This window comes from Rhodospirillales bacterium (assembly GCA_016699855.1).
GTDB lineage: Bacteria > Pseudomonadota > Alphaproteobacteria > Reyranellales > Reyranellaceae.
Map to the genome: position 1 here is coordinate 4683849 of CP064988.1, position 55229 is coordinate 4739077.

The 55229-nt window shown below is 69.8% G+C and carries 55 protein-coding genes and 6 pseudogenes (2 of these 61 cut by a window edge); 33 read left to right on the forward strand and 28 right to left on the reverse strand.

Going from position 1 to position 55229, the window contains the following annotated elements:
* Window positions 1-381, reverse strand: the 5' portion of a protein-coding gene (locus IPK81_22185) for a sigma-70 family RNA polymerase sigma factor (GenBank protein ID QQS12186.1). It extends 87 nt beyond the left edge of the window; only the first 381 of its 468 coding nucleotides appear in the window; the start codon lies at window positions 379-381; the stop codon falls past the left edge of the window.
* A 179-nt stretch (window positions 382-560) separates the two neighbouring features.
* Between IPK81_22185 and IPK81_22190 the strand changes: the two genes are divergently transcribed.
* From IPK81_22190 to IPK81_22220, 7 genes are all read left to right on the forward strand, one after another.
* Window positions 561-758, forward strand: a complete 198-nt coding sequence (locus tag IPK81_22190) for a CsbD family protein (protein QQS12187.1) — start codon at window positions 561-563, stop codon at window positions 756-758.
* Window positions 759-811: 53 nt separating this feature from the next.
* On the forward strand, window positions 812-979 hold the full coding sequence (locus IPK81_22195; GenBank protein QQS12188.1) for a DUF1328 domain-containing protein: 168 nt from the start codon (window positions 812-814) through the stop codon (window positions 977-979).
* A 193-nt stretch (window positions 980-1172) separates the two neighbouring features.
* Window positions 1173-1415: a hypothetical protein gene (locus tag IPK81_22200; GenBank protein ID QQS12189.1), complete on the forward strand. Its 243-nt coding sequence runs from the start codon at window positions 1173-1175 to the stop codon at window positions 1413-1415.
* Between the two features lie 83 nt (window positions 1416-1498).
* On the forward strand, window positions 1499-2053 hold the full coding sequence (dps, locus tag IPK81_22205; GenBank protein ID QQS12190.1) for a DNA starvation/stationary phase protection protein Dps: 555 nt from the start codon (window positions 1499-1501) through the stop codon (window positions 2051-2053).
* 126 nt (window positions 2054-2179) lie between these two features.
* Complete coding sequence (locus IPK81_22210; GenBank protein ID QQS12191.1) at window positions 2180-2971, forward strand: response regulator; 792 nt, start codon at window positions 2180-2182, stop codon at window positions 2969-2971.
* Window positions 2972-3044: 73 nt separating this feature from the next.
* Complete coding sequence (locus IPK81_22215) at window positions 3045-4754, forward strand: sensor histidine kinase (protein ID QQS12192.1); 1710 nt, start codon at window positions 3045-3047, stop codon at window positions 4752-4754.
* Window positions 4755-4901: 147 nt separating this feature from the next.
* Window positions 4902-7709 carry a response regulator gene (locus tag IPK81_22220; protein QQS12193.1) on the forward strand — a complete coding sequence of 936 codons (2808 nt, stop codon included), beginning with the start codon at window positions 4902-4904 and terminating at the stop codon, window positions 7707-7709.
* Window positions 7710-7766: 57 nt separating this feature from the next.
* Here the strand turns inward: IPK81_22220 and IPK81_22225 are convergent, their stop codons facing one another.
* Window positions 7767-8123, reverse strand: coding sequence for a PRC-barrel domain-containing protein (locus tag IPK81_22225; GenBank protein QQS15219.1), 357 nt, complete (start codon window positions 8121-8123; stop codon window positions 7767-7769).
* Between the two features lie 277 nt (window positions 8124-8400).
* On the opposite strand from IPK81_22225, the gene IPK81_22230 reads away from it, so the two are divergent.
* The 5 genes from IPK81_22230 (at window position 8401) to IPK81_22250 (ending at window position 12284) form a co-directional block, all read left to right on the forward strand.
* On the forward strand, window positions 8401-8718 hold the full coding sequence (locus tag IPK81_22230; GenBank protein ID QQS12194.1) for a CsbD family protein: 318 nt from the start codon (window positions 8401-8403) through the stop codon (window positions 8716-8718).
* 61 nt (window positions 8719-8779) lie between these two features.
* Window positions 8780-9328, forward strand: coding sequence for a hypothetical protein (locus IPK81_22235; GenBank protein QQS12195.1), 549 nt, complete (start codon window positions 8780-8782; stop codon window positions 9326-9328).
* Window positions 9329-9408: 80 nt separating this feature from the next.
* Window positions 9409-9669: a hypothetical protein gene (locus IPK81_22240; protein ID QQS12196.1), complete on the forward strand. Its 261-nt coding sequence runs from the start codon at window positions 9409-9411 to the stop codon at window positions 9667-9669.
* 47 nt (window positions 9670-9716) lie between these two features.
* Entirely contained in the window at window positions 9717-10016 is a 300-nt protein-coding gene (locus IPK81_22245) for a hypothetical protein (GenBank protein QQS12197.1), read from the forward strand.
* A 372-nt stretch (window positions 10017-10388) separates the two neighbouring features.
* Window positions 10389-12284 carry an ABC transporter ATP-binding protein/permease gene (locus tag IPK81_22250; GenBank protein ID QQS12198.1) on the forward strand — a complete coding sequence of 632 codons (1896 nt, stop codon included), beginning with the start codon at window positions 10389-10391 and terminating at the stop codon, window positions 12282-12284.
* Here the strand turns inward: IPK81_22250 and IPK81_22255 are convergent.
* The 9 genes from IPK81_22255 to IPK81_22295 form a co-directional block, all read right to left on the reverse strand.
* Window positions 12281-12487 (reverse strand): hypothetical protein, encoded by a 207-nt coding sequence (locus IPK81_22255; GenBank protein QQS12199.1) that lies wholly within the window; start codon window positions 12485-12487, stop codon window positions 12281-12283. The two genes, IPK81_22250 and IPK81_22255, sit on opposite strands and share 4 nt — an antisense overlap.
* A gap of 75 nt (window positions 12488-12562) precedes the next feature.
* Window positions 12563-13027 (reverse strand): transglutaminase family protein, encoded by a 465-nt coding sequence (locus tag IPK81_22260; GenBank protein ID QQS12200.1) that lies wholly within the window; start codon window positions 13025-13027, stop codon window positions 12563-12565.
* Window positions 13028-13031: 4 nt separating this feature from the next.
* Complete coding sequence (locus IPK81_22265; GenBank protein ID QQS12201.1) at window positions 13032-13193, reverse strand: hypothetical protein; 162 nt, start codon at window positions 13191-13193, stop codon at window positions 13032-13034.
* A gap of 286 nt (window positions 13194-13479) precedes the next feature.
* The gene (locus tag IPK81_22270) at window positions 13480-14358 is read right to left on the reverse strand and encodes a host attachment protein (protein QQS12202.1); all 879 of its coding nucleotides are present in this window, start codon (window positions 14356-14358) and stop codon (window positions 13480-13482) included.
* A gap of 34 nt (window positions 14359-14392) precedes the next feature.
* Window positions 14393-14653 carry a hypothetical protein gene (locus IPK81_22275; GenBank protein QQS12203.1) on the reverse strand — a complete coding sequence of 87 codons (261 nt, stop codon included), beginning with the start codon at window positions 14651-14653 and terminating at the stop codon, window positions 14393-14395.
* A gap of 10 nt (window positions 14654-14663) precedes the next feature.
* Entirely contained in the window at window positions 14664-15029 is a 366-nt protein-coding gene (locus IPK81_22280) for a hypothetical protein (protein ID QQS12204.1), read from the reverse strand.
* Window positions 15030-15150: 121 nt separating this feature from the next.
* Window positions 15151-16938 (reverse strand): hypothetical protein, encoded by a 1788-nt coding sequence (locus IPK81_22285; GenBank protein QQS12205.1) that lies wholly within the window; start codon window positions 16936-16938, stop codon window positions 15151-15153.
* Window positions 16939-16974: 36 nt separating this feature from the next.
* Complete coding sequence (gene egtD, locus IPK81_22290) at window positions 16975-17940, reverse strand: L-histidine N(alpha)-methyltransferase (protein QQS12206.1); 966 nt, start codon at window positions 17938-17940, stop codon at window positions 16975-16977.
* Window positions 17937-19202: an ergothioneine biosynthesis protein EgtB gene (locus IPK81_22295; GenBank protein QQS12207.1), complete on the reverse strand. Its 1266-nt coding sequence runs from the start codon at window positions 19200-19202 to the stop codon at window positions 17937-17939. Before IPK81_22295 ends, egtD begins: the two co-directional genes overlap by 4 nt.
* 169 nt (window positions 19203-19371) lie before the next feature.
* Here IPK81_22295 and IPK81_22300 point away from each other — a divergent pair, with 169 nt between their 5' ends.
* From IPK81_22300 to IPK81_22315, 4 genes are all read left to right on the forward strand, one after another.
* Window positions 19372-20307 carry a hypothetical protein gene (locus tag IPK81_22300; protein QQS12208.1) on the forward strand — a complete coding sequence of 312 codons (936 nt, stop codon included), beginning with the start codon at window positions 19372-19374 and terminating at the stop codon, window positions 20305-20307.
* Between the two features lie 80 nt (window positions 20308-20387).
* Window positions 20388-20984 (forward strand): superoxide dismutase, encoded by a 597-nt coding sequence (locus tag IPK81_22305; protein QQS12209.1) that lies wholly within the window; start codon window positions 20388-20390, stop codon window positions 20982-20984.
* Window positions 20985-21064: 80 nt separating this feature from the next.
* Complete coding sequence (locus IPK81_22310; GenBank protein ID QQS12210.1) at window positions 21065-21460, forward strand: PRC-barrel domain-containing protein; 396 nt, start codon at window positions 21065-21067, stop codon at window positions 21458-21460.
* A gap of 56 nt (window positions 21461-21516) precedes the next feature.
* Window positions 21517-21777: a hypothetical protein gene (locus IPK81_22315; protein ID QQS12211.1), complete on the forward strand. Its 261-nt coding sequence runs from the start codon at window positions 21517-21519 to the stop codon at window positions 21775-21777.
* A 176-nt stretch (window positions 21778-21953) separates the two neighbouring features.
* Here IPK81_22315 and IPK81_22320 read toward each other — a convergent pair whose 3' ends face one another.
* The gene (locus tag IPK81_22320) at window positions 21954-23009 is read right to left on the reverse strand and encodes a hypothetical protein (protein ID QQS12212.1); all 1056 of its coding nucleotides are present in this window, start codon (window positions 23007-23009) and stop codon (window positions 21954-21956) included.
* Window positions 23010-23319: 310 nt separating this feature from the next.
* Here IPK81_22320 and IPK81_22325 point away from each other — a divergent pair, with 310 nt between their 5' ends.
* The 6 genes from IPK81_22325 to IPK81_22350 all read left to right on the forward strand — a co-directional run bounded on the left by IPK81_22325 (window position 23320) and on the right by IPK81_22350 (window position 29091).
* Complete coding sequence (locus IPK81_22325) at window positions 23320-24540, forward strand: ABC transporter substrate-binding protein (protein ID QQS15220.1); 1221 nt, start codon at window positions 23320-23322, stop codon at window positions 24538-24540.
* Between the two features lie 61 nt (window positions 24541-24601).
* Window positions 24602-25471 carry a branched-chain amino acid ABC transporter permease gene (locus tag IPK81_22330; GenBank protein QQS12213.1) on the forward strand — a complete coding sequence of 290 codons (870 nt, stop codon included), beginning with the start codon at window positions 24602-24604 and terminating at the stop codon, window positions 25469-25471.
* Window positions 25471-26472: a branched-chain amino acid ABC transporter permease gene (locus IPK81_22335; protein QQS12214.1), complete on the forward strand. Its 1002-nt coding sequence runs from the start codon at window positions 25471-25473 to the stop codon at window positions 26470-26472. Before IPK81_22330 ends, IPK81_22335 begins: the two co-directional genes overlap by 1 nt.
* Window positions 26473-26476: 4 nt before the next feature.
* Window positions 26477-27220 carry an ABC transporter ATP-binding protein gene (locus tag IPK81_22340; protein ID QQS12215.1) on the forward strand — a complete coding sequence of 248 codons (744 nt, stop codon included), beginning with the start codon at window positions 26477-26479 and terminating at the stop codon, window positions 27218-27220.
* Window positions 27213-27914 carry an ABC transporter ATP-binding protein gene (locus tag IPK81_22345; protein ID QQS12216.1) on the forward strand — a complete coding sequence of 234 codons (702 nt, stop codon included), beginning with the start codon at window positions 27213-27215 and terminating at the stop codon, window positions 27912-27914. The genes IPK81_22340 and IPK81_22345 overlap by 8 nt, the downstream gene beginning before the upstream one ends.
* Window positions 27915-28362: 448 nt before the next feature.
* Window positions 28363-29091: an amidohydrolase family protein gene (locus IPK81_22350; protein ID QQS12217.1), complete on the forward strand. Its 729-nt coding sequence runs from the start codon at window positions 28363-28365 to the stop codon at window positions 29089-29091.
* Between the two features lie 19 nt (window positions 29092-29110).
* Here the strand turns inward: IPK81_22350 and IPK81_22355 are convergent, their stop codons facing one another.
* The 12 genes and pseudogenes from IPK81_22355 to IPK81_22410 all read right to left on the reverse strand — a co-directional run bounded on the left by IPK81_22355 (window position 29111) and on the right by IPK81_22410 (window position 40655).
* Window positions 29111-29962, reverse strand: a complete 852-nt coding sequence (locus IPK81_22355; GenBank protein ID QQS12218.1) for a metallophosphoesterase — start codon at window positions 29960-29962, stop codon at window positions 29111-29113.
* Window positions 29963-30050: 88 nt separating this feature from the next.
* Window positions 30051-30371, reverse strand: a complete 321-nt coding sequence (locus IPK81_22360) for a hypothetical protein (protein QQS12219.1) — start codon at window positions 30369-30371, stop codon at window positions 30051-30053.
* Window positions 30368-31712 (reverse strand): annotated as a pseudogene (locus tag IPK81_22365) (DUF1446 domain-containing protein). Before IPK81_22365 ends, IPK81_22360 begins: the two are co-directional and overlap by 4 nt.
* Window positions 31713-31875: 163 nt before the next feature.
* Window positions 31876-32277: a VOC family protein gene (locus tag IPK81_22370; GenBank protein QQS12220.1), complete on the reverse strand. Its 402-nt coding sequence runs from the start codon at window positions 32275-32277 to the stop codon at window positions 31876-31878.
* A gap of 24 nt (window positions 32278-32301) precedes the next feature.
* Window positions 32302-33243 carry a nucleoside hydrolase gene (locus tag IPK81_22375; protein ID QQS12221.1) on the reverse strand — a complete coding sequence of 314 codons (942 nt, stop codon included), beginning with the start codon at window positions 33241-33243 and terminating at the stop codon, window positions 32302-32304.
* A 28-nt stretch (window positions 33244-33271) separates the two neighbouring features.
* A complete protein-coding gene (locus tag IPK81_22380) occupies window positions 33272-34360 on the reverse strand; it encodes a malate/lactate/ureidoglycolate dehydrogenase (protein QQS12222.1) in 1089 nt (362 codons plus the stop codon).
* 15 nt (window positions 34361-34375) lie between these two features.
* Window positions 34376-35149, reverse strand: coding sequence for an SDR family oxidoreductase (locus tag IPK81_22385; GenBank protein ID QQS15221.1), 774 nt, complete (start codon window positions 35147-35149; stop codon window positions 34376-34378).
* A gap of 73 nt (window positions 35150-35222) precedes the next feature.
* Window positions 35223-36323 (reverse strand): sn-glycerol-3-phosphate ABC transporter ATP-binding protein UgpC, encoded by a 1101-nt coding sequence (gene ugpC / locus IPK81_22390; protein ID QQS12223.1) that lies wholly within the window; start codon window positions 36321-36323, stop codon window positions 35223-35225.
* Window positions 36324-36330: 7 nt separating this feature from the next.
* A complete protein-coding gene (locus IPK81_22395) occupies window positions 36331-37242 on the reverse strand; it encodes a carbohydrate ABC transporter permease (GenBank protein ID QQS12224.1) in 912 nt (303 codons plus the stop codon).
* Window positions 37239-38181, reverse strand: a pseudogene (locus IPK81_22400) (sugar ABC transporter permease). Before IPK81_22400 ends, IPK81_22395 begins: the two are co-directional and overlap by 4 nt.
* A 75-nt stretch (window positions 38182-38256) precedes the next feature.
* Window positions 38257-39597 (reverse strand): extracellular solute-binding protein, encoded by a 1341-nt coding sequence (locus IPK81_22405; GenBank protein ID QQS12225.1) that lies wholly within the window; start codon window positions 39595-39597, stop codon window positions 38257-38259.
* Window positions 39598-39776: 179 nt separating this feature from the next.
* Complete coding sequence (locus tag IPK81_22410; GenBank protein QQS12226.1) at window positions 39777-40655, reverse strand: DMT family transporter; 879 nt, start codon at window positions 40653-40655, stop codon at window positions 39777-39779.
* Window positions 40656-40772: 117 nt separating this feature from the next.
* On the opposite strand from IPK81_22410, the gene IPK81_22415 reads away from it, so the two are divergent.
* Complete coding sequence (locus IPK81_22415) at window positions 40773-41654, forward strand: phytanoyl-CoA dioxygenase family protein (protein QQS12227.1); 882 nt, start codon at window positions 40773-40775, stop codon at window positions 41652-41654.
* Window positions 41655-41670: 16 nt separating this feature from the next.
* Complete coding sequence (locus IPK81_22420; protein ID QQS12228.1) at window positions 41671-42504, forward strand: hypothetical protein; 834 nt, start codon at window positions 41671-41673, stop codon at window positions 42502-42504.
* A gap of 32 nt (window positions 42505-42536) precedes the next feature.
* Here IPK81_22420 and IPK81_22425 read toward each other — a convergent pair.
* From IPK81_22425 to IPK81_22435, 3 genes and pseudogenes are all read right to left on the reverse strand, one after another.
* A pseudogene (locus IPK81_22425) lies at window positions 42537-43482 on the reverse strand (IS630 family transposase).
* A gap of 86 nt (window positions 43483-43568) precedes the next feature.
* Window positions 43569-44231: a hypothetical protein gene (locus tag IPK81_22430; protein QQS12229.1), complete on the reverse strand. Its 663-nt coding sequence runs from the start codon at window positions 44229-44231 to the stop codon at window positions 43569-43571.
* A gap of 43 nt (window positions 44232-44274) precedes the next feature.
* Window positions 44275-45132 carry a polysaccharide deacetylase gene (locus IPK81_22435; GenBank protein QQS12230.1) on the reverse strand — a complete coding sequence of 286 codons (858 nt, stop codon included), beginning with the start codon at window positions 45130-45132 and terminating at the stop codon, window positions 44275-44277.
* A gap of 301 nt (window positions 45133-45433) precedes the next feature.
* Between IPK81_22435 and IPK81_22440 the strand changes: the two genes are divergently transcribed.
* The 7 genes and pseudogenes from IPK81_22440 to IPK81_22470 all read left to right on the forward strand — a co-directional run bounded on the left by IPK81_22440 (window position 45434) and on the right by IPK81_22470 (window position 53122).
* Complete coding sequence (locus tag IPK81_22440; protein QQS12231.1) at window positions 45434-46252, forward strand: ABC transporter ATP-binding protein; 819 nt, start codon at window positions 45434-45436, stop codon at window positions 46250-46252.
* Window positions 46249-48189: an AMP-binding protein gene (locus IPK81_22445; GenBank protein QQS12232.1), complete on the forward strand. Its 1941-nt coding sequence runs from the start codon at window positions 46249-46251 to the stop codon at window positions 48187-48189. The genes IPK81_22440 and IPK81_22445 overlap by 4 nt, the downstream gene beginning before the upstream one ends.
* A gap of 15 nt (window positions 48190-48204) precedes the next feature.
* Complete coding sequence (locus tag IPK81_22450) at window positions 48205-49101, forward strand: branched-chain amino acid ABC transporter permease (protein ID QQS12233.1); 897 nt, start codon at window positions 48205-48207, stop codon at window positions 49099-49101.
* A gap of 19 nt (window positions 49102-49120) precedes the next feature.
* The gene (locus IPK81_22455; protein QQS12234.1) at window positions 49121-50188 is read left to right on the forward strand and encodes a branched-chain amino acid ABC transporter permease; all 1068 of its coding nucleotides are present in this window, start codon (window positions 49121-49123) and stop codon (window positions 50186-50188) included.
* Window positions 50189-50218: 30 nt separating this feature from the next.
* Complete coding sequence (locus tag IPK81_22460; GenBank protein QQS12235.1) at window positions 50219-51469, forward strand: ABC transporter substrate-binding protein; 1251 nt, start codon at window positions 50219-50221, stop codon at window positions 51467-51469.
* A gap of 68 nt (window positions 51470-51537) precedes the next feature.
* Window positions 51538-52331 (forward strand): annotated as a pseudogene (locus tag IPK81_22465) (ABC transporter ATP-binding protein).
* A gap of 71 nt (window positions 52332-52402) precedes the next feature.
* Window positions 52403-53122 (forward strand): Sir2 family NAD-dependent protein deacetylase, encoded by a 720-nt coding sequence (locus IPK81_22470; GenBank protein QQS15222.1) that lies wholly within the window; start codon window positions 52403-52405, stop codon window positions 53120-53122.
* Between the two features lie 19 nt (window positions 53123-53141).
* On the opposite strand, the gene IPK81_22475 is transcribed toward IPK81_22470, so the two are convergent.
* Complete coding sequence (locus IPK81_22475; protein ID QQS12236.1) at window positions 53142-53738, reverse strand: DUF4337 domain-containing protein; 597 nt, start codon at window positions 53736-53738, stop codon at window positions 53142-53144.
* Between the two features lie 217 nt (window positions 53739-53955).
* Here IPK81_22475 and IPK81_22480 point away from each other — a divergent pair.
* Window positions 53956-54912: pseudogene (locus IPK81_22480) on the forward strand (TAXI family TRAP transporter solute-binding subunit).
* Window positions 54913-55127: 215 nt separating this feature from the next.
* Window positions 55128-55229: pseudogene (locus IPK81_22485) on the forward strand (TRAP transporter permease) (it continues 1821 nt past the right edge of the window).

A 55229-nucleotide genomic window follows, 5' to 3' on the forward strand; every position in this document is an offset into this window, starting at 1 on the left:
CTCCTCGTAGGAGAATCCGACGGCGCCGACCAAAACCAGCGCCTCGCGGTAGCGCGGATTGAGTTTCCAGAGGGCCCCAGAAAGGTCCGCCATCGTCGATGCCGGTTCTGCAAGCGGCGACGGCGTGAGGGAGTCGAGATCGCCCTCGTCCAACGCCCGCCGGCCGCGTCGTTGCGCGCGCAGATCGCCGTAGTAGCGATTGCGCATGATCGTGAACAACCACGATTTCAGATTGGTTCCGGGCTCGAACCGCTCCTGCTTGTCCAGCGCCGTGAGGATCGTGTTCTGGACGAGATCGTCGGCGGCCTCGCGGTCGCGGCAGAGAAATCTGCCGAACGCGCGTAGATCCGGCATCACCGCTACGACATCGTCCCTGAACACCTGGGTTCCTCCCGGCGACTCCGACCGCCGTTGCCGCCACCAAACACGGGCTAGATGGGGGCTTTCGCGGGCGTTGGGAAGGCTTTAGCGCCGCCGCGTGCATGGAACCCGAGGCGGGCGCCGGCGTTTTCCCCGCATCGACACACGCATTGGATCCAACCTCGACACGGGAGCGGGACATGAACTGGGATCGCATCGAAGGCAATTGGAAGCAACTCGCCGGCCAGGTCAAGGAAGGCTGGGGCAAGCTCACCGAGGACGACCTCACGGTCGTGGCGGGCAAGCGCGACCAGCTCGTCGGCCGCATCCAGGAGCGCTACGGCGTCGCGCGGGACGAGGCGGAGAAGCAGGTGAAGGCCTGGGAGGAGCGGCTTTAGCCGCGTTGCGACGAACGCGGGCCGGCGGCGGCGGGATCGCTGAGGAGGGTGAAATGTTGCACTGGTCGCTTGTCTTTCTGGTGGTCGCGCTGGTCGCGGCCGGTCTCGGGTTCAGCGGCCTCGCCTCCACGGCGGCGGGCTTCGCCCAGATCCTGTTCTTCATCTTCTTGGCGCTGTTCGTCGTCAGCGTCATCGGCGGCCTTCTGCGCCGGCAACGCTGAGGCCGCGGCGACCGGCGGGTCCTTCGCCGGTCGCGCAATGCGCCGGTTCGCGGAGGTCCGAGGAGGCAAACATGACGCGCGGCATCGTTCTCTGGCTTTTAGGCATTCCGATCCCGGTGCTCCTGCTGATGTGGGCGCTGGGCTGGCTCCACTAAGCCGGCGTCGCCGGAACGTTCCAAGGAAGGAGAGGCGCATGTCTCCGTACCTGAGACTCGCCGCCACGGCCGCGCTCGTCGCCACCTTGGCGGCGTGCGGCAGCACGACGGGCGACCGGGCGTTGAGCGCCGCCCTCATCGGTGGCGGTGGCGGCGCCGTGGTCGGCGCGGTCGCCGGCAATCCGCTGGCCGGCGCGGCCGTTGGCGGCGCGGCAGGCGCGGTCGTCGGCGCCGTCGCCACGCCCCGTGACATTGATCTAGGCCGGCCGGCTTGGCGCTAGGCCACGACGGCGGCCTCGACGACGCAGCGCCCGTCGCGTGACCACCGGGACGGGCGTCCCACGTATCCCGAAAGGACAAGACGATGCCGACGACCGAACATGCCCGCACCGCGACCGCGCCCCGTGTCGCCAATGGCGCGCGAAAAGGGCCGCGCCTGCTGCCGACGCGCAACGACATCCCCGTCGACGTGCGTGGCAAAATGGTCGATCTGCTGAACGCATGCCTGGCGGACGGCTTGGACCTGCAGATGCAACTCAAGCAGGCGCATTGGAACGTGCGCGGCCCCGATTTCATCCAGTTGCACGAGCTGTTCGACAAGCTCTACGGCAACGTCGTAAGGCACAACGACACGATCGCGGAGCGTATCGCGGCCCTTGGCGGGACCGCCGAGGGCACCGTACGCGTGGTGGCCGAGCGCTCGCGCCTCGCGGACTACCCGCTGACCGTCCAGGCGGGCCGCGAGCACGTGGCGAAGGTGGCCGACGCCGTGGCGGCGTTCTGCGGCAAGGTCCGGGGTGCCATCGACCAGGCGGACGAAGCTCAGGACGCCGATACAACCGACCTGTTCACGTCCGTCTCAAGGGCGCTGGACCAGGACCTCTGGTTCGTCGAGGCGCACGAGACGGCGCAGACCTGATCGACGCGTCGCGCCCAAAGGTCCCGCATGGCCGGAGGGCGCGATCCGCATGGTATGTCGCGCGGCGCGGCCTGCTGTATGATGCTCGCGGGCGGATGCGCCCGAGACGAAGGACGGGAGCCTCGGTTGGCACAGACGAAAACGGGCATGCCGGAGGCGGTCGGCGCGATGCTGCCGTTCCTGCGGCGCTATGCGCGCGCGTTGACGGGCTCGCAGGAGCGCGGCGACGAGTGGGTCCGTCTCTGCGCCGAGGTCCTGCTTGAGCAGCCGCTGGCGGCCGATGGCGCCGACACGAAGCTGAGCGTGTTCGCGCTGTTCCATCGCCTCCGCCAGCCTTTCGGCGCGCTCGACGAGCGCGAGGCGGGCGCTGAGGGCGCTCCGGGCCGCCTCAAGGAGCGTCTGAGCGAGATGCCCGCGCTGCAGCGCCAGGTGCTGCTGTTGACGGTGCTGGAGGGCTTCTCCGTCGACGACGCCGCGCGGGTGCTGAGTGTCGCCCCGGCCACCGCCGTCGCGGCGCTGCATGCGGCGCGCGACGAGCTCAAGCGGGTCGCGTCGGTGCGCGTGCTGGTGATCGAGGACGAGGCCGTCATCGCGCTCGACGTCGCCAAGATCGTGCGCAACGCCGGGCACGAGGTGGTCGGCATCGCCGCGACGGAGAAGATGGCCGTCGATCTGGCGCGCAAGCACCAGCCGCATCTCGTCCTCGCGGACATCCAGCTCAAGGGTGGCGACAACGGCATCGAGGCGGTGCGCGAGATCCTCAAGGGGATACAGGTGCCGGTGATCTTCGTGACAGGCTTCCCCGAGCAGCTCCTGACCGGCAGCGGCCGGGAGCCGGCGTTCGTCATCACGAAGCCGTTCGATCCGGACCTCCTCCGCACAGCGATGGCGCAGGCGTTGAACACCGTGGTGATCTGAGCGTTCAGAGGGGATCGGGCATGTCGGCGCGACCATCCGGGGCCGGTGCCCGTGCCGCGCCGGAGACCCCGCCGTGACCCGCTGGCCGCTGCGCGTCCGTCTCGTGGCGTTGCTGGCCCTGGCGCTGGCGCCGATCCTCGCGCTGTCGGCGTGGCGCGCCCATGACCGCGCCATCGACGCGGAGGCCGCGCACGCCGGCGCCGCTTCCACCGCGGCCGAGCTGGCGGTCGCGCCGCACCGCGAGGTGATCGAGGGTACGCGCCGGCTGCTGTTGGCGCTGCGCGAGGACGAGGACGTCGCGCGGTGGATCGCGGGCGTCCTGCCGCCGGACGAACTCGCCCGTTGCGAGACCTACCTGCGGCGGCTCGTTGCGCAATTTCCCGGCCAGTACTCCGCCGTGCTGTTGACCGACAAGGAAGGCGTCAACCGCTGCTCCAGCTCGGCCGCCGCCGCTGGCGCAAGCTTCGCGGACCGCGAAATATTCACGCTGACGCGCGAGTATGGCGATTTCGTCGTGGCCTCGTACATCGCCAGTCGGCTGAGCAAACAGACCATCCTCCCGGCGGCCGTTCCCGTGCTTCGCGGAGGCCAGTTCCACGGCATGGCCGCCATCGGCATCTCGCTGGATTGGTTCGCCGATCTGTCGCGGGCGACGAGTTCGTCCGCGCCGGTCTTCCTCACTCTCGTCGACCGCAAGGGACAGCCAGTCGCCGGTCCCGTCGAGGGCGCACTCACGCTTCCGGTCGCGGCACGGACGGCGCGAGCGGTCGAGCAGCGCGAGAAGGCGTTCCGCGACTACGGCCGTGACGGTCTGCCTTACGAGTATCGGCTGCTTCCGCTCGGTGCTGGCGCGCTGCTCGTCGTCGCCGCCATACCGGCGCCCGCTCGCTTTCTGGGCGCCGCCGACTCGTGGACGGATTTCGGGTTGGTCGCGCTCACGTCGCTGGCGTCGCTCGTGGCGCTCTGGTTCGGGGCGGCGCGCTGGTGCCTCGATCCGCTCAAGCCGATCCACGCCTTCGCGGCGGCGATCGCTCAGGGTGGCGTGGATCCCCGTCCGTTCGACGTGCGCGGCCCGCCGGAGATGCGCTCGCTGGCCGACAACGTCGCCGTCATGGCGGATGCCATCCGCAGCCGGGAGCGCGATCTCCGCGCGAGCCTCGAGCAGCGCGACCACATGTTGCGCGAGATCCACCACCGCGTGAAGAACAACCTGCAGATGATATCGAGTCTGCTCAGCCTGCAGGGCGAGCAGATCCGTTCGTCGCGCATCCGCCGGCACTTCGCGGACGCCCAGAACCGCGTCCTGGCGCTGTCGGTGCTGCATCGCCATCTCTACGAGCGGTCGAGCTGGGCGCTGGTCGACTTCCAGCTGTTCATCAACGACCTCGTGCGCCAGCTTTCCGCCGGACAGGAGGGCGCCGGAGCCGCCTCCGTCCGCTTCGATATCCGCGCCCCGGTGATGGCGGTCGGGCCTGACACCGCGATCCCGCTCGGTCTGATCATCACGGAAGCCGTTGGCAACGCCTTCCGCCACGCGTTCGCGGGCGTCGAGGCGCCGCGGATCGTCATCCAAGGCGCCGAGTCCGGCGGCGAGGTCGAGTTCGCGATCGAGGACAACGGCGTCGGTGTCGACGAGGCGTCGCTTGAGACGAGGGCGCGTAGCGGGCTTGGCCTGACCTTGATCCGTGGCCTGGCGACGCAGCTCGGTGGCGCGGCCGAGGTGGGGCCGGCCGTTGGCGGTGGAACGAGGGTCGCGGTACGCTTTTCGCTGCCTTCTTCGTGAACGTGGCGCATAGTGGCCAAGGCCTAACGGGGGGTCGCCGCGCATGTCACGGCCAATGCCGCCCACGCACCCTATGATGCGACGGGGATCGACCGGAAGGCGCGCCGCCGGGGACGGCGGCGCGGCGCGCCGCCGGGCTCGTTCGTGATGCGCCGCACGCGCGTCATCGGCGTCCTCCTTGGCCTGACGATCGGCATTCTGCTGGTCGCCGGGTCGACCTTGGCCCTCAACTATCTCAGCTCGTCGAGCCAATGGCAGCGCGTCGTGCGTGCGTACGACGCCGCGTCGACGATGCGTCAGACGCTGATCGCCGCGCTGGACGCCGAGTCCGGCCACCGCGGCTATCTTTTGACCGGCAGGAAGGACCACCTCGCGACCTACGAACAGGCGCGCCTGCGTCTCGATGGCCTTTTGCGGGACCTCGAGGCGGTCAGCGTGGACGCGCCGGAGCAGGCGAAGCATGCGGCGACGCTGCGCGCGGCGACCGTCGCGTTGCTCGACGAGCTGGCGTCCATGGTCGAGGCGTACGAGGTTCAGGGGCGGGACGCCGCGCCGTCCATCCTGCGGACGGGGCGCGACCGCGCGCCGCTGGAGGCGGTCCGGCTGACAGCCGAGGCGTACATCGAGGCGCAGCAAGACCTGCTCGCGCTGCGTCTCGCGCAGCTGCGCGCCGACCGGAACGAGGCGATCCTGATCGGCGCGATGATGTTCGGCGGCGCGCTGGCCTGCCTGTTCGGCGCGCTGTACCTGATCCTGCAGGAAGGCCGCCATCTGAAGGCGGCCCAACGCGAGCTGCTGGCGCGATCGCGGCTGCTGCAGACCACGTTGGAGACGTTGCGCGATCCGCTCGTCGTGTTCGACGCGGAAGGCGGCGTCGTGGCGTGGAACGAGCCGTTCGCGCACCTGGCGGGATGGAATCCTGAGGAGCAACGGCATCTTACGCGCGCCGCGCTGGAGTCCGACCGCTTCGCGACCGCCCGGGAGCTGCTTCGGCCATTGCGATCACCGGGGCCGCCGGCGGCGGGCCAGTCCATCGAGCGCGTCTCGGCCGCGGGGCGCGACTACGAGATATTCATCGGACAGATGGCCGACGGCGGCGTCGTTGTGCGCGGCGTCGACATCACCGAGAAGGTGCGCACCGACATGGCACTGCGCCAGGGGCAGAAAATGGAGGCGATCGGCCAGCTTACCGGCGGTATGGCGCACGATTTCAACAACATCCTGCAGGTCGTGCAGTCCAACCTCGAGCTGCTGCGGGAGGACGTCCGGAACGATCCTGCGGCGTCCGCGCGTCTCGCGAACGCGCTGGCCGGGACGCAGCGCGGCGCCCGTTTGACGCAACAGCTTCTCGCCTTCGCCCGTCGCCAGCCGTTGGCGCCGCTGCCGGTCGACGTCGGGCGGCTGGTGCGGGACATGGCGGATCTTCTGCGTCATTCGCTCGGCGAGCGGGTGGTCGTCGAGCTCGACCTGGCGTCCGACGCGTGGAACACGAAGATCGATCTAGGCCAGCTTGAGAACGCCATCCTCAATCTTGCGATCAATGCCCGTGACGCGATGCCCGGCGATGGCACGGTCCGGGTCGCCGTGGCCAACGCGACGCTCGACCGTAACTACGCCACGCTGCATCCCGACGCGGCGCCCGGCGCCTACGTGGTCGTCTCGGTGACGGACACCGGCACCGGCATGCCGCCGGAGGTGGTCGCTCGCGCGTTCGATCCGTTCTTCACGACGAAACGCGACGACAAGGGCACCGGCCTCGGGCTCAGCATGGTCTACGGATTCGCGCGGCAGTCCGGCGGCCACGTCCGCATCGACAGCGAACCGGGCCGCGGCACGAGCGTGAAGATGTACCTGCCTCGGACGCTCGAGCCGGTGGTCGATCTGTTCCACACCGCTCCCGTCGCCTGGAGCGGGAGCGAGAGGATCCTCGTTGTCGAGGACAACGAGGACGTGCGGCGCGCTGTCGTCGCGATGCTCGAGGACCTGGGCTACCGCGTCGCCAGCGTCGACGGACCGGACGCCGCCAAGGCGTTGCTCGAGGACGATCCGGCCTTCGACATCCTGTTCACCGACGTCGTGATGGCGGGCACGCTGTCGGCGGTCGAACTGGCGGACGCCGCGCGCCGGCTGCGGCCGGACATCGCCGTGCTGCTGACGTCGGGCTACGCCAAGGATGCGGTTCCGGAGTGGCAGGGCGGCCAGGACGGCTATCCGATGATCACCAAGCCCTATAGGCAGGAGGACCTTGCGACCAAGCTGCGTTCCGTCCTCGCGGCCGCCCGCGCGCCGGCGCCGGACGCTTTGGCGCCGGGCGAGCCGGCGACGGCGGCGGTCGGTCCCGACGTACCTGCGCGGCGCGTGCTCTTCGTCGAGGACGAGGTGCTCGTGCGCATGTCGACGTCCGACATGCTCGAGCGCCTGGGGTGCGATGTCGAGACGGCGGCGAGCGGAGAGCAGGCGCTCGATCTCCTCGTGCGTCGCGGCCCGTTCGACATGATGATCGCCGATCTAGGCCTGCCCGGCATGAGCGGCGAGCAGCTTGCGACCGAGGCGCAACGCATGCGCCCGGGACTCCGCATCGTCATCGCGAGCGGCTACGGCGCAGGCGTCTCGCGGCATGTGCTGTCCGACAAATTCCGCTTCATCGGCAAGCCGTATTCGATCGTCGATCTTCGGCAGGTCGTCGAGCAGGCGATGCGCGAGGACGCCGATCCTGCCGCGGGAACTCCTGAGCTCCCTCGAGGTTATCCTGACGTCGTCGAGGGAGCCTCGCCATGGTCTCATCTCCGACCTCGGGGGAAGGGTGGCTCGCGCCGATCCGGCAGCCCCGCGGCCGCCGCGCCGACGCCGCTCGCAGGGGTTTGGCGCCGGTTTGGCGCCGCGGGCACGGCTGTGGCGCGACGTGGACGGCGGACGACTACATCGACGTTCTTGTCTGGGCGCTACCGGCGTTGATCCTCGCCGCGCCGGCGGTGGTGGTGGTGGCTATCGGCTAGGGAGCGTGCGCCGCAGTCACAGCCAGCAGGTCGGCACGTCGTAGTACATATCGACTTTGCGGCCGTAGTCCGGCGTCCGCCGAAAATCGCCGCCTTCGTAGGTCGGGACGTCCTCCAGCGTCTTCTTGTCGAGATCGACGAGGTAGCCGCCCTGGCGGCGTTCGTACTTGAGCGTCGACCACGGCGACGGATGCTGCTTCTCGCCCATGCCGAGGAAGCCGCCGAACGACATGATGGCGTAGATCGCCTTGCCGCTCGACTGGTCGATCATGACGTCCTCGACGTAGCCGAGGTTATCGCCCTTCGTGCTGTACACGTCGGTGCCGTTGACGTGCTCGGTGGCGATCAGGTCGCCGCCGGTGTTCGCGGTCATGCCGGACATCGTGGACTCCTGTGTTGTCCCGGGGTGCCGCCCCGCCCGATCGTCGGCGTGGCGCGGGCGGCCTGTGGTACCGGCGGCAGGACGCGTCGTCGCGACTCCGTCGGCCGGTGCGAATTCAAACGCCGCCGCAGGCGGTGCGCTTCCCGCCGCCGCCACCGCAGCCGCGGGCCGGTCGCCGCGCGCCGCCGACGGGAACCGGTGGCGCGACGGGGCGTTTTCCATGTACCGGCCGCTCCGGCGTGGCCACCGTCACTTTGGAGAATTGATGATGCGTAGACTCGCTTTCGCCCTCGCGCTCGCCCTCTCGTCCGCCTTCGTGGCGCCGGTCGCCGTGCAGGCCCAGACGTCGCCGCCGTCGCCGTCGCCGACCACGGCGCCATCACCGTTCTGGGAGAAGGTGAAGGGGAGCTGGACCACCACCAAAGGGGCCGTGAAGGAGCAGTGGGGCAAGTTGACCGACGACGATCTGCTCGAGATCGAGGGCCGGCGCGATCAGCTCGTCGGCAAGCTGCAGCAGCGCTACGGCATGACCCGCGAGGAGGCGGAGCGCCAGGTCATCGGCTGGGAGGGGACGTACCGTCTCTAGAGGTGGACGCCGCGGCGGCGCCCGTCGCCGGGGCGCATCGGACCAGTCGAAGGAGAAAGCCATGATAGTGAGATCCCGGACCATCGCCTGCCTCGCCGCGGCCGGATTCGCCGCGGCGCTGGCGGGCTCGGCCATCGCTCAGACCGCCTACGGCGAGTTCCGCGATCCGAGCGGCAAGATTTGGACGCCCGAGAACGTCGGCAAGGACGGCCGCCCGGTGCCCTACGAGGACCGTGCGTTCGATCCGCGCAGCCAGGTCGCGCCCGCGAGCCAGGTCGTCCTGCAGCGGCCGAGAGCCCAGTTGCTCGACGTCGTGCCGGTGACGTCGGGCCGGAACGGCTCCATGCCGGTGGTCAGCGTGGACGTTTCCGGCCTCAAGGCGGGGCCGGAGGGTCGCTGGCACGCGATGCTCTACGTGACCAACAACAGCGGCGCGCTGATCGAGCCCGTCGTCGGCTGTCGGTTCTCGAACAATGGCCAGATGGTCGAGGAGACCCGCGTGATGGTCCCGGCGGCGGGGCCCGGCGAGCGGCTCGGCGCGGCCATCGACGGCCCCCGGACCGAGATCTTCGTCGACAAGCTCGATTGCAGGGTCCTGTCGCCGATCTAGCGGCGGCGCTCGCGGATCGATCACGCGCGTGACGCACCCGCGGTCGATCTTGCCGCGCCGGAGCCTTGAGGAGAAATGAGATGACCAAGCGAATGAACGGCCCGGCCGGCGGCGAGCCAGAGCCGCGCCCGACACCAGGCGGCGATCCCGGACATCCCGACGAGAGTCCCCGACCACCGAGCGGGGGCGATCATCCGGGCAGAGGCCCGGCTGAAACCCCGATCCGCGATCCGGTGCTGCGAATCGACGATGGACCCAAGACCCGGCGCGTGGTGGTCCCCGAGGACGAGGACCGTCGGCTGCGCGACGGCGATCGCCGTCCGGACGACGCGAGCTCCTGAGCGAAGTGGCGCTGGACGCCGCGCCACTCGAGCCGTTGGAGAGAGCCATGGACAGCGCGAGCACCCGCATCTGCGATTTCCAGTTCGGCATGAGCGAGGACGGCGGGCGCTGCCTCATGATCGTCACTGACGACCAGGAACGTTCGATGACCTGCGCCGCCGACTTCGCGCAGTTCACGGCATTCGTCTCGAGCCTCAACATGGCCGCGCGGGAGATGGTGAAGCGCCAGACCCATGGAGCGGGCGGGGGTCGCGGCGAGCGGCGCCATCGACGTGGTGTCGGCGGTGTTCCGCGTCCACCCGGCGGACGGCGCCGTCATCGGCGCGCTGTCGAGTCCCGGCGGTGACATCATCGGGCTGCGGATGCGCCCGGAGGTGGCGTGCCGCCTGACCCGCGATCTTCTGCTCGTTTCGCCCGCTTCATCAGCCTGATCCGCCGGCGGGCCCGTGGAACCGCGGGGCGTCCGCCGTCGTTGGCACTGGGCGCCAGTTCGCGCGAGTCCCGTCGGAGGCAACGACGTCATGAAGCATGTGTTGGACCCTGTCGAAGCGCGCTCCGGCGTCATCAGCGGACGCGTTCTGCTCGTGCTCTGCGCTTCGTCCGCCGGCGCAGTGTTGGCCCTTGGGCTGGTGTGGCTCTACATGTACGGCGGATTTTGACCGATGGCGCTGCGACCCGGCGCCGGCCCCCCGCGTCGGCGTGCGTAGGGGGATGCACCATGGCCGAGGCCGTCGAGCGGCCTATTGAAGCCTCCGCTGCGGTCGATCCAGCGGGCGCGGCCGGCGACGGGGCGGACGACCCGCCGGAACTCCGCGAGAGAGCGCGCCGGCGCGCGCTGCTCGGCGTTTTCTGGCGGCGCGCCCGCGGCTTCTGGGGAAAGGACGGCGACCGCTTCGCCTGGTGGCTCCCGGCCGCGCTACTGGTCGTCGTCCTCCTGACGCTGCTCGCGCAGTACGGCATCAACCGCTGGAACAAGGCCATCTTCGACGCGCTCGAAAGGCGCGACCCCGGAACCGTCTATTACCTGGCGACGATCTTCGTTCCGCTGGCCGCCGCCAGCGTCGCGTTCGGCGTCGGCGCGGTCTTCCTGCGGATGGCGACGCAGCGACGCTGGCGTACCTGGCTCAACGATAACGTCGTCGACCGCTGGCTGGCCAACGGCCGCTACTATCAGCTCAACCTGGTCCAGGGCGACCACCAGAATCCGGAGCATCGGATCGCCGAGGATCTGCGTATCTCGACGGACGCGCCGGTCGATTTCGCCACCGGCGTGGTGTCGGCGATCCTCTCGGCCGTGACGTTCATCGCGGTGCTGTGGAATATCGGCGGGGATCTGACCGTGACCGCGGTCGGCGCCACGGTGACGATCCCCGGATTCCTGGTCGTTGCCGCGGTGCTCTACGCCGCGGTCGCCAGCCTCTCGATCGCGGTGATCGGGCGTCGCTTCGTCAAGGTCTCCGAGGACAAGAACCAGGCCGAGGCCGAGTACCGCTATGCGTTGACGCGGGTGCGCGAGAACGGCGAGAGCATCGCCCTGCTGGGGGGCGAGGAGGAGGAGCGCGCCGGGCTCCACCGCCATTTCGCGACCGTGGCCAAGCGCTGGGCGCAGCTCGCGGGCCAGCACATGCGCACCACCGTGGTGTCGCAGGGCAGCGGGCTGGCGGCCGCGGTCGTGCCCGTGCTGTTGACGGCGCCCAAATACCTAGACGGCTCGATGTCGCTGGGCACCGTGATGCAGTCCGTATCGGCGTTCCTGATCGTGCAAGGGGCGTTCGGCTGGCTTGTCGACAACTACCCGCGGCTGGCCGAATGGAGCGCCTGCTCGCGCCGCATCGCGTCGCTGATGGCCTCGCTCGACTCGCTGGAGCGCGCCGAGAACGGCGAAGGTGTTGAGCGGATCCAGCGTGGCGTGATCGGCGACGCCGCCCTGCGCCTGTCCAACGTCAACGTCACGCTGGACGACGGCACCGCGGTCGTTGGCGACACGGAGGTCCGGATCATGCCGGGCGAGCGTGTCCTGTTCGCGGGCGAGTCAGGGACCGGCAAGAGCACGCTCGTGCGCGCCATCGCCGGGTTGTGGCCGTGGGGTGGTGGCACCATCGAGATCCGCGAGGACGCGCGGCTGTTCTTGCTGCCGCAGCGCCCCTACGTGCCGACGGGCACTCTGCGCCGCGCCGCCGCCTATCCGGCGGCGGCCGACGAATGGACGACGGACGAGGTTGCGGCCGCGTTGGAGGCGACCGGCCTCGGCCATCTGGTCGAGCGGCTGGAGGAGGAGGCGCCTTGGGACCAGACGCTCTCCGGCGGCGAGCGCCAGCGCCTCGCGTTCGCCCGCCTGCTGCTGCACAAGCCCGACATCATCGTGCTCGACGAGGCGACCTCGGCGCTCGATCCCCGGAGCCAGGACACGTTGATGACGCTGATCTGCGACGAGCTGAGGGACGCGACCGTCGTGAGCGTCGGCCACCGGCCGGAGCTCGAGGCGTTCCACAGCCGCAAGATCGTCCTTGAGCGCCGCCTCGGCGGCGCGCGGCTGGCCGCCGACGTCGCCATCCGCCCGCGGTCGGGGCGGTTCTCGGCGATCCGGTCGTGGTTCGCTCCGCGCCGCCGCTAGGACTCCGCCGCCTGGCGCGAAACGACGCTGACGTCCACCTTCAGCCCGAGGTAGTCGCCGGCGGCGCCGCTCCACCGGCCGGAGATCGGCGACGCCCGCGCCGGCGCGCGAACGATCGCGACGGGGATTAGTTCGCCGTCGGCGCGTAGCGCGTTGGTCGGGTCGAAATGCGCCCAGCCGGCGCCGGGGGGATACACCTGCACCCACGCGTGCGTCGCGCCGCCGCCGACGGCGGCCTCGCAGCCTTCACTGCGCGTGTCGCGGGAGGCGTCGTAGATCTAGCCGCTGACGAAGCGGGCGGCGAGCCCGAGGCTGCGGGCGCCCTCCATCATCAGGTAGGCGAAGTCGCGGCAGGTGCCGGACCGGCTTTCCAGTGTCGTCTGCGGATTCCGCGTCCCGTACTCGTCGCGCGCGATGTACTCGAAGCTGTCTTTGATCGCCGCGGTCATCGCGTCCAGCACCTGCAGCGTCCTAGGCAGCGACCCCGCGCCATCCCGCGCGACCAGAATGCTCTTGGCCCATTGGTCGACCATGTGGCCGGGGGCGGGCATGTGACGTTCCTGCAGGCCCGCGAGGTCGCGGACCTCGTCGGCGGCGTCGGCGAGCGGGAGCGTCTGGGCGTGGCTGGAGACGAGATGCGCGGTGTGCGCGAAGGGAAAGCGCTCCACATCCAAAGTGCTGTCGATCGAGAGATCGGACGTCGGCTGGACGAAGGACACGAGCGCCACGCTGTTGCCGAACACGTCGCTACTGCCAGACGATCTCGGCCGGCGCCGGCCGCAGCGTGAGGACGGCGTCGTGCAGCTTCATCTCGTGGCTGTCGCGCGGACGCAGCATGAGGCGGTGGCGTTCGAGCGTCACCGGATTCGCGTATCTGTAGGTGGTGATGTGGCGGAGAAGGACGCGCATGATCACCGGGCCATGTCGGCCGTCATCGGGAAGCGACGACGCCGACCGTCGGGTCTCCCGCGGGTCGTCGTAGGAGGCCCGCCGACGTATCGCATCGCGCCGTCACGGTCGCTTCGTCCGACCGGATTGTTCCGGAGTGGGTCGGCGCCGATTGAGCGCCCGCCGCGCCAGGGGAGAGATGGGCGGCGGGCGCCGCCGAGGCGGCATACTGGAACTCCGCCACCTCGGCCGTGGGTGACGTCGCGGGAGCGGTGAGGATGCCCGCGCCGGCCGGTCAAGCCGTTCGTTAGCCCGGGCGTCGGTAGTCGACCTCGCGCTGCACGCAGCGCTCGTACCGCTCGGAGCCACGCGCCAGGCCGTAGGTCTGGCAGGCCTCCTGCGCGTCGGCCACGATCCGCTGGTCGCCATAGGTCGGCGCCATACGACCGCGTCGCCGCGCGTCGGCCTCGCGCATCGCGCACTGCCGGTACTCCGGCGTGCCGACCATGAATCCATAGGCCACGCAGACGTCGTCGCCCCGCGGGGCGACGACCGTGCGTGTCTCGTAGGCGGTGCAGGCCGCCGTGGCGAGCCCGAGGACGAGCGCGATGGCGCCCAGTCGCATCGACATTGTTGCCTCCAAAAGATTCCGGGAGATCACGTTCCCGTGGTCGGAACGCCCGGAGGGTTCTGTGGTTCCCGGGCCGCGGTCGCGGCGCTCGAACAGCGGCGTCAGCGGCCGGCGGCGAGATGCCGCTTGATGTCCGGGAGCGTGTGGCCGTTGAGGTCCTTGTCGGTCTGGTCGACGACCGTGGCGCTCGGATCGCGGGAGAACGACCGGCGCGGTTCCGCCAGAGCCCGTTGGTACCACGACGACGAGGCGCGCAAGCGATCCGTAACGCCTGCCGCCTTCCAGCGCGTGCGCGGCATCGCGAACGGATTTGCGCTCCGTGAGATCGCGCCAGTCCGTCTGAGCGACGGAGGAGCGCGCGCCCATCGCCGGGTCCATGGCGCGTCCCGCGCGATCCGTGCCTTGGTCAGAAGTGCCGCGATTGCCTGCCTGCCACAGGCCGTGAACGAACACGAGCGAGACGCGCTCCGCGTCCGGGGCGTTGCGCAACGTCAACGCCTTGCGGCGGTCGCGGACGAGCACCCTGGTGCCGGAGGGGACGCACAGCGCATCCATATCGTTCCATCCTCCGGCCGCGCGGGGTTCGGAGTTAGCGCCGCCCCGCGAGGATGCCGCCGCATACGGCGCCAAGCGTATAGACGGCGCCGATCGCCACGCAGGCGACGACCGGGCCATGCGCCGCGGCGATCCCGAGGTACGCCGCGGCGGTCAGGAAGCCGGCTCCGACCGCGCTCAGCGCGCCGACCGCGACGAGCAGGTAGAAACGTGCGACCGCGCGGCGGACGAGGACTGCCGCGATGGCGACGCCGCTCAACGCCGTCGAGCGGGCCATCGCGGCGAGGATCGACACGGCGCCGCCCTTATCGGCGGTGCAGGCACAACGCAACGAGCGCGCCCAGGCCGGCCGCGACCGTGATCGCGATCAGCGGACGTTCGACCACGCTTTCCTCGAGCTTCCGGGCGCCGGCGTAGGCGGTGTCCCTGCTTCGCTCGTAGGCGGCGACGGCGGTGTCGGAGACCGCATCCCGCGCCGAGTGCGCCACGTCGTCGACCACGCCTGTCGCGTAGGCCAGCAGTTCGCGGCCGCGGTCGACGATGTTCGACGCCTTGTCGCCACCCTCCTTGGCGGTGGCCTCGATTGTCGCGGCGAGCTGCGCGAGCTGCTTCTTCATCGCGGCGACCTCGCGCGAGAAATCCTTCGCCAGGGCGGCGTCACGGCTTGCCATATCGGTCTCCCGCAAAACTGACACATGCGCCGTTCCCGGAAGCGGGTGGCGTCGGGTCGTTAACGCGGGCGCGGGGCGAATGTTCCGTCCGCGACGGGTGCTGGCCGGTCGGCGTCTGCCGTCACCTCATGGTGGGTTTCGCGCCTTCCGTGAAAACGCATCGCGGCGCGCCCTCGCCGGACACCGCCGCGTGGCGCGACCAGCGCCAGAGCGGCTCCCAGTAGGTCCGCCGCAACGTGGCCGCGGCGGCGCGGTCGTCGACGATGTAGCCGAACTCCTGCAGGTCGACGGGGTAGAAATTGTCCGAGCCGATGTAGAAGGCGCGGTCGTCGATCATCCAGAATTTCGAATGGTTGCCGATCGGCCGGCTTCCGGGCCAGGTGGCGTCCGGGCCGAAGCGGAACGGCGCCAGGTGCAGCCGCTTGCAGAGCAGCGCGTCGAGCTCCGCGTCGGACAGGGTGGCGCGGCCCCGCGCCACCTGGCGGATCTTGCGCCCGATCGTCTCGATCGCCACACCGTTGCTGTAGCTCGACCCGCTGAGACCCGTCGCTCCCAGGTTGGAGAGGACGATGTGGACGTCGCCGCCGGTCAGCAGGAAGTCGGCGAGCCGTTCCAGCGTGCTCTCGGGATAGAGCGGATCGAGACGGCCGAGGGTGAACGCGATATCCTGGTGCACGATGACGATCGAGCGCCGGGCGGCACCGAGCATGAGGTCCCGCGCCAAATCGCTCTGGTTGGCGAACTCCGCCGTGATGCCCGACGCGAGCCGGCCGACCGCCATGACCGGGACCCCGCCGGCGGCCAATGGCGATGGCAGGGGCAGCCGCGCGACGCAGCCGGTTCCGAATTTCTCGTCCCCTCCGGTGTGGCTGAGTGCCTGGACCGCGGCGTCGCGGCCGACGCGCGCGCACACGAATCCCCATAGCGCGTCAGCGAACCGGCTGGCGTCGGCCGCCGCCGGCCCGCGAAGCTCCATCGACAGGTCGTGTACCGGCGTCTCGATCAGATAGTCGCGCGACCAGAGATTATGACCGCCGACGAGGGCGGCGCGACCGTCGACCGCGACGATCTTGGAGTGGTTCCAGCTGAAGCTGGCGCACTCCCCGCCGCCGGTGCACGACCGCATCGCCGCCACGTGGACGGTCAATCGCGACCCCGGCACGGCCCGGGCGTCACGTACCAGCTCGGTCGCCAGCGCCGTCGCGTTGGTACCGCCCTCGAGCGGGTACTGCCCGACCAGCACGCGCACGGTCACGGGCCGACCGCCCCGCGCCAGCGTCGTGAGTCCGTTGCGCAACGCCGCGAGGAAGCGGCCATCCGGCGGCGGCTGCAAGGCCGTGATGTCGACCACGCTCCGGGCCTGGACGACGAGCTTGTACAGCCGGTCGATCACGGCGTCGGAATGTCCGACGCAGACCCGCCTGTCGGCGCGGCCGGGTCCGACGGCGGCGAGCGGACGGCAGGTCGCCCCGCCACCGCAATCCGCGTCGGACCGGCACGCCGGTAGCGCGACGTCGGTGACACACCCTTCGCAGCGCAACGGAAACACCGGAAGGTCCGCGGCGCTCCGGTTCCACCGGTCGGGCGTCTGCACGACCCAGTCCCGGCCGAGCGCGTTCGCGCGAGTCAGCGCATAGGTGACGCCGCGGTACCGCTTGTCCGGATCGGTCTTGGCGAGTTCGGCCATCAGCTGGTCCAGGAGCGGCGTGGGCCGGCGTTGATCGAGCTGCTGGACGTCGTGCGACTTTATGACCGCTGTCAGCGGCGTGCCGGCGTTGAGGGTTCCGTAGACGCGTTCCGCCTCGCTCTCTGGAACCGCGGTCCCGGGCGGCCGCATGGAGCACGCCGCCAATGCCGCACCGAGCGCCAGCGTCGTCACGACTGTGGGCATCATCCGCAGGGGACGCATCGCTTCTCCGTCTGCGTGGAGGTCTCCCACTCGGGTCTAGGACCGGATCGAAACGAGGTGGTGGACGGCGAACAGGCGGTCGGGGTCGGTCCACGTCCGCCACGGCTCGAATCCGGTGCCGTCGACCAGCGCCTCGAATTCGGCGGCGCCGTACTTGTACGAGTACTCGGTGTGCACGCGCTCGCCCTCGGCGAAGGTGAAGGTCCGGCCCGCGACGGTCACCGTCTGCGGTCGTCGGCTACGGAAGTAGATCTCTATCCGGCCGCGCGCGGCGTCGTAGGACGCCTCGTGGGAGAACGCCGAGAGGTCGAAGTTGGCGTCGAGCTCGCGGTTCATGCGTCGCAGCAGGTTCAACGTGAACGCGGCCGTGACGCCGGCGCTGTCGTTGTAGGCCGCGTGCAGCGCGGCGGTATCCTTCTTGGTGTCGACCCCGACGACGAGGGCGCCGTCGTCGCCCAGCAGCCGGCGGGCGCGCCGCAGGAACGACCGGGCCTCCTCCGGCGTCAAGTTGCCGATCGTGGAGCCGGGGAAGAAGCCGAGCGCGGGGCGCGCGATCCGCGCCAGCGATTCCAGTGCCATGTAGTCGGCGCAGATCGGATCGACGACGAGCCGCGGGTAGTCGCGCCTCAACCGTTGGGCCGAGGTGTCGAGATGCTCTCGTGAAACGTCGATCGGCGCGTAGCCGCGCAGACCGCGCAGGGCGTCGAGCAGCAGGCGCGTCTTGACGCTCGAACCGCTTCCGAATTCGACGAGCGTGCGCGTGGACGCCGCGAGCGCCGCGATCTCCGGCGCCGCGGTACGCAGGATCGCCGCCTCGCTGCGTGTCAGGTAGTACTCCGGTAGATCGCAGATGGCGTCGAACAGCGCCGAGCCGCGGGCGTCGTAGAGGAATTTCGCCGGAATCGCGCGTGGCGCGGCGCCGAGGCCAGCCAACACGGCGCGCTCGAACTCGGCGTGGTCCTCGTCGGCGACGGTCTCCATCGCGTGGACGGAAAGGTTCATGAGGCGTCCTCGGCCAGTCGGACGCCGCCGAACATCCAGCGGGCATCGGGTGGGAAGAAGTTCCGGTACGTCGTCCTGACATGGTCGGGCGGCGTCGCCGCGCAACCGCCGCGCAGGACCATCTGGTTGGCCATGAACTTGCCATTGTACTCGCCGATGGCGCCCGGCGGTTCGTGGTAGCCGGGATAGGCGACGTAGGGGCTGGCGGTCCATTCCCACACGTCGCCGATCATCTGGGCGAGGCCGGCATGGGTGGCCGGCGCGGGATGGAAGGCGCCGCTGTCGGCCGTGTTGCCGCGTAGGGCGGCGACGGCGGCCGCGATCTCCCACTCGGCCTCGCGCGGCAGACGCTTGCCGGCCCATTTGGCGAACGCCGCCGCCTCGTAGAAGCTCACGTGGCAGACCGGCTCGTCCAGCCGCATCGGCCGGAGGCCGCCCAGCGTGAAGACGCTCCAACTACCTGCGGACCGTTCCCAGTAGAGAGGCGCGTTCCAACCCCGCTCATGGGCGAGCGCCCAGCCGGCGGATAGCCAGAATTCAGGCCGCCGGTAGCCGCCATCCTCGACGAAAGCGAGATACTCGCCGCACGTGGTCGGCCGCGACGCCAGCGCGAATGGCTCGAGCCAGACGCGGTGGCGCGGCCCCTCGTTGTCGAACGCGAAGCCGTCGCCACCGTGTCCGATCTCGACCAGACCGCCGTCGAACCGCTTCCACTCCAGCGGCGTCGCCGCCTGCGGCGGCACCGCGGCCGGCCGATGGTAAGCGGGCCGCAGAGGGTTCACGGACAGCACGTGCTTGATGTCCATCAGCAACAGTTCCTGGTGCTGCTGCTCGTGGTGGAGGCCGAGCTCGACAACGCCGGCGAGCGGCGCCGGCGGATCCCCGGGCCCGTCGAGCGCCTTGACCATCGCGTCGGTGACGTGCTGGCGGTAGGCGAGGATCTCCGCCACGCCGGGGCGTGAGAGGAGGCCGCGCTGAGGGCGGGGATGCCGCGCGCCGACCGCCTCGTAGTAGGAGTTGAACAGGTAGTCATAGGCCGGATCGAACGGCCGGTAGCCGGCCGCCAGCGGCTTCAACGCGAAGGTCTCGAAGAACCAGGTGGTGTGCGCGAGATGCCACTTCGTCGGGCTGACATCCGGCATCGACTGGATCGTCTGGTCCTCGGCGGAAAGGCGCGCCGCCAGCGCCTCGGTGGACGCGCGGATCGACAGGAATCGTTCCACGCCCCGCAAGGGCGCCGCGTTCGGGGACCGGTTGGACACGTCGCCTCCGCCATAGCAGCGATGTCGCTAACGCCGCGTCACGATAGCCGGTTCCTCGGCGTCCGTCGCGCCCGCCGCAGCGACGAGATGGCATCCCCCGGGTTGCGCCGGCTTACCGCATCGGCGCAAATGCTTGCTCGCTCGCTCGGACGAGCCGAGGTGGAGGACCATGCCGATCCGCGAGATCGACCCGTGGCGGATGCAGTACTTCGCCGGCCGGCCATGCCCCGCGCACGTCCTGATCCCGACCGAGGACAGCGACGCCTGGTTGTGGAATCCGGAGCATCGCTGGGTCTACGACAAACTGGCGGTCGCCCGTAGCCAGGGTCTGGACGCCGCCCCGCATGGCGTGGCTCCGCCGGGCTTCCCGGTGTTCTCCAAGCCGATCTACAACCTCAAGGGCATGGGGGCGGGCAGCCGTGTGATCGCCTCGGCGGCGGAGCACGAGGCCGCCCAGGCGCCCGGCCACATGTGGATGGCGTTGCTGGAAGGGCGCCACGTCAGCACCGACGTCGCGCTGGTCGACGGCGCGCCGCGGTGGTGGCGGCACGCCACCGGCGTCGCGGCCGGCGAAGGCACGTTCGACCGGTGGGACGTCCACGCCGGGCCGGACCCGGAGATCGAGGCGTGGTGCGGCGCCTGGTGCGCCCGCCATCTCGCGGGCTACACCGGCATGGTCAACCTCGAGACGATCGGCGGACGGATCATCGAGGCGCATCTGCGCTTCGCCGATCAATGGCCGGATCTCTACGGCGACCGTTGGGTAGACGCCCTGATCCGCCTGTATGCCGACGGCGTCTGGGCGTTCGACGACTCGGGGCGGCGCGAGGGATTCAGCGTGGCGCTGTTCATGCCGCACGGCCGCCGCTACCGCCATCCACCGGAGGCGACGCTCGACGCCGCGCGGGCGCTTCCCGGCGTCTCCAGCGTCCAGATCACCTTCCACGAGGACCGCCCTCCTGAGTCGCATTCCATGCCACCCGGCGGATTCCGGGTCGCGATCGTGAACTGCTGGGATCGAGCCGCCGGCGAGGCGGCGCGCGAGGCGTTGCGCGGACATTTCGCGTCGACGCGCGGGTGGGCGCCGGCCCGGGCAACCCCATAGTCCTCCGGACGTTACAGATACACGGCTTCCGCCGGCGCGAAGCGCCACGCGGTGGACCCGTCGCGCCTGGAGGGAAAAGAATGGACTACGCCGTCAAGAAGCTGCCGTTCGATCCATCGAAGGTGAAGGGGTTCTCCGAGAAGCTGTTGGTGAGCCACCACGACAACAACTACGCCGGCGCCGTGAGGCGTCTTAACGCGATCTCGAAGGAGATCGAGGCGCTCGATGTCAAGAAGGCCTCCGTGTTCACCGTCAACGGGCTGAAGCGCGAGCAGTTGATCGCGCACAACTCGATGGTCATCCACGAGCTCTATTTCGACGCATTGGCCGGCGAAGGTGGAGGTCCGACCGGAGCGCTGGCGGACGCGCTTGCGCGCGATTTCGGCAGCGTCGAGCGCTGGAGGGCCGAGTTCACCGCCACGGGCAAGGCGCTGGGCGGCGGCTCCGGCTGGGCCCTGCTGGCCTATTCCCCGCGCGACAAGCGGCTGGTCAACACCTGGGCCGCGGACCACACGATGACGCTGGCCGACGGCCGACTGATCCTGGCGCTCGACATGTACGAGCACGCCTACCAGATGGACCACGGCGCCAAGGCCGACGCGTACATCGACGCCTTCATGGCCGGCATCCGTTGGGAAAACGCCGCTGCGCTCCTCGAGCGGGCGGTGCGCGCCTGACCGGCCACGCCAGCGCGGGGAGGGCGGAACCACCGGCGCGCCCGCGCGTTGGACGGGCGTACCCCGATGAAGGACACGCCATGAAATCCCCGTCTCTGCTCGCCGCTGCGGCGATCGTCGCCGTCCCCCTCCTATTCTGCACGGCGGCCCTCGGCCAGGGCCAGCCCCAGACCGTCGAACTCGTCAAGGTCGATGTCGTGCGCGTGTCGACCGGCTTCCGGGCGTCGAGCGTCATCGGAAGCGCCGTGATCAACTCGGCGGGCGAGACGGTCGGGAAGATCGACGAGGTCATCATCAGCGCCGACGGCAAAGCGCCTTACGCCATCCTCTCGGTCGGCGGATTCCTGGGCATGGGAACCCGACTGGTCGCCGTGCCGTACGACGCGCTTCGTTTCGCGGACAACAAGGTGATGCTGCCCGGAGCGACGAAGGAAGGTCTGCAGAACCTGCCGGAGTTCAAATACTCGAAGGAGTAGGACGCACGGCGGCGGCCGCCGAACCTTGTCGTGTTCCAGTGGTTCGGGAGATCGCCATGTCCGTCGACCAACGCGAATCGGGGTTCCGCGTGACCCATATGAAGGTGGGCGAGCGCCTCTATCCCATCGGCGGCTACGCCGAGGCGTCGCGCATGTTCCGGGCGGCGCTCGCGCGCTGGCCGGGCCGCCAGACGGAGGTGTCATGTCCCGACCTGTGCGACGCCGACGGTCGCGAGCTGGGCTACGTGAACCTCAAAGGACAATGCTGGATCGGCCAACGCGCCCGGGCGTTCTGCGTGTACGAGCCGTCGGGCTGATCGTCACAGCCCTATCGGACGGACCTGGGCGCCAAGCGCGTTGATCGAGCGCCGCACGCCGCGCCAGCGCCGCCTGCGCGGCGATCCCGGGCCCGATCTCCGGCCCGGCGATTTCTTCCACGCGCCGGTGGACCGCGAGGCGCTGATGGCCGGCGGCGCCCGAGCGCCGAGATTCCTCAGCGGTGGGACGGCGCCCGCCGGCCTCCGGCGGCGCCGTACTCGATCTGGTCGTTCGCCTCCCACCAGCGCTGGTACTCAGACACCACGTCGATGGCGCAGCAGACCAGCGGCACCACCTTGGTGCCGAATCCCAGCAGGCGCTGCCCGCCGCGGCTGGCGTCCACGGCGCCCTTGCCCACGGTCGCCATGCGGGCTTCGATCTCCTGGATTTCGGCGGCGTTCTGCGAGATCGAGCGCTGCATCGCCTGGCGGATGCCCGATCCCGGCCGCTCGGCCAGCATCTGCCGCTGGGTCGCCTCCATCTGCGCGCGCAACCGCAGCACTTCCTCGCGCATGACGCCGAGCTCCTTGGTGTAGTTGGCGGTCGCGCGTCCCAGCGCGGTGCGGGCGCCGTCGATCGAGCCGTCCTTGACCAGCTCGAACGCCTTGTTCGATATCTCGCCCAGGGTGACTGCGCCGCTCTGCGCGCTCCACAGCGCGAACGCCTTCAACGACGCCATCGAATGCTCGCTCTGGGCGAACGCGATCACGGATTTGGTGCCGAGCACGATCACGAAGGTCGCGCCGGCCCGCGCCACGCCGGCCACCGGCGCCAGGCAGCACAGCGCCACCGTGCAGACGGCCTGGACGTTGTTCCACGTCCGCGCGGCGCTGGTGAGCGCGGCGTCGGCGGCGGCGTTGTGGGCCTCGGCGGCGTCGAACTTGGCCCGGATCTCCCCCCATCGCCGGTCGCGCTGGGCCTGCATCGACGTGAGGAACCGCAGCTGAGCCGCGGGGTTCGACAGCAGGCCGCGATAGTCGGCCAGCATGTTGTTGTAGACCTGAAGCGCGGCCGCCCGGCGCTGGTTCGGCGTGAGGCGCTCGGTCACGCGCTGCGCCGAGCCGCCGGCCATTCCCAAGGCATTGCCCAGGCCCCAGAGCATGCCCGTCGACTCCGAGATGAGCAGGGTGTCGGAGGCGAGCACCCTCACGTAGGCGCAGGAATACAGGAACGCACCCAACTCCTTGGGGTCGACGAGCAACGTCTCGAAGGTCGGCTGGGATTGGGCCATGCGGTTTGTCCCGCGCGCGATGCGGGTCCTCGTCGGATCGGGCAACGCAACCGCGCCGGCGGGCGCGGCTGGCGGCGCGAAGTGTACGCCGTCGGCCGCGGGAAGAACACTCCCGGTCGGCGGACGGGTCCGCCACCCCCGGCCGGCGCAGGTGAAACGGAGCGTCGCGGCTTTCGGGTCCGGCATGGCGGCGCCTACTCTGTTGTTTCGGCACGGGCGATACCGTAGCGTCGCTGCGGGAAGGGCCCTCGGCGCCGGCGTCGACCGGGGCCGCACCGGACATCGCGGGAGGATCGACATGTCGCGCAGAATGATCGGCACGGGCGCGTCGCGCCGCGCTTTCATCGCCGGGACGACCGCCATGGCGGCCGGATCGCTCGGCCTTCCGTCGATCGGCGGCGCCCAGGCGAAGCCGGTCAAAGTCGGCCTCATCCATCCGGTCACCGGTTTCGTCGCCTACAACGGCCAGCAGAGCCGGCTTGGCGCGACGATGGCGATCGAGGACCTCAACCGGGCGGGCGGCGTCAAGTCGATGGGCGGCGCGAAGCTGGAGGCGGTGCTGGGCGACAGCCAGTCCAAGGTCGAGGTCGGGGTCAGCGAGGTCGAGAAGATGAACGAGGCCGGGGTCGCGGCCTATGTCGGCTGCTTCCAGAGTCCGGTCGGCATCGCCGCCACCCAGGCGGCCGCCAAGTACAACACGCCGTTCCTGATCGATGTCGGCGCGTCGGACCTGCTGGTCAAGCGCGGTCTGAAGAACGTTTTCCGCATGAAGCCGGGCTTCGGCCGGTGCGTCGACGACGGCATCGCGGCGCTCGGCGCCCTCAACAAGGGCGCCGGTGGCGGCGCCAAGACGGCGGTGATCGTGCACGAGAGCGGCGAGTTCGGCACCGGCACCGCCAAGCTGCTGGCCGGCAAGCTGCCGTCGATCGGCATCGAGGCGAAGGAGCTGATCGCGCACGACAATCCGACCCGCAATTTCGACAACATCGCGCTGCGCATCCGCTCGCTGGCGCCGCACATCGTCATGATGTCGAACTACGGCAACGAGTACATGCTGCTCGCCCGCACGCTGTTCCAGCAGAAGGTCGACCTGATGGGCATGTTCTCGGTGCTCGGCGGCGGCTTCAACTACAAGTTCGTCAAGGAGATGGCGGACGCCTCGCAGTACATGATGGACACCAACCATTGGTTCAATCCGCTCAGCGCGTCGGCGCAGGCGCTGAAGAAGCGGGTCGAGGCCGGCGGCGCCCTCTTCACTTTCGAGGTCTACCTTTCCTACACCAGCGTCGCGCTGCTGGCCGACGCGCTGGAGCGGGCCGGCTCGGCCGACAAGGAGAAGCTGATCGACGCGCTGGGCAAGTCGACTTTCAAGGCCGATCTGATGCCCTACGGCCCGACCAAGTTCGTCGACGGGCAGAACGAGGGCGGCCTTCCGGCGGTCATGCAGTCGCTCAAGGGCGAGATCGAGGTGGTCGCGCCGGCCCAGTTCGCCTCGGCCAAGGCGGTGTTCCCGCGGCCGAAATTCAACTGACCGGAAATCCGGCGGCCGGCGGACGGAAGCGCGCTCCCGGCCGGCCGGCGCGCGCGCCGCGATGACCCTCGACATCGCCTTCGCCGGCATCGTCAACGGGTTGATGGCGGGCGGCGTCTACGTGCTGGTCGCCGTCGGCCTGACGTTGATCTACGGCGTCCTGCACATCGTCAATTTCGCGCACGGCAGCCTGCTCATGCTGGCGATGTACGCGGTGCTCTACCTGTTCCGCCAGCCCGTCGGCCTCGATCCTTACCTCGCCTTGCCGGTCGTCGCCGGCGGCGCCTTCGCCTTTGGCTACGCGCTCTACCGCGGCGTCATCGGGCGCTTCAGCGGCGGCAAGGACGACAACATCCTGCTGATCACGCTGGGCCTGTCGATCATCATCGACAACGCCGCGCTGTTCCTGTTCACCGGCGACACCCAGACGATCGACGTGTCCTACGCCGGCCGTTTCGTCACGCTGGGCCCCGCGCTGCTGCCGCTGCCCAAGCTGATCTCGTTCGGCGCGTCGTTGCTGCTGTGCGCGCTGCTCGGCGCCTTCATCGCGCTGACGGACACGGGCAAGGCGATCCGCGCGGTCGCCAAGGAGCGCCAAGGCGCGCGCCTGGTCGGGATCGACGTCGAGAACGTGTTCGCCATCTCCTACGGCATCGGCGTCGCCTGCCTCGGCGCGGCCGCCTGTTTGCTCATGCCGTTCTTCTACGTCAGCCCGTCGTCGGGCCACGCCTTCGTGCTCATCGCATTCACCACGGTCGTGCTCGGCGGCATGGGCAGTTTCGCCGGCGCGCTGGTCGGCGGGCTGCTGATCGGGATCGTGGAATCGCTCGGAGGGCTGCGGTTCGGGGAGCAGCTCGGCCAGATCGGGATCCCGGCGGTGTTCATCGCCATCCTGCTGCTGCGGCCGGCCGGCCTGTTCGGGGAGCGGTGATGCCGCGGCGGGCGGCGATCTGGTGCGCGCTCGGCCTCGGCGCGGCCGTGGTCTATCCGCTGCTGTTCGGCGGGCCGGCGCCGCTGCTGTGGCGGTCGAGCTACGCCCTCAACGTCGCGTTCCTGATCCTGTTCGCGGCATTCATCGGCCAGAGCTGGAACGTCGCGGGCGGGTTCGCCGGCCAGACGTCGTTCGGCCATGTCGTGTTCTTCGGCACCGGCGCCTACGTGTCGACGATCCTGCACGTCACCTGGGGTTGGAACCCGTGGGCGGCCTGGCCGATGGCGGCCGCCGCTGGCGCCATCGTCGGCTGGCTCATCGCGACGCTGAGCTTCCGCGCGGGTCTTCGTGGCTCGTATTTCGCGCTGATCACGCTGGCCTTCGCCGAGGCGTTCCGGATCTTGGCCAACTCGGCGCCGTTCACGCGTGGCGGGCTGGGTATGCTGATCACCGCCGATCCACGGGCGGCGAACTTCCAGTTCCGCGATCCCGTCTGGTTCTACTACGTGGCGCTGGCGCTGTGCGTGGCGTCGCTGGCGCTGGCGTGGTGGCTGACGCGCTCGCGCTTCGGCGCCCGGCTCGTCGCCATCCGCGAGAACGAGGACGCCGCCCGCGCCCTGGGGATCGACGTGTTCCGCGAGAAGGTGCGGGCGCTGACGCTTTCCGGCGCGATGTGCGCGGCCGGCGGCACGGTGTACGCCCAGAAATACCTCTACATCGATCCGTCGATCGCGTTCGGCGTCGACAAATCCGTGGAGATGCTGCTGGTCAGCATGATCGGAGGGGCGGGCACGGTGTTCGGTCCGCTGATCGGCGCCACCGCGCTGCATCTCGTCGGCGAGGTCACGCGCGATCTTGGCAACATGGTGCCGGGCGTCAAGAACGCCCAGCCGCTGGCGCTGATCGTCTACGGCGTGATCCTGATCGCCATCGTGCGCTACCTGCCGGACGGGCTCATGAGCCTGTTCCGGCGCGCGCGACGTCGGGGCGGGGGCGCGTAGGCCTATGCTCATCGTCCGCGGCCTTACCAAGCGGTTCGGCGGCCTCACCGCCGTCGACGGGGCGTCGCTCGACGTGGACGAGGGCGCGATCGTCGGCTTGATCGGGCCGAACGGTGCCGGCAAGACGACGCTCTTCGCCACCATCGCCGGATTCCACAAGCCCGACGCCGGCGCGGTCTCGTTCCGGGGTGGCGACATCACGGGCCTGCCGCCGCACCGGATCTGCGCGCTGGGGATGGCGCGGACGTTCCAGATCACGCAGCCGTTCGCGCGCCTGTCGGTTCTCGACAACATCATGGTCGGCGCCTACCTGCGCACCGCCGAACGCCGCCGGGCCGAAAGCGCGGCCATGGACGTCGGCCGCCGTGTCGGCCTTGGCGACCGGTTGGATATGCCGGCGACCGATCTGACGGTCGCGGGCCGCAAGCGACTCGAACTCGCGCGCGCGCTGGCCACCGGGCCGGCGCTGCTGCTGCTCGACGAGGTGATGGCCGGCCTCAACCCGACGGAGGTCGACGAGATCGTAGCGGTCGTGCGCGGCATCCGCGCCGGCGGCGTGACGATCCTGCTGATCGAGCACGTCATGCAGGCGGTCGTCAGCCTGGCGGAGCGGGTCTACGTGCTGAACGACGGGCGGATGATCGCCGAGGGCGCGCCCGGCGCCATCGCCGCCGATCCCGCCGTCGTCGAGGCCTATCTCGGGCACGGCGCGGCGGGCCGGATGCGGGCGGGCGCCGGGCATGCTTGAGGTCGCCGGCCTGCGCGCCGGCTACGGCGCCGTCGAGATCCTGCGGGGGATCGACCTGATGGTCGGCGACGGCGAGATCGTGGCGTTGCTGGGCGCCAACGGCGCGGGGAAGTCGACGCTCAACAACAACATCTCGGGCATCCACAGGCCGTTCGCCGGCCGCGTGACGCTCGCCGGCCGCGACATCACCGGCGCGCCGCCGGCATCGATCGTCGCGGCGGGGTTGATCCAGGTCCCCGAGGGACGCCGCGTGTTCCCCGACATGAGCGTGCGCGAGAACCTCGAGCTCGGCGGATACCGCCGCGGTCGGGCCAATCGGGCGGCGAATCTCGAGCGCGTCGTCGACATCTTCCCGCGGCTGCGCGAGCGCTTCGCGCAGAAGGCCGGCACGTTGTCCGGCGGCGAGCAGCAGATGCTGGCGATCGGCCGTGGTTTGATGGGCGAGCCGCGCCTTCTGATCCTCGACGAACCGTCGTTAGGTCTGTCGCCGCTGCTGGTCGAGGAGATGTTCGCGCTGATCCGCCGCCTCAACGCCGACGGGCTGGCGATCCTGCTGGTGGAGCAGAACGTCGTGCAGTCGCTCGACATCGCCGCGCGCGCCTATGTGCTGGCGAACGGCGTGATCGCGATGTCGGGGCCCGCCCCCGAGCTGGCCGGCGACGCGGGGTTGCGGCGCGCCTATCTCGGGATGTGAGGCGCCGGTCACCGCCGTGACTCGGGTGGATGGCGGCGCTACCGTCCCCGCAATGGATCGGGAGGGACGAGCATGACGAAGCGTGTGATCGACGCCGACGGCCACATCTGCGAGCCGGCGGCGGTGTGGGACGAGTATGTCGAGCGGCGGCACCGGGCCGACACGATCCGCGTCGAGCGCGACGCCGAGGGGCTCGACTGGATCTCGATCAACGGCGTCATGCGCCGCAATCTGCGTCCTGCGGCCGCCTGCGTGCCATGGGGCATGGACGACCCGGAAAATGTGCCGACCTGGAATGACATCCTGCCGGGCTCCTACGAAGGCGGCGCGCGCGCCAAGGTCCTCGAGGAGGAGGGAATCGAACGGTCGCTGCTGTTCCCGTCGCTCTATCTGCTGGCGGGCGACATCGAGAGCCCCGACGTCGCCGCCGCCGCCTGCCACGGCTATAATGAGTGGATCGCCGACGTGCCGCGACGGGCGCGGCAAGCTCGCGGCCGTCGGCATCGTCCCGCTGCAGAGCGTCGAGGCGGCGGCGCGCGAGGCCGCGCACATCGCCAAGCTCGGACTTAAGGGTGTGTGCTTCCGGCCGGAGCGCTACAAGGGCATCGCGCTGTACGACGACCGGCTGCGGCCGTTCTGGGACACCGTGGCCGGCGAGGGCCTCTTCGCCGCGGTCCACGGCAGCTTCGGCTCGCTGATGCCGAGCTTCGCCACCAGCCGCTACGACAACATGTTCTTCACGCACATGATCTGCCATCCGTTTGAGCAGATGGCGGCGTGCCTCGACATCCTCGCCGGCGGGGTGCTGGACAGGCATCCGAACCTGCGCGTGGCCTTCCTCGAATCGGGCCTGGGCTGGCTGGAGTACTGGCTCGACCGGCTCGACGGCCATTTCGAGTCGATGCGCCACCACGTGCCCTGGCTCAAGCGCCGGCCGTCGGAGCTGTTCCGCGAGCGATGCTTCATCTCGATCGAGTCGGACGAGGCCGCGCGGCTGCCGCGGCTGAAGGAGCTGGGCTTGGACGGCTGCGTCATCTGGGGTGCCGATTTCCCGCACTACGACTGTACGTATCCCGGCGCCGTGACCGACCTAGAGGCGCATCTCGCGCCGTTGGATCCGGCGCTTGCCGATGCCGTGCGCTACCGCACGGCCGAACGGTTCCTCGGGCTCGCCTAGGCGGCGCGGCCGCCAAGCGTCACCGTTTCCGCCGCATGTCCGCGAACGGCGGCAGCGGCGCCTTCCATTTCCGCGACAACCGCGTCCGGTCGCCCGACCATTCGAACGGGTCGGCGCCGTGCACGCGCCAGAGCACGCGGTCCGAAAGCTCCAGCAGGCCGAAAGCGCCCGATGCTTCCCCGTCGGTCGTGAACGTCTCGGTCAGCGACTGCAGACTGAGATGCGCGACGCCGTCGACCGTCGTCAGCGAGTTCCAGTGCACATGGCCGGAGATCGACACGACCGGCACGGTGGCCTCGCGCAGCGCCGCGCGGACGCGGGCCACGGTCGGAAACGTCGCGTATTGCGGGTTGTTCTCGAACCAGAAATTGCCGGTCTGGGACTGCCCGGACAACGGCACGTGGCCCACGATCACCAGCGGTCGGTCGGCCGTGCGCACCGTCTCGGCCAGCCATTCCAGGTCGCTGTCGACCAGCGCGAAGGTGCCCGGCCAGTGGATGCGCGTGTCGGCGCGCCACACCACCAGCCGCCAGTCGCCGATGTCGCGGACCTCGTGGCCGGCGTTGCGGCGGAAGATCGAATCGTTGTCGGCGACCGTCAGGTAGTCGACGTCGTGGTTGCCGTCGACGTGGATGCGCGGCGCGGTGAACGGCGCGAACGCTTCCGCGACCTCGCGCTCGAGGACGAGGTCGGCCTCGCGCGAGACGTCGGAGATGCGGTCGCCCAGGTCGACGACGGCGTCGACGCGGGCCTCGGCGGCGAAGCGGCGGAACTCGTCGAGCAGGCCCAACGCCGCCGGCCCGTCCTTGGTGAGCGACTTCTTGCCGTGGTGGATGTCGGTGACGAAGGCGAGGCGGACGGCGTCGGCCATGGCGGCGGGCTCCGGAGGGCGGCGGGGATCGGGCGGATCCGACACCGCCGATGTTACATCGCCGCGACGGTCGCGCCAGCCGGGGGCATCAGCCTCCGCCGATCCCGAGGCCGAGGATCAGGTAGCTGAACGACTTGCCGTGGGAATCGAGGTTCAGCGAGGTGTTGACGCCGCCCTCGAGCGCGTCGCGCATCACGAAGTTGAGGCCGTGCAGATGGTCCATCTCGTGGCGCGCGACCTCGCCGCGCAACAGTTTGGGGAACGCCGCCTTCAGCCTCTCCACCGTCAACTCGCGCTTGAGCAGATCGTAGTCGGCGGGGTCGTAGACCCACACCGAGACGTTCGACGTGTCGCCCTTGTCGCCGGCGCGGGCGTGGGCGATGTCGTGGACGCGGCGGGGACGGCTCATGTCGTGAACATCCGGAAGGTCGGGCGGACCTGGTCGCGCGCGACGAGGGCGGAGTGGGTGACCACGCCGGGGCTGACGGCGCCGCGGAAGCCGCCACCGCCGGCCGGACCGCAGCACAACAGCGACTCGACCTCCCACAGCATGGTGTCGACATCGTCGCGGCGGCGCGAGCGCAGCGCCACGCGCAGCCGCACGTCGTCGGGCTCGGCGGCGTCCATCCGCCCGTCATGGGCGGTGCCGTGCAGCGCGTTGACCCCGACGAGGTCGATGCGCAGGTCGGCGGCGAATCCGTTGCGCCGCGTCAGCCGCGTGCGCACGATCTCCGCCGCCAGCGCGGCCCGGGCGCGCGTTGGGGCCGGCGTAGCTGATGCCGGCCTCCGCGAGCAGGCCGCCGTCGAAGCCGATCGTGACCTTGAGGCGGTCGGGGCGCCGTGCGCCGTCGGCGCCCTCGACGAGGACGCGATCGCGTCCTTCCTCCGCGATGCGGACGCCCGAGAAATCGGCGGTGACGTCGGGGGTGAGGTACGCCGCCGGATCGTGCACCTCGTACAGGAGCTGCTCCTTGACCGTCGCCATCGTGACGCAGCCGCCGGTGTCCGGCAGTTTTGAGATCGCGGCGCTGCCGTCGAGCGCCACCTCGGCCAGCGGGAAGCCGCAATCCGCGAGGTCAGGAACGTCCTTGAAGCCGGGGTCGGCGAAGTAGCCGCCGGTCACCTGCATGCCGCACTCCAGCAGATGGCCGACCAGCGTGCCGCGGCCGAGCAGCTGCCAGTCGTCCTGCGCCCAGTTGAAGCGGTGCACCAGCGGCGCCAGGAACAGCGACGGATCGGCGACCCGCCCCGTGATGATGACGTCGGCGCCGGCTTTCAGCGGCGGCAGAAGCGCCTCGATTCCGAGATAGGCGTTCGCGCCGACCACCGGCAGGCCGACGTCGTTGACGGTGCCCGCGCGGTCTATCAGCGGCGTGTCGGGGGGGACCTGCCGGCCGATGTCGTCGCCCTCGACGCAGGCGACGCGCAGGCCCGTCAGCCCGAGCTCGCGCGCGATGCCGACGGTGAGCTGCGCGGCGGCCAGCGGATTGGCGACGCCCATGTTGGTGACGATGGTGGTGCCGTTGCGCCGGCATGGCTCCAGCACCGCGCGCATGCGCTGCGCCAGCTGCGGATTGTAGCCCTTGCCGCCGTCCAGCATGCGGTCGCGGTGACCGAACGCCATGGTGCGCTCGCCGATGCACTCGAACACGAGGTAGTCCAGCCGGCCGCGCGTCGCGAGATCGACCGCCGGCTCCAGCCGGTCGGCCGAGAAGCCCGCGCCGCATCCGATCCGTACCGTCCGCGCCATCCGCCATCCTCCGCTCAACGCCTACGCCGGCCGCCGGCGCACCACAGCAATGCACCGCCCGGACGCGACGCCACGCCGTCGCGCCTCGGCGCATAGCGTCCCGACAATGTGACTGTCGTGCGGCGGAGAAATCGCGTGCGCGCGCGATTTTTTCCGGACCGCCTCAGCGCGCGGCGGCGACTGGCGGGCTGGTCGGCGGGCCCTTCAACTCGACCTGGTTGCCCTCGGGGTCGTCGAAGTAGATCGATGGTCCGGTGCCGTCGGCGCCGTAGCGTTCGACCGCGTCGCCGGCCCGCACGCCGTGGGCCGCGAGGCGCGCGCGGATGGCGTCGGCGTCGAACGGCCCGACCCGGAAACAGTAGTGGTCTATGTTGGCGCCACCGGCGTCCGGCGCGCGCGGCACGAGATCGAGCAGCGACGCGCCGGCGCGCAGCTGGATCAGGCCGATCGATGGAATCCGGCGCTCCTCCGCGCAGCCCAGCGCGTCGCGGTAGAACGCCGCGAGGCGCTCCGGGTCGCGCGCCCGCAGGACGATGTGGTCGATCCGTTCGATGGAGAAGGTCATGGCGTCCTCCGCGCCGCGGCGCGCTCAACGATACGACAGAACCGCGTCCAGCGCGCGCTCGACGACGGCGCGGCTGTCGATGTCGACCGCCACCGACGCGTTCGGAGCGGCCGCGATGCGGCCGGCGCCCGGCCGCAGGCGGCGCATGTCGCACAACGTCATGCCCCTGGTGTGCGTTCCCGCCAGCTCGACGCGCACGTCGGTCTCGACGAACCCCACCAGCGCGGGAAAGGCGTAGGGCATCAACGCGCAGACGTCGTGCATCGGCGCCACGTCGACGCCGTGGGCCGCGCGCTGGCGGCCGAGATAGAACGCCATCAGGTCGGCGATCGTCGCGGCGACGCGGCCGCCGCCGGCGCGCAGGAGCGCGATGTCGCCGCCGTCGAACCCTGTGCGGCGCGTGACGTTGAGGCCGACCATGCGGATCGGCGCCCCGGAGGCGAAGACCTCCGCCGCCGCCTCGGGATCGCAATGGACGTTGAACTCGGCGGCGGGCGTGATGTTGCCGCCGGTCGTCGAGCCGCCCATGACCGCGATCTCGCGGATCCAGCCGGCCAGGCGTGGTTCGCGCCGCAACGCCGTGGCGAGGTTGGTCTGCGGGCCGATGACGGCGACGACCAGTTCTCCGCGGTGACGCGAGGCGAGGTCGATGATGACGTCGACCGCGTGCGCGTCGACCGGGCGCCGGGACGGTGGGGGCAGGGTGGCGCCGTCCAGGCCGCTGGCGCCATGGACGTGGGCCGCTGTGGTCGGTGCCGCCGCCAGCGGCGCCGCGCATCCCCGCGCGACGGGGACGTCGATGCCCGCAAGCTCGAGAACGGCGAGCGCGTTGCGCGTGGTGTTCTCCAGCGTCGAGTTGCCGTGGACCGTCGTTACGGCCAGCAGATCGAGATGCCTCGCGGCGAACAGGAGCGCGACCGCGTCGTCGTGGCCGGGGTCGCAGTCGATCAGGATCCTCGCCGCCATGTCGACAGCCTCCGGCGGACGCCCGCCGTCACATCGCCGCGCGCTGGATCCGGCCCTCGTCGATGCCGACCGAGCGGGCGGCGGCGACGATGCTGGCCCAGGTGTCGTCGGCCAGCGGCACACCCTCGGCGCCGCGCTTGGCGCGCGCCGCGATCTCCGGCTCGCCGGGCACCAGGACGTCGACGCCGGCCTTGGCCGGCCTGGAGCTCTTCACGAACGTCGTGTAGCGGTCGACCTCGGGTCCGAAAAAGCCGGAGGGGTCGACCACCTTGGGATCGACGTAGAACGAGAACATGCCGTTGCTGAACGGCCGCCCCGTCGCGGTGGCCCCGTTGCCGGTGAGCGCGCCGCCCAGCAGTTCGCACATGAAGGCGAGGCCGGATCCCTTGTGGTCGCCGAAGGCGCGGATCGCGCCCTTGCCCTGCGAATGGACGCGCGGTCCGGCGGGCGTGTAGTCGCCGTAGAGCAGGTGCGGATCGCCGCTGGTGGCGCCGTCGGGCCCGATCAGCGCGTCGGACGGAATCTTCTTGCCGCCCTGGCTGGCGACGAGCACCTTGCCCTCGGCGACGATCGATGTGGCGAAGTCGAGGATCAGCGGGTCGCGGCCGTCGCGCGGAATGCCGACGGCGTACGGCGCCGTGGAGAAACGCCGCTCGACGCCGCCATAGGGCGCCACCAGAACGCTGCCGGCGGCGTTGACGAAATGCACCGATACCAGCCCGGCGGCGGCGGCCATCTCCGCCCAGTCGCCCGTTCGGCCGGTATGCGCGGCGTTGCGCAGGCCCACGGCCGAGAGCCCCATCCCGCGGCACTTCTCGATGCCGAGCTCGACGGCCTGCTGCCCCACCGTCTGGCCGAAGCCGAAATGCCCGTCGACGATCGCCAGCACCGGCGTCTCGACCACGATCGAGATCGTGGCGTCCGGCTTCGTCACGCCCTCGCGCAGGTTCTGCACGTAGCGCGGCACCCGGACGACGCCGTGGCTGTCGTGGCCCGTCAGGTTGGCCTCGACGAGGTACTTGCCGACCCGCGCGCCCTCGGCCGGCGAGCAGCCGGCGGCGGTGAAGATGTCGGCGATGAACCCGCTCAACGCGGGCGCGGCGATGGTGACGGTCATGGGGCCGGCGGCGCCTCAGACTTTCAGGTGCGGCTGCGCCATGTTCGCCACGTAGCCGCGGTTCCAGGTCGGGCTGATGACGACCTCGTTGATGCAGACGTGCGGCGGCAGGCACGCGATGTAGCGGATCAGGTCGCCGCAATCGTCGGACTGGACCATCTTGGCGCGGTCCTCGGCGCTGACGGGCACCGGCCGCTTGTCGAGGATCGGAGTCGCGACCTCGCCGGGGCAGACGACGCAGGAGCGGATGCCGTTGACGCACTCCTCCATGTTGATGGAGTGGCTCATGGCGACGGCGCCGTGCTTGGCGGCGTTGTAGGCCGAGCCGCTCAGCGGGCTGACCCAGCGGCCCGCCCACGACGCGGTGTGGATCAGCACGCCGTCCTTCTGCCGCCGCATCATCGGCAGCACGGCCAGCACGGCGTAGAAGGCGCCGTTGAGGTTGGCGCCGACGACGGTGTCGACGCCCTCCGGCGTGAGCTGCTTCCAGCTGCGCTCCGTCACGTTGAGGCCGGCGTTGTTGACGAGGATGTCGCAGCGCCCGAACTCGACCTCGATCTCCTTCGCGACGGCCGAGACCGTGGCGGCCTTCATCATGTCGCCCGGTTTGACGACGGCTTTGCCCTGGGCCGCCCGGATCGTCGCCGCGGTCTGCTCCAGCGGCTCCTTGCGCCGTCCGGTCAGGACGACCGTGGCGCCCTCGCGGGCGAGCGCCACCGCCGCCGCCTGGCCGATGCCCGTGCCCGCGCCCGTGACCCAGGCGATCTTGCCCTGCAACGCACCCATGATGCCCTCGCAATGTCGGAGTGGAAACGCGAGCGGCGCCCCTCGGGGCGCCGCCGGATCGTCTGTCGCCGCCCGGTCAGAGGACCTTGGCCGTCGAATCGTCGATCAGGTGCATGTTGTTGAGGTCCGCGAGCAGGCGCATCTTGCCGCCGTCCTTGGCGCCCGCGTTCGGATTGACGCGCCCGCAGATCTCGACGCCGTCGATGGTGAAGTACACCAGCGTCTCCATGCCCATCGGCTCGGTGACGTCGAGCGTCACCTCGAACTCGTGCTGGTTCGCCTCGACGTGGCGCGGCACCTCGGTGATGTGCTCCGGCCGCAGGCCGAAGAGCAGGCCGGACTTCGCCGCGTGCGCCTTGTAGCGCGCCGTCCGGTCGGCCGGCACCGGGAACACGATGTCCTTGCCGAGGCGCAGCCGCAGCGCGCCCGCGGCCTCCTCCAGCTTGCACGGGATGAAATTCATCGCCGGCGAGCCGATGAAGCCGGCCACGAACTTGGTGGCGGGCGCGTGGTAGAGGTCGTTCGGCGCGCCGACCTGCTCGATGATGCCTCCGTTCATGACGACGACGCGGTCGGCGAGCGTCATCGCCTCGACCTGGTCGTGCGTGACGTAGACGGTCGTCGTGCGCACCTTCTGGTGCACCTTCTTGATCTCGGTGCGCATCTGCACGCGCAGCTTGGCGTCGAGGTTCGACAGCGGCTCGTCGAACAGGAACACCTTCGGGTCGCGCACGATGGCGCGCCCCATGGCGACGCGCTGGCGCTGGCCGCCCGAGAGCTGCTTCGGCTTGCGCTCGAGCAGCTCGGTGATGTCGAGGATGCGCGCCGCCTCGTCGACGCGGCGCTTGATCTCGTCCTTGGCGACCTTCTTCAGCGTAAGGCCGAACGACATGTTCTCGTACACGCTCATGTGGGGGTAGAGCGCGTAGTTCTGGAACACCATCGCGATGTCGCGGTCCTTCGGCGGCACGTCGTTCACGACGTGGCCGCCGATCGCGATGTCGCCGTCGGTGATCTCCTCGAGGCCCGCGATCATGCGCAGTGTCGTGCTCTTGCCGCAGCCCGAAGGGCCGACGAGGACGACGAACTCCTTGTCGGCGATGTCGAGGTCGATCCCGCGGACCGCCAGTGTCTCGTCGTACTTCTTGACGACCTTGCGCAGCGTTACCTGGGCCATTTTCCCGCTATCCCTTCGTCGCGCCGGCGGTCAGGCCCGCGATGTAGTAGTCCATGAGGAAGGCGTAGATGATGAGCGGCGGCGCCGCGCCGAGGAGCGCGCCGGCCATGATCTGGCCCCAGTTGAACACGTCGCCCTTGATCAGCGTCGTCACGATGCCGACCGGAAGCACGAGCTCGCTGGTCGAGGTCGTGAACGCGAGCGGATAGAGGAACTGCGCCCACGATACGGTGAAGGCGAAGATGGTCGCCGCGATGATGCCCGGCAGGGCGACCGGGATGAAGATCTTGGTCAGCGTCTGCCAGTAGGTGGCGCCGTCGATCAGCGCCGCCTCGTCCAGCTCCTTGGGGATGCTGGCGAAGTAGCCGATCATGATCCAGGTGCAGAACGGCACCGTCAGCGTCGGATAGAGGATGATCAGCGTCCACCAGTTGTTCATCAGCTGGATGCCGAAGGTGTCGTTGACCCAGGCGAACATCTTGAACAGCGGGATGAACAGCAGCGTCTCGGGGATCAGGTAGGTGAGGAACACGCCGGTCGCCAGCGTCGCCGAGCCCCAGAACTTCATCCGCGCCAGCGCGAAGGCGGCGACGACGCTGATCACCATCGTCACCGTGACGACGCAGATAGACACGATCGCGGAATTGCGGAAGAAGCGCAGGAACACGTCCTGCGTGAGCAGGTCGTAGTAGTTGCCGATCGTCGGCGAGAACACCCACCAGGGATTGATCTCCGCCGAGATCTCCTGGCTCGTCTTGATCGACGTGATGAACATGTAGATCGGCGGCGTCAGGAAGAAGATCGCGAACAGGATCAGGAAGAAGTACGACCAGCGCAGAGCCCAGCGCCGGTCGCGCGACATGCTGCCGTAGCGCGGAGCCGCGGCGGGCTCCGGCGCGGCCGTGGCGGCGGCGGTCATGCCTCGTTACCCCTCTTTGTGATGTCGCGCAGGATGAACACGGCGGCGATCGCCAGGATCGGCACCATGAAGAGCGACACGCTGGCGCCGAGCGGGATGTCGCCGCTTTCGATGCCGACGCGGAACGCCCACGTACCGAAGATGTGCGTGCTGTTCAAGGGATCCCCTTTCGTGAGCACGCGCACGATGTCGAAGTTGGCGAAGGTGACGATCAGCGAGAACAGCGCCGTGATGGCGATGATGTTGCGCATCATCGGCAGGGTTACGTACCAGATGCGCTGCCACCACGTCGCGCCGTCGATGGCGGCGGCCTCGTAGAGCTGCTCCGGCACCGATTTGAGCGCCGCGAGGTACATGATCATGAAGAACGGCGCGCCGATCCAGACGTTGACGAGGATGACCGAGAAGCGCGCCCAGCCGGTCTCTCCGATCCACGGGATCGGCCCGATGCCCATCGGCTTCAGCAGCCAGTTGAAGGCGCTGTAGGAGGGGTCGAACAGCCACAGCCAGGCGAGCGTGCTCATCGCCGGCGGGATGACCCACGGCACCAGCAGCATGCCGCGCCACTTGCGCTGGCCCTTGCTCGGGATGTTGTGGACGAAGTGCGCGACGATGAAGCCGATCAACGCCTTGAAGATGACGGCGGTCACGGCGAACAGGCAGGACTGCCAGACCACCATCCAGAACGTCTCGCGCCCGAACAGGAACGTGAAGTTCCCCGGAGCCAAGAGCCAGCGTCCAGGAAGGGCCCATCGATTTCTTCAGCGTCGCGAGGAAGACCGCGTAGCCGGCGGGATAGGCGACCAGCAGGAAGATCAGGATGATCAGCGGCAGCGCCATCAGGAAGGCGATGGTCGATTTGCGCTGCATGAGCTTGTGGAGCCCGCTGCGCGAGTCCGCGATGTCACGCGCCGGCGCGGGCGCGGCGATGTCGGCCATGGATGGCTCCCGATTCTTGCTGCCGGTTGGGGGCGGGGGCGCCGCGGACGGCGCCCCCGCCGGAGCGGCGCGCGCCTACTGGCGCGTGAAGCCCTCGAGCTCCTTCTCGGCCCAGGCGATGGTCTTCTCCATCGTCTCGCCCTTGAAGTATCGGACGGCCATCTGGGTCTGGATGCCCTGGGTGTAGATCTGCTCGGCGATCTTGTGCGGCGCGGGCGCCGCGGCGATCGACAGGGTCTGGTGGTTGTGCGGGTTCGGGTAGTGGTAGAGCGTGCCCTTGGGCGGCCCTTCCTCGGCCCACGTCTTCAGCGTCGTGAGGTTCGAGAAGGACGGCAGATCGTAGCCGCCGCTGGCCGCCACCATCTTCTCGACGGCGCCGGCCTGGCTGAGGAACACCATCAGGCTCTTCGCCGCCGACTGGTTCTTGCTGAAGTTCCATGTGCCCCAGAAGAACGGCAGGAAGGGGCCGAACCGCCCGGCGGGCCCCGACGGGAAGCCGTGGCTCCAGCACTGCTCGGCGATCTTCGGCGCGTCGCGCTTGGCCACCGCCCAGGCGCTGGGCGGGTTCATGATCAACGTGCCCTTGCCCGACACCAGCCACTTGTTGTTCGAGGCGTCGTCCCAAGACGGGGCGTCCTCGGGCAGGAACGTCATGAGACGCTTGTAGTACTCCAGCGCCTTGCGGACGTTGTCGCTCTTGGCGGTCACGTCCCCCTTGGCGTTGACCAGCATCGCGCCGAAGCTGTGGAAGATCGCGCCGGCGGTATCGACGGAGTCCGACGTCGTGCCGAGGCCGATCCCGAAAGGAACGCCACCCTTGTGGCAGGCCTCGGCCGCCTTCATGAACGCGTCCAGCGTCCATCCGTCGGCCTTCGGCGCGGCGCCGGAGGGATACATCGCCTGGATGTCGAGCCCAGCGTGCTGCTTCAGCAGATCGATGCGCGTGCACGGACCCTTGATCTGGCTGCCGATGGTGGCGGGTACCGCCAGCCATTTTCCGTCGACTTTACCGAGGTATTCCACGGTGGCGTTGACGGCGCCGTTCTGCTTGATCAGCGGCTCCATCACGTCGTTCATCGGCACGAGCTGGGACGAGTACCGCGCCGGCAGCCAGGTCGAGAAGGCGAGCACGTCGTGGCCGGACCGCGCCTGGGACTCCGCGGCGGTCGTCAGCAGCAGCTTGTTGCCCTGCGACGTGATGTAGTCGATCGTGACCTCGACCTTCTCCTTCTCCGCCCATTCCTTGATCAGCGCCTCGCTGGTCTTGTTGGCGCCGGGCACCCAGTGGTCCCACAGGCCGAGCGAGAGCTTGCCGGCGGCGTGGGCGCCGCGCGTGAACGGCGCCGCCAGCGTCGCGGCCGTGACGGCCGTGGCTGCGCGGCCGAGCGTGCGTCGTGTGATTCTACGGGTCGACATCAAGTTTCCTCCACTTCCCTATGGCCGGCCGGCGGCCGGCGCGATCCTGATCGCCACTATATCCGCGGCGCGCGCTCTTGGATGGCGCTTCCGCTCCAATGCTAGCCACAATTGGCGCGCCGGGTCCATACCTCGATCGCGCATGACGGCCGCGACCCCGGCGTCGGGACGGTCCCGGATCAGCGGCGCGTCGCCAGCGCGACGCCGACCACGGTGACCGCCATGCCGGCGAGTTGGGCCGCCGACAGCCGCTCGTCGAACAGCAGGAACGCCTCGACGGCGACCAGCGGCGGCATCAGGTACATCAGCGCCGCCGCCCGCGACACCGCGCCGTGGCGGATCAGCAGGAGCAGCAGGCAGCTTGCGCCGATCGACATGCCCAGCACCGACCACGCCATCGTGGCCACGATCGTCGTGTTCCACTCGATGCGGAACGACTCGACCGCCAGCGCCACCGGCAGGGTGAAGATGAAGGCGCTGGTGAACTGCAGCGTCTGGGTCGAGAGCAGGTCCGAGCGCGCCAGGAAGCGCTTCTGGTAGAAGGCGCCCAGCGTCGCCGCCAGCATGCCGCCGGCGTTGATGGCGATCGGCGTCGCGACCGCCGCGAGATCGCCGGCTACGGGCCCGGCTAGCTTCGGCCACAGCACCAGGCCGATGCCGGCGAAACCGAGGACGACGCCGATCCATTGCGCGCGTCCGATCCGCTCGCCGATCAGCGCCGGCGCGAGCAGCGCGGTCAGTATGGGCTGGAGCGCGGCGATCAGGCCGGATATCCCCGCCGGGACGCCGTGCGCGATCGCCCACCAGACGCCGCCGAGGTGGATCGCGTGGAGCAGGAGTCCGCTCGCGAAGGCGTGGCCGACCTCCCGCGCGGTCCGCGGCCAGCGGGCGCCCAGCAGGACGCAGAGCGCGGCGAGCGCGATGGCGGAGAAGGCGTGGCGGAACGACAGGAAGGTAAGCGGCTCGGCGTGGTCGGCGCCGAAGCGGGCCGAGATCCAGCCGGTCGACCAGAGCAGCGCGAACAGCGTCGGCGCGAACCGGGTGAGGAACGTCGTCATTCCGCGTGGTCGCTATCGCAGGTGGCGGGCGCGCGCAAGCGGCGCCTGGTTCGTCGGCCTTGAACTCCGCGCCGGGGGCGGTGAGACTAGCTGTGGTTACCAGGAGGGGGGCGCGACATGAAGGCGCTGACGCGGGAGCAGGCCGACCAGTTCTGGCGCGACGGGTTCATCGTCGCGCCCGACGCCGTCACGCCGGCGCAGCTGGCGGCGCTGCGCGCGGAGATCGCCGGCTGGGTCGAGGAGAGCCGGCGGCACCTGACGCCGTTCGGACCGCCGACTATCGACGGCCGGCCGCGCTTCGACATGGGGGCCGAGCACTCCGCCGACCGGCCGGCGCTGCGGCGCGTCAACAATCCATCGGACATCTCGGCCGCGTACCTGGCGGCGATGCGCGACAGCCGCATGACCGACATGGTCGCCGACCTGATCGGTCCGGACGTCAAGTTCCACCACTGCAAGATCAACCTCAAGCTGACCGGCGCGAAGACCGAGGTGCTCTACCACCAGGATTTCGCGTACACGCCGCACACCAACGACGACATCGTCACCGCCCTGCTGTTCCTCGACGACATCGACGAAAGCAACGGCGCGCTGACCGTCGTGCCGGGCTCGCACCGCGGCGAGGTCCACTCGCTGTTCGACGGCGACACCTTCACCGGCGCCGTCGCGCCCGAGACCGAGAAGGCGCTGCTGGCGCGGAGCGTGCCGTGCCATGGCCGGGCCGGCGACGTGTGCCTGATGCACACCAAACTGGCGCACGGCTCGGAGCGTAACCGCGGCGACCGCGCGCGCGGCCTCTACATCTGCGTGTACACCGCCGCCGACGCCGTGCCGCTGGCGCGGAACCCGATGCCGAACACGCACGAGGGCGAAATCGTGCGCGGCAAGCCGGCGCGCGTCGCCCGGCTCACCGCGGGCGTCGTCGAGCTGCCTAACCAGCCGAAATCGGCGTCGTTCTTCACCGTGCAGGGACAGGCGTCGGCCAAGGCGGCGGAGTGACCGCCGGGCCGGCGCGATGAGCGGCGGCGATCCGGTCCCGGCGGTCCGCGAGGACGCCGCGACCGGCGACATTGCGCGGCTCTACGCAGACATCCGCGCGACGCTCGGCGTCCCGGTGGTCAACCTCGTGTGGCGCCATCTCGCGACCATCCCCGGCGCCCTCGAATGGTCGTGGAACTCGGTCCGTCCGGTCTATCTTGACGGTGCGGCGGCGGGCGCGGCGGCGGCGCTGCGGGACGCCATGCCGCTCGTCCCGGTCGCCGGCCTGCCGCGCGACGCCCTGCGCGCCGCCGGCGTCGACGCGGCGGCCGAGACCGCGATCCGCGGCGTTCTCGCCAGCTACGACCGCTCCAACACCATGAACCTGCTGACGCTGTCGGCGCTGCGCGCGCGGATCGACGGCGTCCCGGCGGAGCCGGCCCCGGCGCTGCACGCCGGCGGCGGCAACGACGCGCCGGACGCGCTGCCGCCGTTGCTGGCGCGGGACGAGATGGCGCCGGAGACCTGGAGGCTGGTTCTACGGCTCAACGCCCTGGGAGCCCGCGACGACGGGCGCATCGTCGCGAGCATGTACCGCCATCTGGCGCATTGGCCGCCGTTCCTGGCGCTGCTCTGGACGACGCTTTCGCCACCGGGCCAAGACGGGCGCCTGGTCGCGGCGATCGACGGCGTCCAGTCGCTGGCGGTGGCGCGCGCGCCGGCGCTGATCGGCCGGCTCGCGCCGCCGGCCGCCGCGCCGTCGACCGCGGCGCTCGACGCCACCCGACGCGCGCTCGACGATTTCATCGTCCACGCCATCGGCAAGATGGTGCCGGTCTGCCGCTCGATCCGCCTCGGGATGGAACCGTGACGGGCTGGACGGGCGGCTAGAGCAGATTCCCGTTAATCGCAGCCGTAGCCTGCATGGGCGAAGAAGTTTTGACAGTCCTGCGGCTTGAAGCTCCGTAGAGCGTCCGCGGTGGCGGCCTCGAGGGTGTCGATGGTCCTGGCCGCGAGCTTGCGGACGTGCGCCTTGGAGCTTGGCGAAGGCGTTCTCGATGGGGTTGAGATCCGGGGAGTAGGGCGGCAGGTAGAGCGGCGTCGCGCCGCTGGCCTCGATGGCCTGCCTGACGCCGGAGACCTTGTGGGCGGCGAGGTTGTCCATCACGACGATGTCGCCCGGGCGCAGGGCCGGGGCCAGCATCCGCTCGCACCATGCCCGGAAGGCGTCGCCGTCCATCGGCCCGTCGAGGACCATCGGGGCGAGGAAGCCGGCCAGCGTCAGCCCGCCGACGAAGGTCACGGTCTTCCAGTGTCCGTGGGGATGGCGGCGCGGCAGCGCCGGCCTCTGGGCGCCCAGCCGCGCAGGCGCGCCATCTTGGTCGACAGCCCGCTCTCGTCGATGAACACCAGCTTCGCGGCGGCGAGGCCGGGCTGGCCTTCCAGCCACGCCCGCCGGGCCTCCTTCACGTCCGGACGCTCCCGCTCGCTGGCGTGCGCGGTCTTTTTTATACGTCTGGCCGCGGCGGTCGAGGAACTTCCAGACCGCCGTCCGCACCACCCTCAACCCGCGCTCCGCCGCGAGCCGCTCGACCATCTCGTCGAGCGTCGTGTCGGGCTTCTCCTCCAGCGACCCCAGGATGAAGTCCGCGTGCGCGTCCAGCACCGAACCCTTCGGCTTGCCCTGCCTGGCCGGCCGCACGTCGCCCTGCGCGCGCTTCAGCCGGCCCCACGCGCCCGCCGTCGCCTTCCCGATCGAGAACCGGACCGCCGCCTCACCCGTCGACAGCCCGGCCTCCAACGCGGCGACCACCCGTTCCCGCAGATCCTGACTGTACGCCTTGCCCATCGACCCCTCCGACATCCGTCGAGGAATCGAATCATCTCCACCTCGCCTTGGGAATCCCCCGCGACTCGCGTTTCAGGGAATTCGCTCTAGAACTGCTCCGGCGCGCGGCCGCGTCCGTTGGCGTTGAGCCAGGTCTCGATTCCGACGATGGAATGGGCGGCGCCGGGATTGACCAGCGGCATCGGCAGGTTCCGGCAGCGGTTGCCGCAATGGATGCCGACGGCGCTGACCACGTCGGTGGGATGGCGGAAGTTGTAGGTGTAGGTGCCGCGGACCAGCCACTCGCCGATCTTCGCGCCGTCGCCGCCGATGACGCCGCCGGGGGTGACGGCGCCGCCGCTCGAGCCGGTCGGGTTCATGTGCGCGGCGCCGGGCGCGTTGAACGTGACGCCGGTGACGTCGAGCTCGCGCGCCACGAGCTGGGCGTAGGCTCCGCCGAGCGAATGGCCGCACACCTCGATCGTGCCGCGCTCGGCGGCCTGCGCCGCGATCCGCAGCGCCGTCGTGTAGTGCATCGTCACCGTGGCGCCGGTCAGGCCGATGCCGACCACGTCCTCGAGCAGGGTGTCCTGCAGATCGTCGGTGCCGGCGTAGGCGATCACCATGGTCTTGTTCACGGAGTAGATCTTGGCCGCGAAGTTGCCCTCGGTGATGACCCGCTGGACCATCGCCACCGGCGGTTTCGAGGTGGGCGTGTAGACGTCGTTGCACAGCGTCGCGTAGGTCGATAGCGGAGCGGCGGATGCCATTGGGTTCCCCTGTTGTCGCGTTCGGTCGTCGGATGGCGGAAGTCTACTCCGCCGCGCGCCGGGCGTCGGCGGCGCGCCATCCGCGCCACTCAGCCAGCGCCTGCTCCTGCGTCATGAACACCGCGCCGTGCTCGCGCAGGCGCAGGATCAGACGCTCCAGCATCATCATGCGGTGGCCTCGCCCGACGACGTGCGGATGGAACGTGTAGGTCAGGATGCCGCGATCCTGGATGCGGGTCATGTAGACGAAATCGTCGACGAAGTTCTCCAGCACGGCGGTGGCGTTCATCAGGCCCTGCTGGATCGCGCCGTTGGGGTTGCGCATGTACTCGAACGCGGGGAAGTCGTCGAGCGACCAGCTGATGGGGATCTCGACCAGCGGCGTCTCCACGCCCGGGCGGAACGGCGCCTCGAGCTCGGCCACGTCGCCCTGGCGCGCGAAGTACAAGTCGTAGTCGTGCGCCATCATCGAGCTGTCGTACTGGAAGCCGTGCTTCAGCAGCAGGTCGACGGTGTCGGGGCTGAGATCCCAGGCGGGCGATCGGTAGCCGCGCGCGGCCTTGCCCGAGACCTTCCGGATCAGCTCGTTGGCGCGGACCAGCTCGGCCTCCTCCTGCTCGCGTCCGAGCGAGGCGGGCGTGCGGTGCGTCCAGCCGTGGTGCGCCAGCTCGTGGCCGGCCTCGACGTAGAGGTCGACGCTGCGCCGCGCGCTCTCGATGGTGTGGCCCGGCGTGTAGAACGTCGCGGGCACCGAGTGGCGGGCGAGCAGATCGACGATGCGGGGGATCGCCACGATGTCGAACTCGCCGCGCGAGATCGGGGTCGGCGTCGTGAATCCGCGCGCGATCATCCCCGACATGTGGTCGTGGTCGAACGTGACGCAGGCGATATGGCGTCGCATGGCGGCTCCCCCCCGTGGCGTCGACGGCGGCCGGCGCCGACACCTTCGATCTTCGACCGCGGCGGCGCCTGAGGCAAGGGCGCGGCGCGGTTGCCATCGGGGATGGCGTTGTACATGATGCGCGCGGCGGCTCCGGGTACGGCGCCGCTGCGGGTTAAGGCGCGGACGGCTGGATATCGCCGGACACAAGCGCCGAACCGCGGGAGGAGGCGTATCGGGAGGGTTCCGCGTTGCATCTTGAACGCATGGCCACGGTCCTGGCCGCATCGTGCGCGGCCGGCGCGCGGCGGGGTTGAGCCGCATGTCTGGCGCGGCGCCGCAGCGCGCCGACGGCGTGACGCCGCACATCCTCACGGTGCGCGGCGCGTCCAAGAAGTTCGGCGGCGTCACGGCCGTGGAGGACGTCTCGCTCGAGGTCCCGACCGGCTCGATCCTGTCGGTGATCGGGCCGAACGGCGCCGGCAAGACCTCGCTGCTCAACATGATCTCGGGATTCTACAAGCCCGACAATGGCGAGATCCGCCTCGACGGCGTCGACATCACGCCGCGCCGGCCGAGCGAGATCGCGGCGCTGGGCGTCGCGCGCACGTTCCAGAACATCGCGCTGTTCAGCGGCCTGACGGTCCTCGACAACCTGATGCTCGGACGCCACGTGCGCATGAGGTCGGGCGTGGTGGCGAGCGCCATCTACTGGGGATCGGCGCGCCGCGAGGAGATCGAGCACCGCGCGCGCTGCGAGGAGATCATCGAGTTCCTCAAGCTCGAGGACCTGCGCAAGCAGCAGACGGCGGCCCTGTCGTACGGCCTGCGCAAGCGGGTCGAGCTCGGTCGCGCGCTCGCGCTCGAGCCGAAGGTGCTGCTGCTCGACGAACCGATGGGCGGCATGAACACCGACGAGAAGGAGGACATGGCGCGCTACATCCTCGACGTCAACCAGGAGCGCGGCGTCACCGTCGTGCTGATCGAGCACGACATGGGCGTGGTGATGGACATCTCCGACCACGTGGTGGTGCTCGACCGCGGCCGGCGGATCGGCGGCGGCACGCCGGCCGAGGTGCAGCGCGATCCGAGGGTCGTCGAGGCCTATCTCGGCACGTCGAAGGGAAGCGCCCGGGCATGAGCCTCCTCGATTCGCGGGAAACCGACACGCTGCCGAAGCTGATGCTCCGCAACGCGCGCCAATGGGCGTCGGCGCCGGCCATCCGCGAGAAGCACAGGGGGATCTGGCAGACCCACACCTGGGCGGACTACGCCCGCGAGGTGCGGGAATTCGCGCTCGGCCTCGAGGCGCTCGGGTTCGCGCGCGGCGACAAGCTGACGGTCGTCGGCGACAACCGACCGCGCCTCTACTGGGCCCAGCTCGCGGCGCAGGCGGTGGGCGGCGTCCCGGTGCCGGTCTACCAGGACTCGATCGCCAGCGAGATCGTCTACGTGCTGAACCACGCCGAGGTGTCCGTCGTGGTCGCCGAGGACCAGGAGCAGGTCGACAAGATCCTGTCCCTGCGCGCGCAGCTGCCGAACCTGCGCTGGATCGTCTACGACGACCCGCGGGGCATGGGCGCCTACCAGGACGATCCGATCATCAGGTCGTTCGGGGCGGTGCAGGCGGCCGGGCGCGAATTCGCCGGCGGCGAGGAGGCGTTCGCCGCCCACGTCGCCCGCGGCACGGCCTCCGACATCGCGATGATCGCCTACACGTCGGGCACGACGGGCAATCCGAAGGGCGTGATCCTGTCCCACGCCAACATGGTCGGGACGGCCGAGCGGTTCGCACAGGCCGAAGGGATCCGGTTTGGGGACGACTGGCTGGCCTATCTGCCGATGGCCTGGGTCGGCGACACCGAGTTCACCGTCGGCCTCGGACTGACGGTCGGGGCGATCGCGAACTGTCCGGAAGGGCCCGAGAGCGTCCAGCGCGACCTGCGAGAGATCGGGCCGACCGGCCTGGTCGCGCCGCCCCGGGTCTGGGAGAACATGCTGACCGACATCCAGATCAAGGCTGGCGACGCCTCTTCGCTCAAGCGGTCCGTGTTCGAGCGTTTCCGGGCGGCGGCCGAGCGGCGGCAGCTCCTCGAATCCGACGGGAAGGCCGTTCCGTTCGGGTTGCGCCTCGTCTGCGCCGTAGGCGAGCTCGCCGTCTACGGTCCGGTGCGGGACCAGCTCGGCCTGCGCCGGAACCGCACCGCCTACACGGGCGGTGCGCCCCTGGGTCCCGACACCTACCGGTTCTTCCGCTCGTTCGGCGTCAACCTGAAGCAGGTGTACGGGGCCACCGAGGCCTCCGCCCTGATCGCCTGCCAGCCGGACGCGCAGGCCCGTCCGGACACGGTCGGCCCTCCGCTGCCCGGCGTGCAGGTCCGCATCGACGACCGCGGCGAGGTGCTGGTCAAGGGACCGAACGTCTTCCAGGGCTATTTCAAGCAGGACGACGTCACGCGCGAGACGATCACGCCGGACGGCTGGTTGAGGACCGGGGACGCGGGCTTCGTCGATCCATCCGGGCACGTCGTGATCATCGACCGCGCCAAGGACGTCGGGAAGCTCGCGGACGGCACGCCGTTCGCGCCGCAGTTCGTCGAGAACAAGCTGAAGTTCAGCCCGTTCATCCGCGAAGCCGTCGCTTTCGGCGACCAGCGGCCGCATGTCGCGGCGATGGTCGCCATCGACATGGGCACCGTTGGTCCGTGGGCGGAGCGCAGGAACCTCGCCTACACCAGCTTCATGGACCTCAGCCGCAAGCCGGAGGTCGCCGGGCTGGTGCTCGAGGAGCTGGCCAAGATCAACCGCACCCTGCCGGAGGCCGCCCAGGTCCGCAGGATACTCCTGCTGAACAAGGAGCTGGACGCCGACGACGCGGAGCTGACGCGCACGCGCAAGGTGCGCCGCCGGTTCGTCGCGGAGAAGTACGCGGGCGTCATCGAGGCCTTCTACAACGGCGCCTCCAGCGTCGACGTGACCACCGAGATCACCTTCGAGGACGGCCGCAAGAGCGCGCTGTCGTCGACGATCGACATCCACGACGTGCCGCCGGCCGCCGGCGACCGCCGCGCCGCCTGACGGGAGGGTATCGCCTTGTCCGAGGATATGGGGTTCTTCTTCGCGCTCGTGCTGAACGGCGTGTCGATCGGCCTGATGTACACGCTGATCGCGCTCGGCTTCGTCCTCGTCTACAAGGCGACGGACGCGATCAATTTCGCGCAGGGCGAGTTCGTGATGCTCGCCGGCTTGGCCGGCGCCGTGTTCGTCGCCTTCGAGGGCATGCCGTTCGTCGGCGCCGCCCTCGCGACCATCGCCGTGATGGTCGGCTTCAGCTTCGGCCTCGAGCGCGTCGTGCTGCGGCCGCTCCTCGGCCGTCCCATCGTCGCCGTGATCATGGCGACGATCGGCCTGGCGGCGATCCTGCGCGGGCTTCCGCCGATCACTGTCGGCGCCGAGACCCGGGCGCTGCCGCTGCCGATCGGCGACGAGCCGATCGCCATCGGCCCGGCCACCCTGCCGCAGGTCCAGGCCGTGGGCATCGTGGTCTCGCTGGTGTTCCTGGGCGTCTTCTCGTGGTTCTTCCTGAAGAGCCGCATGGGCGTGGCGATGCGCGCCGTCGCCGACAACCAGCAGGTGGCGATGGCCATGGGCATCAACGTCGAGCGCTACTTCGCCCTCGCGTGGGCGATGGCCGGCGTCGTCTCGGCGCTGGGCGGCATCGTGTGGGGCGGCATGCTCGGCGTCGACACGCATCTCGCGCTGGTCGGGCTCAAGGTGTTCCCCGTGGTGATCCTCGGCGGGCTGGACTCGATCGTCGGCGCCGTCGTGGGCGGCCTGATCGTCGGCATCGTCGAGAGCCTCGCCGCCGGCTATCTCGATCCGTACGTCGGCGGCGGCACGAAGGATTTCGCGCCGTACGTCCTCATGATCGTCGCCTTGATGTTCCGGCCCTACGGAATATTCGGCAAGCGCAAGATCGAGCGCGTCTAGGGCCGGGGGGTACGATCAGATGTTCCATCGAGAGTCCGGCATCTTCAAGACGACCTACGCGGCCGACATGGCGCTCTATCCGCTGCCGGTCGCGCGGTGGACGGTGGCCGCGATCGCGTTGCTGTTCGTGGTCGTCGCCCCGATCGCGCTGCACGAATACTACCTCTCGATCATCAATCTGGTGTTCATCGCGATCGTCGGCGCGCTCGGCCTCAACATCCTCGTCGGCTACACCGGCCAGATATCGATCGGACACGCCGCTTTCATGTCGGTCGGGGCCTACACGGCCGCGAACTTCGCGGTCAAGTTCGGCCTGCCGTTCTGGATAACCCTGCCGCTCGGCGGTCTCATGGCGGCGGCGATCGGCGTGCTCGTCGGGATTCCGAGCCTGCGGATCAAGGGCTTGTACCTGGCGATCGCGACGCTGGCCGGACAGCTGATCATCGAGTGGACGATCAACCACGTTCCCGCGATCTCCGGTGGCGCGCAGGCGTCGATCGAGGTGCCGCGTCCGGACCTGTTCGGGTACGAGCTCAAGACCCCGCGACAGCTCTACTTCTTCCTGCTGTTCTTCGCCGTGGTGTCCATCGTCGCGACGCTCAATCTGGTGCGCAGCCGGATCGGCCGCATCTTCGTGGCCATCCGGGACCAGGACATCGCCGCCGAGATCATCGGGATCAACATCTTCCGTTGGAAGCTGGTCTCGTTCGCGATCTCGTCGTTCTACGCCGGGGTCTGCGGCGTCCTCTACACGTACTACTTCGGCATCGCGAACTACGAGCAGTTCCAGATCGTCGTCTCGATCGACTACCTCGCGATGATCATCATCGGCGGGCTGGGGTCGGTTCTGGGCACGATCCTCGGGGCCGCCTTCGTCACGCTGCTGCCGATCGTCATCCGCACGATCATGGAATCCTTCGGCGGCTACTTCTTCTCGGACGCGGAGCTGCCGGCGATCATCTCCGCGCTCCGGCTCATCCTGTTCGGCGGCCTCATCATCGTGTTCCTGGTCGTCGAGCCGGAAGGCCTGAACAGGCTCTGGCGCAATATCCGGAATTACTTCCGGGTCTGGCCGTTCTCCCACTAGGGGACGGCGAATCAGCAAAGGGAGGCTCTCATGCAGACGGTATCGAGGCGGTGGATCGCCGCGGCGGCTGCCGCCGGCGCGCTGGTCGCCGGGGGCGGCGCGGCGCACGCCCAGCAGAAGGAACTGGTCTTCGGCCTGCACTGCGACCGCACCGGCGCGACGCAGACCGTCGGCGTGTTCCTGTGTCCCGGCTACCACGACTACATCGCCCTGGTGAACAGCAAGGGCGGCGTGGAGGGATACCGGATCAAGGTCCTCGAGGTCGACAACGAGTACAAGGTGCCGCCGGCGATGGAGGCGCACGAGCGCTTCAAGAAGGAGGGCGCGATCCTGACCGGGCTCTACGGCACCCCGCACACCGCGGCGCTCACGAAGAAGCTCGAGGAGGACAAGATACTCGGGACGTCGCCCGGATTCGGCACCGCCGCCGCCGCCGACGGAAACCGGTATCCCTACGTCTTCCCGATCGCCGCCAGCTACTGGTCGCAGGCGACCGCCGCGGTGAAGTTCGCGAAGGACCGCCTCGGGGGCAACCTCAAGGGCAAGAAGATCGCCTACCTGTTCTACGACAACCCGGCCGGCAAGGAGCCGCTCGTCATCCTCGAGGATCTGGCGAAGGCCGAGGGCTTCGAGCTCCGCACGTTCGCGGTGCCGGCCCCGGGCGTCGAGATGGGCGCGCAGATCCTCGACATCACGGGGCGCTTCAAGCCCGACTTCGTGATCACCCACCTGTTCGGCCGCTCGCCGTCGGTCTCGATCAAGGAGCTGAAGGGCAAAGGCTTCCCGCTCAGCAAGGTGGTGGCGTTCGTCTGGGGCAGCTCCGAGGCCGACATCCAGGCGGCCGGCGGCATGGGGTTCGCCGAGGGCTACAACACGATCCAGTTCGCCGGCGTCGGCAAGGAGTATCCGGTCCACAAGCAGATCCTCGATATGTACAAGGCGCAGGGCAAGGCGCCGCCGAAGGAGATGGATTCGACGGTGCTCTACAACCGCGGGATCCTGATCGCGGCGCTGCACGTCGAGGCCGCGCGCAACGCCATCAAGGCCAAGGGTGGCGCGGTGCCGACCGGCGAGGAGGTCCGCAACGGCATGGAGAAGGTCAAGGGCTTCACGCTCGATGGGCTCGTGCCGCCGATGGAGATCACCCGGGCCGACCACGAGGGCGGCGGCTGGACGCAGGTCTGGACGGTCAAGGGCGGCAAGCTTGTGAAGTCGACGGAGTGGTTCCAAGCCTACCGCGACGTCATCAACAAGCACCTCGCGGCCGAGGCCAAGAAGTAGCGGCCTCGCCCGGCCGGGGCGGCGCCGAGGCGCCGCCCCGTTCCCTCCCGCACCGACACGGCGGTCACATGCTGGCGCTCAACAACATCGAGGTCGTCTACGACGGCGTCATCCTGATCCTGCGCGGTATCTCCGTGCGGGTCCGCGAGGGCACGATCACGACGATCCTCGGCGCCAACGGCGCCGGGAAGAGCACGACTCTGAAGGCGATCTCCGGGGTGCTGCGCAGCGAGCGCGGCGAGGTCACGAAGGGCAGCATCGAGCTGGCCGGCGCGCGGATAGACGGCATGCGCGCCTTCGACATCGCCCGGCTCGGACTGGTGCAGGTGTTCGAGGGCCGGCGGGTCTTCGAGCACCTCACCGTCGAGGAAAATCTCGTGGCTGGCGGGCACATACGCCGGGACTTCGCGCAGGTCCGCCGCGGGATCGAGCTCGTCTACGGCTATTTCCCGCGGCTGCGCGAGCGCCGCGGGCAGCTCTCCGGCTACCTCTCGGGCGGCGAGCAGCAGATGCTGGCGATCGGCCGCGCCCTGATGTCGGCGCCGAAGGTCGTGCTGCTCGACGAACCGTCCTCGGATTGGCGCCCCTGCTGATCGAGGAGATATTCGAGATCGTGAAGCGGCTCGTCGCGCAGGAGAGGCTGACGGTGCTCCTCGTCGAGCAGAACGCGACGGTGGCGCTCGAGATCGCCGACCACGGCTACGTCATGGAGAACGGCCGCATCGTCCTCGAAGGCAACGCCGAGCAGCTGCGGTCGAACTCCGACATCAAGGAGTTCTACCTGGGGCTCAACGAGGGCGGCGCGCGCAAATCCTACCGCGACGTCAAGCACTACAAGCGGCGCAAGCGCTGGCTTTCCTGACGGAGCCGGTGTCCAATCCCGCCCGGGTCCGGACGGAGGGGGCGATGGGCGCGGCCGACGATCTGAAACGCATGGTCTCCGAGGCGCGGCGGATGGTGGCGTTCACCGGCGCCGGCATCTCGACGGAATCGGGCATCCCCGACTTCCGGTCGCCCGGCGGCATCTGGACGCGGTACAAACCGATCGATTTCGGCGATTTCATCGCCTCGGAGGACGCCCGCCGCGAGTCCTGGCGGCGCAAGTTCGCCAGCGACGCCGTGATGCGCGCCGCGACGCCGAACGCCGGCCACCGCGCGCTCGCGCGCCTGGTCGAGGACGGCCGCATGTCGGCGGTGATCACGCAGAACGTCGACGGGCTGCACCAGGCCTCGGGCGTGCCCGACGCCAAGGTCATCGAGCTGCACGGCAACGCGACCTACGCGTCATGCTTGGATTGCGGCGAGCGGCACGAGCTGGAGTGGGTGCGGACGCTGTTCGAGGACGGCGAGACGCTGCCGGAATGCGTGAAGTGCGGCGGCATCGTGAAGACGGCGACGATCTCGTTCGGCCAGTCGATGCCCGAGGTCGAGATGGCGCGCGCCCGCGAGGCGGCGATGGCCTGCGACCTGCTCGTCGTGCTGGGCAGCTCGCTGGTCGTCTACCCGGCGGCGGGATTCCCGGTCATGGCCAAGCGCAACGGCGCGAAGCTGGTCATCCTGAACCGCGAACCGACCGACCAGGACGGGCTCGCCGACCTCGTCATCCACGACGAGATCGGCCCGACGATGAGCCGCGTCGTCGGCGTCAACTGACGGCCGCCGCGCGGCCGGCTCAGAACAGGTGGACGGCCTTCGGGATGAAGAGCCCGATCGCGGTGAACACCAGGCCGACGCCGCCGAGGCCGAGCGAGAACCATGTCAGGGCGGCCATGCCGGTGATGATTGTCGCCGACGCCAGCACGATCGCGATCTGGAACGCCGCCGACGCGACCTCGTAGTGGTGGTGCCGCGCCTCGGCGAGATCGCGCTTCCGCTCAGACGCCTGCGCCCTCGCCATCAGCTCCTTGCGGCCCTCGTTGGTCTCCGGCTCGCTCTCCCAGCGGGCGGCCTCGGCGCGCCAGCGGTCGATCCGGCCCTGCATCGATTTCTTCACCGCCGGATCGGTCTGGTGGTGCATCATCGTCTCCATCTCCTGGGCGGCGACCAGCACCGTCGTGCGGCGCACGGTCTTGCCCTGGAAGAACGCCCACAGGTTCGCCGCCTCGATGTTCGACGCCAAAGTCTGGGTCTGCGCCGCCTTGCCGAGCGTCTCGGAGATCGCGAGCATCAACGCCAGGACCGAGATGATGAGCGCGATGGTCTTGTTGCTGGCGCCGTGGTGCTCCGCGTGCTCGGCCTGCTCGTGCGGGGCGTGTCCGTGTCCGGCCATGGCTGCTCTCTCATGTCTGGCTAGGCGGTGTTGGCGGGGTGGTCGGCGCCTATATGAACGGGCCGGCGTGGCGGTTCAATGACGCCTTGTGGATGGCTCGGCGCGGTCCGGATCCGTCCACGCCGCCTTGCCGCGCTCCGGAGCCGGCGGTACGGTCGCGGCACCCCGCCGGGAAGCGGAACGCCGGCCCGCGCGCCCAATGATTGGAGAGCGATTCATGCAACGCAGGACCCTGATGCTTGGCGGCGCGACGGCGTTCGGCCTCGCCGCCACCGGCGCCTCGGCGCAGCAGGCCTTCTTCCGCATCGGCACCGGCGGCACCGGCGGCACCTACTATCCGATCGGCGGCATCATCGCCAACTCGGTGTCGACGGCGACCCTGTCGGCCAGCGCGGTGGCGACCAACGGCTCGGTCGGCAACGTCAACGCGATCAACGGCGGCAACCTGGAATCGGGCTTCTCCCAGTCCGACGTGGCGTTCTGGGCCCATAGCGGCACCGGCATCTACGAGGGCAAGCCGAAGGTCGAGTCCCTGCGGGCGATCGCGCGGCTCTATCCCGAGAGCTTCCACCTGGTGGCCCGCAAGGGCAGCGGCATCCGCTCCTTCACCGACCTCAAGGGCAAGCGCCTGTCGCTCGACGAACCCGGCTCGGGCACCTTGGTCGACGCCCGCCTGATCCTCGCCGCGCACGGAATGACCGAGAAGGACGTGCGCGCCGAGTACCTGAAGCCCGCAGCAATCCGCCGACAAGCTCAAGGACGGCGCGATCGACGCCTTCATCAGCGTGTCCGGCTATCCGCAGGGCGCGATCGCCGAGCTCGCTGCGACCTCGGGCATCGAGCTGATCCCGATCGAAGGGCCGGCGGTCGACAAGCTGCTCTCAAGAGCTACCCGTTCTTCGCCCAGGATGCGATCCCGGACGAGCGCCTACAAGGGGTCAAGGGCGCCAAGACGGTCAGCGTCAACGCCCTGTGGCTGACCTCGTCCAAGCAGTCCGACGCGCTGGTCTACGGCATCGTCCAGGCGCTGTGGAGCGACAAGACGCGCCAGCTCCTCGACGCCGGCCACGCCAAGGGCAAGTCGATCCAGCTGGCGCAGGCGACCGTCGGCCTCGGCATCCCCCTGCACGCCGGCGCGGAGAGGTTCTACCGCGAGAAGGGCGTCCTGAAGTAGGGCGCGGATCGCCTGGCGCGACCCCTGGGAGACCCGAGGGACGGCGCCGCGTTCGGGACGGGGTCCGTCGCTGCTCAGGGGCCGGGACGGGCCCCAGGACGGCATGGCGCATCAGATCTCGATCCTGAAGACGGCCGACATCGACCTCAAGGCGGAGAGCTGGATCGGGAGTTCGGCTTCCGCCCGCTCGCCCCATCCTGCCGCCGGCGTCGTGGATCGTCGCCGGCCTGCTGTTCGCGCTGTCCTGTTTCCACTTCTATACCGCGGGCTTCGGGCTGCTGCGCGAGACGACGCATCGCGGCATCCACATGGCCTTC

What these genes read in the sequence shown, in the direction of transcription:
- IPK81_22445 (QQS12232.1), top strand. Translation starts at nt 46,249, where the DNA reads ATGAGCCTCCTCGATTCGCGGGAAACCGACACGCTGCCGAAGCTGATG.
- ugpC (QQS12223.1), bottom strand. Translation starts at nt 36,323, where the DNA reads ATGGCCCAGGTAACGCTGCGCAAGGTCGTCAAGAAGTACGACGAGACA.
- IPK81_22265 (QQS12201.1), bottom strand. Translation starts at nt 13,193, where the DNA reads ATGCGCGTCCTTCTCCGCCACATCACCACCTACAGATACGCGAATCCG.
- IPK81_22225 (QQS15219.1), bottom strand. Translation starts at nt 8,123, where the DNA reads ATGACCGCGAACACCGGCGGCGACCTGATCGCCACCGAGCACGTCAAC.
- IPK81_22380 (QQS12222.1), bottom strand. Translation starts at nt 34,360, where the DNA reads ATGACCGTCACCATCGCCGCGCCCGCGTTGAGCGGGTTCATCGCCGAC.
- IPK81_22475 (QQS12236.1), bottom strand. Translation starts at nt 53,738, where the DNA reads ATGGCCGGACACGGACACGCCCCGCACGAGCAGGCCGAGCACGCGGAG.
- IPK81_22430 (QQS12229.1), bottom strand. Translation starts at nt 44,231, where the DNA reads ATGGCATCCGCCGCTCCGCTATCGACCTACGCGACGCTGTGCAACGAC.
- IPK81_22235 (QQS12195.1), top strand. Translation starts at nt 8,780, where the DNA reads ATGATAGTGAGATCCCGGACCATCGCCTGCCTCGCCGCGGCCGGATTC.
- IPK81_22395 (QQS12224.1), bottom strand. Translation starts at nt 37,242, where the DNA reads ATGACCGCCGCCGCCACGGCCGCGCCGGAGCCCGCCGCGGCTCCGCGC.
- IPK81_22455 (QQS12234.1), top strand. Translation starts at nt 49,121, where the DNA reads ATGTTCCATCGAGAGTCCGGCATCTTCAAGACGACCTACGCGGCCGAC.
- IPK81_22420 (QQS12228.1), top strand. Translation starts at nt 41,671, where the DNA reads ATGAGCGGCGGCGATCCGGTCCCGGCGGTCCGCGAGGACGCCGCGACC.
- dps (QQS12190.1), top strand. Translation starts at nt 1,499, where the DNA reads ATGCCGACGACCGAACATGCCCGCACCGCGACCGCGCCCCGTGTCGCC.
- IPK81_22310 (QQS12210.1), top strand. Translation starts at nt 21,065, where the DNA reads ATGAAATCCCCGTCTCTGCTCGCCGCTGCGGCGATCGTCGCCGTCCCC.
- IPK81_22375 (QQS12221.1), bottom strand. Translation starts at nt 33,243, where the DNA reads ATGGCGGCGAGGATCCTGATCGACTGCGACCCCGGCCACGACGACGCG.
- IPK81_22410 (QQS12226.1), bottom strand. Translation starts at nt 40,655, where the DNA reads ATGACGACGTTCCTCACCCGGTTCGCGCCGACGCTGTTCGCGCTGCTC.
- IPK81_22415 (QQS12227.1), top strand. Translation starts at nt 40,773, where the DNA reads ATGAAGGCGCTGACGCGGGAGCAGGCCGACCAGTTCTGGCGCGACGGG.
- IPK81_22330 (QQS12213.1), top strand. Translation starts at nt 24,602, where the DNA reads ATGACCCTCGACATCGCCTTCGCCGGCATCGTCAACGGGTTGATGGCG.
- IPK81_22470 (QQS15222.1), top strand. Translation starts at nt 52,403, where the DNA reads ATGGTCTCCGAGGCGCGGCGGATGGTGGCGTTCACCGGCGCCGGCATC.
- IPK81_22460 (QQS12235.1), top strand. Translation starts at nt 50,219, where the DNA reads ATGCAGACGGTATCGAGGCGGTGGATCGCCGCGGCGGCTGCCGCCGGC.
- IPK81_22200 (QQS12189.1), top strand. Translation starts at nt 1,173, where the DNA reads ATGTCTCCGTACCTGAGACTCGCCGCCACGGCCGCGCTCGTCGCCACC.
- IPK81_22305 (QQS12209.1), top strand. Translation starts at nt 20,388, where the DNA reads ATGGACTACGCCGTCAAGAAGCTGCCGTTCGATCCATCGAAGGTGAAG.
- IPK81_22345 (QQS12216.1), top strand. Translation starts at nt 27,213, where the DNA reads ATGCTTGAGGTCGCCGGCCTGCGCGCCGGCTACGGCGCCGTCGAGATC.
- IPK81_22195 (QQS12188.1), top strand. Translation starts at nt 812, where the DNA reads ATGTTGCACTGGTCGCTTGTCTTTCTGGTGGTCGCGCTGGTCGCGGCC.
- egtD (QQS12206.1), bottom strand. Translation starts at nt 17,940, where the DNA reads ATGAACCTTTCCGTCCACGCGATGGAGACCGTCGCCGACGAGGACCAC.
- IPK81_22315 (QQS12211.1), top strand. Translation starts at nt 21,517, where the DNA reads ATGTCCGTCGACCAACGCGAATCGGGGTTCCGCGTGACCCATATGAAG.
- IPK81_22240 (QQS12196.1), top strand. Translation starts at nt 9,409, where the DNA reads ATGACCAAGCGAATGAACGGCCCGGCCGGCGGCGAGCCAGAGCCGCGC.
- IPK81_22230 (QQS12194.1), top strand. Translation starts at nt 8,401, where the DNA reads ATGCGTAGACTCGCTTTCGCCCTCGCGCTCGCCCTCTCGTCCGCCTTC.
- IPK81_22340 (QQS12215.1), top strand. Translation starts at nt 26,477, where the DNA reads ATGCTCATCGTCCGCGGCCTTACCAAGCGGTTCGGCGGCCTCACCGCC.
- IPK81_22335 (QQS12214.1), top strand. Translation starts at nt 25,471, where the DNA reads ATGCCGCGGCGGGCGGCGATCTGGTGCGCGCTCGGCCTCGGCGCGGCC.
- IPK81_22355 (QQS12218.1), bottom strand. Translation starts at nt 29,962, where the DNA reads ATGGCCGACGCCGTCCGCCTCGCCTTCGTCACCGACATCCACCACGGC.
- IPK81_22320 (QQS12212.1), bottom strand. Translation starts at nt 23,009, where the DNA reads ATGGCCCAATCCCAGCCGACCTTCGAGACGTTGCTCGTCGACCCCAAG.
- IPK81_22325 (QQS15220.1), top strand. Translation starts at nt 23,320, where the DNA reads ATGATCGGCACGGGCGCGTCGCGCCGCGCTTTCATCGCCGGGACGACC.
- IPK81_22285 (QQS12205.1), bottom strand. Translation starts at nt 16,938, where the DNA reads ATGCGTCCCCTGCGGATGATGCCCACAGTCGTGACGACGCTGGCGCTC.
- IPK81_22440 (QQS12231.1), top strand. Translation starts at nt 45,434, where the DNA reads ATGTCTGGCGCGGCGCCGCAGCGCGCCGACGGCGTGACGCCGCACATC.
- IPK81_22435 (QQS12230.1), bottom strand. Translation starts at nt 45,132, where the DNA reads ATGCGACGCCATATCGCCTGCGTCACGTTCGACCACGACCACATGTCG.
- IPK81_22220 (QQS12193.1), top strand. Translation starts at nt 4,902, where the DNA reads ATGCGCCGCACGCGCGTCATCGGCGTCCTCCTTGGCCTGACGATCGGC.
- IPK81_22405 (QQS12225.1), bottom strand. Translation starts at nt 39,597, where the DNA reads ATGTCGACCCGTAGAATCACACGACGCACGCTCGGCCGCGCAGCCACG.
- IPK81_22370 (QQS12220.1), bottom strand. Translation starts at nt 32,277, where the DNA reads ATGACCTTCTCCATCGAACGGATCGACCACATCGTCCTGCGGGCGCGC.
- IPK81_22245 (QQS12197.1), top strand. Translation starts at nt 9,717, where the DNA reads ATGGACAGCGCGAGCACCCGCATCTGCGATTTCCAGTTCGGCATGAGC.
- IPK81_22350 (QQS12217.1), top strand. Translation starts at nt 28,363, where the DNA reads ATGAGTGGATCGCCGACGTGCCGCGACGGGCGCGGCAAGCTCGCGGCC.
- IPK81_22300 (QQS12208.1), top strand. Translation starts at nt 19,372, where the DNA reads ATGCCGATCCGCGAGATCGACCCGTGGCGGATGCAGTACTTCGCCGGC.
- IPK81_22360 (QQS12219.1), bottom strand. Translation starts at nt 30,371, where the DNA reads ATGAGCCGTCCCCGCCGCGTCCACGACATCGCCCACGCCCGCGCCGGC.
- IPK81_22270 (QQS12202.1), bottom strand. Translation starts at nt 14,358, where the DNA reads ATGGATGCGCTGTGCGTCCCCTCCGGCACCAGGGTGCTCGTCCGCGAC.
- IPK81_22190 (QQS12187.1), top strand. Translation starts at nt 561, where the DNA reads ATGAACTGGGATCGCATCGAAGGCAATTGGAAGCAACTCGCCGGCCAG.
- IPK81_22250 (QQS12198.1), top strand. Translation starts at nt 10,389, where the DNA reads ATGGCCGAGGCCGTCGAGCGGCCTATTGAAGCCTCCGCTGCGGTCGAT.
- IPK81_22280 (QQS12204.1), bottom strand. Translation starts at nt 15,029, where the DNA reads ATGGCAAGCCGTGACGCCGCCCTGGCGAAGGATTTCTCGCGCGAGGTC.